This is a genomic window from Paenibacillus polygoni, from assembly GCF_030263935.1.
GTDB classification, from domain to species: domain Bacteria; phylum Bacillota; class Bacilli; order Paenibacillales; family Paenibacillaceae; genus Paenibacillus; species Paenibacillus polygoni.
The window spans coordinates 1627228-1684898 of sequence record NZ_CP127162.1; the positions used below are offsets into that span (position 1 = coordinate 1627228).

Here is a 57671-nt window from a genome sequence, read left to right on the forward strand (position 1 = left end):
TTTGTAAATAAATTAAACCTCACATCAGTCTAAGTATGAACTTACCTGTTTCATTAGCGGTACGTCGGATAGATGATTCCGATATCCCTCTCTGTTTTTAACTTCCCATCGCTGTAGCACTGCATTTCATTTCCTTTAATTCGCAGAGGAATCGATTTCCCTTGATAAAAAATCTCCCCCTTTACCGTACGAACGCTCATACCAATGACCCCTTTTAGGTGTCCACTGCGATCGGTAATTAGGCGAATTCCTGATGGTGCTTGAATATAAAGGACGCCGCCTTGATAAATTGTTACATGCTCTTGTGTGTTCACTAATTCATAATTCAGCCCATTTACAGTCCTGCTATATGCCGTTTCTCCTGCAACTTCCTCGCCATGGTCCATATCGACCGGAAGAAGACCGGTAAACCAGAGTTCATCAGAACCTACGGGCATAATACCGCATAGACGTTCTACATAATCTAGAAGACAGAGGATAGAAGGAGAATATGATTCAGTAAAACCTTCTTCTCCTGTCCATGGACTTAAGGTTTGCCCAAATCGCTTTGCTCTCGAAAGTGCCGATAGGATCGGGTACTGCACCCATGTCAATTCAACATAACGGTGATGATACTCAAAGGCATGAGGGGCACGAATTAGGCTCAGGAAATTAGAAGAACCACCCCAAGTGTTGTATGTAGAAAATGGGTCAAAACGCGGATCATCCATCGCCAGGGAGGTAAACGGGTATTTAGCGAAAAACTTGCTTGTATTCAGCAAATATCTCCGCAGTATTTTATCGAATAGTTCACGATTCCCCACCTCACACGCCATAACTCGAAGCAGCACATCGGACTGGACTTTTACAAGTTCATCATTTCGATCCCGGTCATAGAAGAACATCTCCTCTTCGTCATAACAGTATTGGAATAGACATTCGAGGCTAGTCTCCGCTTTTGCTTTCCAGCCTGCTCCTGATTCACCAAGTTCCTCGGCCATTAGGGATAAATACTTTCGCTGGCAATATATATTCGCGGTTAAATCCGGTGCGAGTAAGGGAAGGATCGGTGAATCGGGATGATAACTTGCAGCATCATTCTTATAAGGAGTATCGGGCACGTGCCAGAAGCGAGGTGAGAGGTCATGCCCGGTGTCAAAAGTACTAAACGCCTCCACACACCCGGTTCCTCGGGTATTGCGGTATTTTGTAATCCATTCATCGTAGCGAGACATAGCTTTATACATTGTCTGTAGAAAGCTTTTGTTCTTGCCGTGCAGCTGATCATGGTTCCATACACTTCTAGCCAGGGGTGTCACCAGCTGAATTTGGCGGAAGGAGGGCCCTTTTTCTGTTAGCTTATAGGGGAGGAGTCCATCTTGTCTTTGTTCAGCAGCAAAAGCAAGATAGGTCCTTTCTGATACTGCTGGAATAAAGCGTGACAACAGCTCAGCGTTAATCGTTCCTGTGCTCTCCAGCCAGCACCCAAGATAGTTGCCTCCTTCCTGCAAAATGAGTTTGTCTCCTCCCATAGGTTTGATACAAGCGAGTAGTTTCTGCAGTGCTGAATAATAGGTGTCCTCCAGATGTCCTGCCGATGTCGCAAATTTCACACCGGACACGTTCCATGACACTAACAACTTCTGGTCTTCTGTTTTCTCCGCAAATACTCGATCCTGAACTGAAATCTGCCGCAATCGATTTAGCATAACTTCGATCATATCTGCTCTCCTTGTACATTCATAATTTATTGATTCATAGGGTTCCATAAATAAATAGAGGGTCTAAGCTAAAGAAACTGTGTAATTTATTTACATTTGAGTAAGTTAACCATACTTGATTGGCGGCTATATTTCAAAGTGTAGTCATGATTTTATTAGAGACTCTATTGTGTTTATTTCAAAGCTAGAAATCACTTGAATGTGTAGAAATGGAAGAAGTGTATAAGAGGTGTTCTAAGGACAAGCAGAGAATAGGATGTAAAAGGGCAACCATATAAGTAGAGAGGGGATAACAAATTTATGCGGAATCATGGAGGAGCGTCATTACCTAATAGAGGGGAAACTGAAAGGTGGAATCCAGGTCATTATTTTGCTCAGCATAGTCAGAATATACAGCCGGAGAGCGCATTTACATCAGAAAAAGAGTGGGGACCATGGAGAAAAACACTTACAGAACGATTAATACCGCTTCTGGGTAAATTCCCGGAGTACCCCGCATCTCTAGCTCCTGTGTTGTTGGAACGAACGGAACGTCCAGACCATATCCGCGAACGGATAGAGATTACTACCTATGAAGGGCTCCGCATGCCCATGTATATTCTGTTCCCCCTTGAGTGTAGGCCCGAATCTCGGCCCGTAGTGCTCGCTTTACATGGACATGGATATGGAAGTCGTGAGATTGTTGGGCTGGAAGCAGATAGTGCGGAGCGAACGGGATTACCCGGATTACACAAGGACTTTGCGCTCGAATGGGTTAGACGTGGATTTATTGTTATTGCTCCTGAGCTGCTTGGCTTTGGAGACCGGAGGCTCACAGAAGACCTCACAGATGATCCGAAAAAAAGTTCCTGTCAGCGTCTTGCCTTGGCTCTGCTGATGGCAGGAGAGACACTTGCTGGTTATCGCGTCTATGAAATGATGCGTGCGCTCGATTACATAGAGCTCAGAGAAGAGGCAGATACGAATCGTATAGGATGTATGGGGATCTCCGGTGGGGGCATGATTGCTTCTTTGGTATCAGCGCTCGATGAACGTATTGGCGCAGCTGTCATTAGTGGATATGCCAATACGTTTGAAGACAGCATTTTATCAAGAAATCATTGTCTCGATAATTACATTCCAGGAATCTTACGAGAGGCAAGGATGGCGGACCTGATCGGTTTAATTGCTCCTAGACCACTGCTAATCGAAGCAGGGAGCGAGGATCAGGTATTTCCTTTAGCGGGGGCTAAACGGGCATACACCATTCTCGAACAAATTTATGAAACAGCCGGGGTAAAGGAGAAGCTCGCAGCCGACTTTTTTACTGGCGGTCATGAAATCAGCGGTCACATTGCCTACGACTGGATGGTAGAACAGTTTGGAATGGAGAACGAGAACGGAGTTTGATGTACGGAACATTATTACCACAGGCATTGAATGTATAAAATGATTGCTATTCACCGGTGGAATCTTGCGGATTTCACTGGTTTTTTGTGTTTTAGTTCATCAAAAAGTATCTGTCAGCAGGAAAAAAGATTTTTTATGTGTCGAACAAAATAGTACCAATTCTCTCTGCAGAAGAACAAGAAGGATATTTATTTCACCTCATTAATGAATCAAATTTAATGGCCTAGACAGCAAATAATAATTAGTTTTCGCAAAATAGAGCATGAAAAGGGGGAGAGTTTGGTTTTTATCTGCGATAGAATTAAAGCGTTATCAAATTGGCAAGGAGGTTGTAGAGGGGGCTGTCAGATTCATAAGTTTTCTTTTTTTGTTATCTGTGTAAGCGGGTTTACAGAAGATCGTTAAGAAGACAGCTTAATTAATGGATGGAGGTCTATGTAATGAGTATAAAAATGAAGCCGTTCTTTTCGGTTATGATTCTGGTATTCATGCTCGTTGTGTCCGCATGTTCTGGGGGGAGTACGAGTTCCGGCGGCGATTCTGGGAAGGGAACAGAGGGACAAAAACCCGAAAGTGAGACGGTGGAACCGAAACCAGAAGAGAATAATGATCCTGTTACGCTGAAGCTCTACATTGGCACAGGAATCAGCGATGAGGAACTTAGCTCGATCATTGTAGATCCGGTCAAGGCAAAATATCCGAATATTACAATTGAGCCCGTTATACCCGACGAAGGAAAAAGGATTGAGGAATTGATTGCAGCAAATGATGTACCAGATATTATTTATACCTGGAACGGAGATCTTGGAAAGTATGCGAACCTGGACTTATTTGAAGATATTACTCCATTAGCAGAGAAACAAGGTATTGATCTGAATGCTTTTCAGCCATCAACCTTAGATACCATTCGTCAATTTTCATCTAACAACGAATTGTATGCGCTACCATTTAATATGAGTTTCAATATTACATTTTTTAATAAAGATATTTTTGATAAGTTTGGCGTGGATTATCCGACGAATGACATGACATGGGATCAAATGATCGAACTCTCTAAAAGCTTGACCCGAAACGAGAATGGTATCCAATATCGTGGGCTTGACTCCGATAACTTGGGCCGAATGACCAGTCAGCTGGCAGCTTCGCATATTGATGGAAAAACAGAAGAGGCATCCGTTGATAATGACAAATGGAAGCGTATTTATGAGACAGCTAAAAAAGTTTGGTCTATTCCGGGTAATGAACCCCCTAAAATGATGACATTTGACGCCCCTACTAACTTTGCGACTGAGAAAAATATAGCTATCCTTCCTTCCGCTTCTTACGTATTAGGTAGATTGGCTGATGTAGATTTTAATTGGGGCGTGGTCTCCTACCCGGTGTATACCGATCTTCCAGATAATCATGGATATACAGAAGCCGGTATTCTTGGATTGACTAAAACAAGCAAGCATAAGGAGCAAGTTGTTCAGGCACTTTCTGTTATTACATCCAAAGAAAATCAGCAGAAGATGGTACGTAACCAGGCGCGGCTTAGCCCGCTAAACGATCCGGAACTAAATAAACAGTTCGGAGCTGATCTTGAGCATCTAAAAGATAAAAATATCGGTGAGATGATTTATGATCCGCTTCAAGCTCCTTATTTCTCCAGCTATGAGAATGATGCCCGCGGCGTTGTGTGGGATGCATTTAAAGAATATTACGCAGGAAAAGACATCAACACGACACTGCGTGAAGCGAATGAAAAAGTAAATGCACTGCTGGCTGAGAAAAAGGCTAAGTAAAGTAGATGCCGCCGATTCCTGGCTTACAGTAAAGGGATCGGCGGTTCCTCTATTTACGAGTTGATAGCCACACCTAAGAGAGGAGGAAGGAAAGATGGCTCAAATTCATTTTCAACAGGTAAGCAAAAGGTACGGAAAAGATAAAGAGGTGGTTGTTGACCAATTCAATTTGGAAATCTGTGATAAAGAATTCATTGTATTTGTTGGTCCTTCCGGCTGCGGTAAATCAACGACGCTGCGAATGATTGCAGGGCTTGAGGATATTTCAGATGGTGAGGTTTACATTGATGATGTACTAGTCAATGACCTGCCTCCAAAGGATCGGGATATCGCAATGGTATTCCAGAATTATGCCTTGTATCCGAACATGTCTGTTTATGAAAATATTGCATTTGGACTCCGGCTACGAAAGCTCCCTAAACATGAAATTGACCAAGCGGTAAAAAGAGCGGCAAGAGTTCTTGAAATCGAACCTTTTCTTGAACGCAAGCCCAAAGAGCTTTCCGGCGGACAGCGACAGCGGGTTGCACTTGGAAGAGCCATTGTTCGTAATCCTAAAGTTTTTCTTATGGATGAACCGCTTTCCAATCTGGACGCAAAGCTTCGGGTCCAGATGCGATCAGAGATTATTCGACTTGTGAAAAAACTGGAGGTCACGACAATTTACGTAACTCATGACCAGACAGAAGCAATGACAATGGGAGACCGGATTGTGGTCATGAAAGATGGAGTCATTCAGCAGGTGGATAAGCCGGAAGAAATTTATAACAAACCGGTAAATACCTTTGTTGCCAGTTTTGTCGGTTCGCCTCCTATTAATTTTATTGAAGGAAAGCTGCAGGAAGCAGAAGACGGCCATCTCTTCTTTCGTACTCGGCGGTTTGATCTCGATATTCCGGGGGATCAGGCGAAGGCACTTAGGGAGCGTGGAATGCTGAATAAGACGGTGACACTCGGGATCCGCCCGGAAAATGTGGGTGTGGGGCCGTTGATGGATGACACCTCCCCGAGCAGTCAGATTCCAGGTTCCATTCAACTGACTGAACTTATGGGAGCGGACCGATATATATACCTAGATATCGGTTTTAAATCATGGCTCATTGCCAGAGTGAATCCGCGAAATCAATTTGCGAGGGATGAACAGCTTCATGTCACGGTGGATATGAGCAAGGCGCTTTATTTTCATAAGGATACCGGTGACCGGCTCATCGATTAAGCATGTACAGAAGGAGAGAGATGAATCATGAATGTTGTTATATTCAAGCTTCGCCGCATGCTCATGCTTCTCATCTGTATTGGCCTAATGTATCCGGTTCAAGCTGCCAGACCGAATCTAAGTTCAGCCGAAGCAAGCCCGGTTACGAGTTTGAAGCCGCTGATAGAGGGGGATTCAGATGAACTTACACAATCAATGGAACCAAGACAAGCTGACATGCGGCGGGAATGGAAAAACAAGGAGATTATTTCTGGGCAAGAGCAGGTTCAGATCACAGCAGAGCATCTGATAAATCATGACACAGAGGCTAGTGTCCAAGCAAAGAGTTATAAGGGAAAGGAGAATGTACTGGTCTGGAATAGCAATACGGATTCTTCTTGGATTGAGTTCCAAACGGATTTACCCGATGAAGGCTTGTATGAACTACATATCACGTATCATGTTATTTCAGATATATCCAAGAACGCACGAATCTCTTATCAGCCAATAGTGCTTGCGATGACCGTTGATGGGACCTATCCATTTATGGAAGCCAGAGCTCTACCATTATTCCGATATTTTGCTGATGAAAAGCAGGTGCGTAAAGACGATCAAGGAGATGAGGTTAGACCAAAACCGAAGCCGATCGAAGAGTGGCAGACGCAAGCTTTGCGTGATTCCGATGGGCGTTATACTGAACCGCTGTTATGGCATTTTAGCAAGGGAACTCACATGATTCGTCTCATAAGTCCAGAATCCCTAGCTATTGAGTCCATAGCACTTGTACCACCAGTACAAACCGAAGCTTACGCGCCCCCGTTGCAGCAAAAAAATGTTTCTACAGAAACGATCATTATTCAGGCAGAACAATTTGACATGAAAAATGATGTAGCAATACCACTTGTCTCCGAACAAGACCCGGCAATGACGCCTAAAGCTAATAATCATATTGTTTTTAATTCAGTTGGCGGAGAAAGGTGGTCTTCAGGTAATCAAGCGTTGACTTGGACCTTTGATGTACCCGAAAGCGGAATTTATAAACTTGCTATGCGCACCTATCAGGGTTTTACTTCCAACAAGGCTGTATTTCGAACCATTTATATTGACGGTAAGGTACCTTTTAACGAGCTCCTTGCTTACCGGTTTCCTTATGCATCTAAGTGGAAGGGCAGTGTTATTTCTAGCGAAGAAGGTGAGCCATACCGCTTTTATTTAGAAAAGGGCACCCATACGATGCAGATGGAAGCAACCTATGCCCCGTTTTCACCTTCCATAGAACGACTACTTGATGTGCTGAGTGTTCTGCGTGAGGTTGACTATGATGTGAAGGCGATGACGGGCAGTAAGATTGATCGCAATCGGACTTGGAATGCAGAGAAAGATTATCCCGACATTATTGAGCGTCTTGAAATCATTCAAAACGAGCTGACTGAGTTAGCTAGCGAAATTACAAAAATCAATGGCAAGCGAGATACCTATATTCAAACGATTCAATCAGCAGTTCAAGATCTGCGAAGCATCAGCAAGAATCGAGACGAAATCCCTTATCACTACGACGATATTACCAACCTGCTTGGGAAGCTTGGAAATATTCAGTCAGGGCTTAGTGCTTCTCCACTGCAACTTGATCAAATTTATTGGGTTCCAGCTGAGTCTTCTTTTCCAAAGATGGAAGCGGGCTGGTGGTCAAAGGTCAAAAATAGATTTGATGAATTCAGCTATTCTTTTGTGAAAGAAAATCAATTAAATGATATGGATGAAAATGTACTGAATGTGTGGGTTGCAAGGGGGAGAGATTATGTCAACTTGCTACAACAATATGCGGATGAATATTACACGCCAGAGAATGGTGTGAAAGTAAAAGTGAATCTGCTAAATGACCCGAATATGCTTGTTCTCGCAAACGCCGCTAATATTGTACCTGATATTGCTTTGGGTTTGTCCGAAGATAAGCCAATTGACTTTGCGATTCGTAATGCGGCTGTTGATTTATCCCAATTTCATGATTATGAAAAGACTGCAGCCGCTTTCGCTCCCGGTGCACTTCTTCCCTATTATTACGATCAAGGGATCTACGGTTTGCCGGAGACCCAATCTTTTAAAGTGCTTTTTTATCGTAAAGATATTTTGGAGCGACTGAATCTTACCGTTCCGGATACATGGGATGATGTGATCAGTATGCTGCCTACTCTTCAGCAAGATAATATGGATTTTTATTTCCCGGCGAATGATTTTTCTACCTTTATATATCAAAATGGTGCGGATTTCTTTACGGAAAATGGGATGAAGAGCGGTCTTGACAGTCCAGAAGCCTTTCAAGGCTTTAAGGATTGGACTAATCTTTATACGATCTACAGCATCGAGAAAAGCGTACCCAGTTTTTATCAACATTTTAGAGACGGTTCTATGCCGGTTGGGGTAGCTGACTACAACATGTATGTCACGATGAGTGTTGCGGCTCCTGAGCTTACCGGAAGGTGGGGAATCGCTCCGCTTCCAGGGAAAAAAAGTGAAGATGGCACCGTGGAGAGATGGGCACAGGGAGGCGAACAGGCAACTGTAATTTTTAAAAAATCAGATAAACAGCAGGAAGCTTGGGAATTTATGAAGTGGTGGTTATCTGCAGATATTCAAGAGAAATATGGCTCCGATCTGGAGGCGCTAAACGGCGTTCAATTCCGCTGGAATACTTCTAATGTTGAGGCATTTGCTAGACTGCCTTGGTCGAAGGAGGAACTAAAAGTCATTCTAGAACAGTGGAAGTGGTATAAGGGAGTGCCTCAAGTACCTGGCTCTTATTTTGTGACGCGGGAACTGAATAATGCCTGGTATCGCACTGTTCTGGATGGGGTGAACTATCGTTCTTCGCTGGAGCAGGCTGTTATGGAAATCAACAGAGAGTTGCTTCGGAAGCAGCAGGAGTTTGGGCTCGTTGATAAAGAAGGACATCTGCTGAAGACTTTGGACCTGCCGCAAATCGACGAACCTTGGGAAGGAGTGGATAGAATTGCCGAAAAATGAGGTGGTGGTGAATCCACAAAAGATCGAGCGGCATGTCATAGGAAACTCGAGGTTGCAGGAGCTTATTAAGACGATCTATAAATACCGGATTTCGTACCTATATATCGCGCCGTTTACTCTCTGTTTTCTGGCGTTTATATTCATTCCGATTGTGATGGCATTTGGTCTTAGTTTTACTTACTACAATGCCATCGAACCTCCACGCTTCATTGGGTGGAAGAACTTTCAGAATTTATTATCTCAAGATTTGATATTTCTTCAGCATTCGCTGCCGAATACGTTCAAGTTTGCCCTTTTCGTTGGTCCTGGCGGATATATTCTTTCTTTTTTACTAGCTTGGCTTATTGCTCAACTTCCAAACAAAGCGAGAACATGGTATGCACTTGCTTTCTATACACCTTCACTTACAGGGACCATTGCGATGGGCATTGTATGGCTTCCGTTACTAGCAGGTGACCGAATCGGTTACTTAAACAGTTTCTTAATGAAGTTTGGATTTATAGATTCTCCTATTTTATGGGTACAAGACAAAGCCTATCTTATGGGGTCGATGATCGGTGTAACCTTATGGTCAAGTATGGGGATTGGTTTTCTCGCTATGCTAGCCGGTGTTCTCAATGTTAATCAGGAGTTATATGAAGCAGGTCGTCTTGACGGAATCAAGAGTCGGCTTCAGGAAATCTGGTATATCACCATTCCATCAATGAAACCTCAGATGTTGTTTGGTGCGGTAATGGCTATTGTAGGGACACTAAAATCAGGCGAAATTGGTACGACTTTATCTGGTTCATTCCCGACGCCTGAATACTCGGCACACGTTATTATCAGCTCGATTGACGATTACAGCGGTGTGCGCTATGAGCTGGGCTACGCCTCAGCTATCTCAGTATTTCTGCTTCTTATCATGTTCGCCGCTAATCGGTTTAGCATCAAGCTGTTCGGAACAAAGGAGGATGAATAATGCTGTTGTTCCGCAAAGCCTCAAAGCTGAAAGCGATGGACCCCTTTCAAAAGATGCTGCTTGTCGTGATGACAGCCGGTGCAATCTTTATGTTGCTGCCTATCTTTTATATTTTTAATCATGCGTTAAAGCCCTATCATGAGCTATTCCTCTATCCGCCTACGATTTTTGTTAGACAGCCTACACTACAGAATTTACAGGAACTGCTTAATATCACTAAGAATTCGATTGTTCCGATCAGTCGATATTTATTCAACAGTGTTGTGGTTTCAGCCGCTACCGTTGTTCTTGTAACCATCATTAGCGCACTGTGTGCTTATCCAATTTCAAAACATCAGTTTCCAGGACATAAGCTGTTTTTCGGCACCATTCTATTGTCCTTAATGTTTGCGCCTGAAACTGTAGCAATCCCAAGGTATCTCGTAGCTGTTAATCTTGGACTTAATAATCAATACTTCGGGCATATTTTACCGCATTTGGCCGCTCCAGTCGGGGTTTTTCTACTCAAGCAATTTATTGATCAGATTCCTAAGGAACTTTTCGAAGCAGCCAAGGTGGATGGTGCAAATGAGCATGTATTATTTGCCCGAATTGTACTTCCTATGGTGGGTCCTGCGATTGCTACGGTGGCGATCATCACATTTCAGGGAGTGTGGGGGGACACCCAGACTTCAACCCTGTTTATGCAGGACGAAGCAATGAAGACGTTCCCGTTTTTTCTAAATACACTCACAAGTAATTTGGCTAATAATGTGGCACGTCAAGGGGCAGCTGCTGTAGCAGCATTGATCTTGTTTTTGCCCAATTTTTTATTTTTTCTATTCTTTCAACGGAAAGTCATTCAAACAATGGCCCATTCCGGGATCAAGTAATAACAGCGCCTAAAATAGGAGGGGTCAGATATGAATAGAAAAGCCGGATTCCTGCTTTTTCTTTCGCTCATTATCCTTGCGGCGGCACCGGCAAAAGTAATGGCTGATGTGAAATATCCCACCTATACCCTGAACAGTTATTCGGATCTGGTATATATGCAGCCTATTTATTATCCGGACAGTGTCTATGGAAATGATCTGACCGTTCAGGATCCAGACCATCCGGACAAGACATTACCCTCGAAACTGCAGGGGCCAAAGGATATTTTCATTGACAAAAAGGATGATATCTATATTGCGGATACAGGCAACAACCGTATTATTCAGTTGAATTCACGTGGTGAGTTGGCTCGTTACATTACCATTCCGGACAGCCCGCTAAATAATCCAGAAGGTGTATTCGTTACGGATGCCGGAGATATTTATGTTGCAGATACAGGAAATCAGCGAGTTATAAAACTAGATGCGAATGGACTGTTAGTAAAGGAATACGGACGTCCTGAGTCAAGGTATATTCCAGAGTCACTCAAGTATGATCCGGTGAAGCTGATCGTTGATAAACGCGGATTTTTGTACATTGCTACAAACGGTGGGTATCAAGGACTTATACAACTAGATCCTGACGGTGAATTTCAATCTTTTTACGGGGCTAATGATGCAAAATTTACTGTAATGGATGGTATTAAGAGAGCCTTATACAGCAAAGAGATGTATGCTAACGAAATTAGCAAACTTCCTGGATCGATCAATAGTGTCACTACCGATGAGGAAGGATTCATCTATACAGTTAGTGGAGGAGACATTGAGAAGAATCAATTGCGAAAGCTAAATACACGGGGCGATAACCTGCTTACCGCGGAGAGTGAATTTGGCACAGCATCAGATGGATCTTACGGCGAGTACCTGATTTCAGAAGTGAAGAAGGCTGAACAAAAAGTACAGCTCATTGACACTGCTGTGGATCGTACTGGCAATATGGCAGTGATTGATCAACAGTTTAAATATATCAGTCACTATGATTCTTCTGGGAATTTACTCTACTTTTGGGGAGGTCCAGCCTCGACGTCCTCTAACCAGTTGGGGCTGCTTCAAAGTCCAAGAGCACTTGATTTCAATTCTCACGGAGAGTTGTTTGTACTTGATGATCAAATGAATCTAGTCCAGGGTTTTCGACTTACCGAGTTTGGAAATCTCGTCAGTGCAGCGAATCAGTTAACACTAAATGGGCGCTATGAGGAAAGTGAGAAACCATGGCGTGAAGTACTACGTCAGAATGCAGGTTTTACTCCCGCCGTGTTTGGACTAGCGAAAGCTGCTTACAAGAAAGGTCAATATGAGGAGGCCAAAGAGCTGTTTCGGCTAGCCGGTTCACAAGAGGGCTATTCAGACTCATTTTGGCAAATTCGCCTGGTTTGGTTTCAGAAAAACTTCTCTAAATTGGTTATGTTGTTTTTGATTGTGACCGCTTTGTATGTGGGAGTCACGAAGTGGGCAGCGCGAGGAAAGAAGAGAAAGTCTTCTCAGCCATTACATGCGGAGAAGCGAAGGTTCCTTGCAGAGCTGAAGCATGCTTTTTATCTATTGCGTCATCCCATTGATGGTTTTACAGCGATCAGATATGAATCCAAGGCGAGCTACTTAGGAGCGGGAATCGTTTTAGTATGTGCCATTGTTTCTTTGATTGCAAATGAATATATGACGAGTTTTTCCTTTAATAAAATCGTTATTCGTGAGATAGATGTAATTTCTATTATGCTGCGCTTTTTGCTCATTTGGTTCGGCTGGGTACTGGCTAATTATTTAATCAGCTCTATTTACCGGGGGGAAGGTCGGTTCCGAGACGTTTTTATTGGCAGCAGTTACTGTTTACTTCCTTTTATTTTGATTGGACTTCCACTTGCCATTCTATCGAATGGAATGACCATGTCGGAAGCTTCTATTTATGGTTTTTTTGATAAAGGGATGCTTTTATGGATTGGGCTGCTGTTTTTTTGGCAGATTCAATCTATTCATAACTATAGCGTAGGCGAGACTTCAATCAATATCTTATTATCAGCCTTTACGCTAATCATGATCGCGGTCATGGTTTATGTCATCGGTGGGCTTGGCGGAGATTTGCTATCGTTCATCAGGGAGATTTATCTGGAGGTGAGCCTGCGATGAGAAGGTTTAGTAAAAAAGCAGTCACGATAGGAATTACAGCGATACTTGTGTTTATTCTCATCGTAGCTGTAGGCATGAATATAAAGTTCGAACAGCGTGCCGAATCTCCTGAAGCAGCTAAGGTATCAACTGCACAAAGCGATGGCAAGGAAGCAGTACTGCCTGAATCCGCTACATTCAAACCAGTTGCTGAGACGGAGATTATCCAGCTGAGTGTCGATCAATTCACCGGACATTTTATCGCGAAGGATAAACGAAACGGCCATGAGTATACATCATTTCCGGATCCTGAGCAGTGGAAGAAAGCAGGGATTAAAGGGCTTTGGAAGCAGCATACTGCTTCACCTATCATGTTCCAGACCTTGAATTTTAATGATAGTAAAGTTCAGCCGAAAGAATCGGATTTACTGAAGGACGATGGCACTGTAAAAGACTTTGAAGAAATAGAGAACGGGTACAGATTAACCTATGAACTTCCAAACACTGGACTAGAAATTCCAGTACAGGTCACGATTAAAGACGATTATATTGAGACGACGGTGCTTCGTGAAGGAATTAAAGAAAGTATAAACGGACTCATTTGGATAAGGCTGTTTCCTTTTTTTGAAGCTGTAGAGTCGGCAGGGCAAGATGGGTATATGTTCGTTCCTGATGGTGGCGGGGCATTGATTACGTTTAAAGAGCAGGTCTCGTCCGGGATCCAAACATCTATTTATCAGGCTAGCGTATACGGTCATGATAAAGCCTTCCGGCTTAATGAGAGTAATTTGGAAACTAGAAGTCGCATAGTGATGCCAGTGTACGGTATGAAGTCCGGGAGCACCGGATTTATAGCAGTACTTCAGGAAGGCGAAGAATATGCAGATATCGTGGCTGCACCTGCTGGCGTATACACCAGCTTCAATTGGGTAACTTCTCAGATGAACTACCGGTCCATGTTCTACCAAACAACGAATCGTAAACAAAATCAAGGGTACACCGCTTATAACGAGAAGGAACTATTCGGAAGCGATCGAACGACACGTTATTATCTGCTTCCAGAGGATGAAGCGAATTATTCAGGGATGGCAGGACGTTATCGGGATTATCTAATGGAGGATAAAGGAATACAGCGAATAGAGTCTGCACCATTCATTCCACTTTATCTTACCTTTCTTGGCGGTGACCAGGAGAAAGGAATCCTGACTGATCGATACATTAAAGCAACGACAACGAGTCAAGCCGAACAAATGCTGCGCCAGCTATCTGATCAAGGAGTTAAAAGTATGGAAGTCACCTATCTGGGCTGGCAAAAGAACGGAGTCAGTGCTTACGGTAAAGGACTCCCCGTGGATAATAGGATCGGTGGGAATCGCGGTATGGAACGCTTTGTGAAGCTGGCACATGAGTTAGGTGCTTCGGTGTATTTGGATACCGAGTATGGATTAAATAATACCGGCGCAGGAGGATTTAAACGCAATTTTGATGGAATTGTTAACCTAGCGGGACGAAAGCTGAGCCAACCTTTTGGGAAAAGTGAGGAAGCGCCTCTTGTCAGCAATCGGTTTGTAGAGGCTCAAATGAGAGGCAAGTGGGATGATTACGAAGCTTTAGACATAGATGGGATAAGTGTCAACACCATGGGACGTGATTTGTTTAGTGATTACAATACCAAACATAAGGCAACTCGTAGTGAAGCGAAAATCCTGCAGCAGTCTATTTTAAAAGAAGCTAAGGATCAGCTTGAACATGTGCAAGGGAATGGGTCAGGGTTTTATTCTCTTCCTTATCTGAATCGAATTCAGGATTTGGATGATGATTACTCTCACGATTTGTTAACAGATACTCCTATACCTTTTGCGCAAATGGCACTTCATGGTCTTATCAGTTATTCCTCTGGATACGCTAATAACCGTGAAGAGCAAGAGAGGGATATGCTAAGAGACATTGAGTATGGATCGTATCCTGCTTATATTTTTACAGACGTACCTACGTCAGCAATGACAGATGCATTTGCCTTCCAGTACTTCAGCACCCAGTTCTCGGAATGGGAAGCAGAAGTAATAAAAGAATACCAAATATTTAATGAACTATTCTCCGCGGTACAGGACCAGTTCATTGTCTCTCACCGATCTATTACGAAGAGAGTGAAGGAGACGGTTTACGAGAATGGGACCCGTATTCTAGTGAATTATGGAGAAGAAGTCTATTATGACGGGGAGATATCTGTTCCTGCGCTTGGTTATACGCTCATGAAAGGAGAGGAAGCCTCATGAAGGGAAGACGAAGACTATCTGGCACGACCATTCAGTACTTAGAAGGCCTGCTGTTTATTTCCCCTTGGCTCATCGGGTTCATGTTCTTTATGGCTTTTCCGCTGGGTTACTCTCTGTACATGAGTTTTCATAATGTTGAAATTTTGGCTACAGGAATTAAAACCAGCTTTGAGGGTTGGAATCACTACAAATTCATTTTGTTTACCAGCGGGGGTATCTTATACAACGATCTTATTCCGTTTCTTATTCAATCACTGATGATGCTTCCTGTAATTATTGTTTTCTCGCTTATGATTGCCATTGTTTTGAACCAGCGCTTTGTGGGAAGAGGATTTTTCCGTGGAGTCTTCTTCTTGCCGGTGATCTTCGCATCGGGACAGCTGGTTCAGGAGTTTCTTAGCCAAGGCGAAGGAAAACTTAATTTTCTAGACCAATACAATATATCAGGAATTATCGCAGAGAATCTTCCAAAAACACTGGCTGCACCGATTGTTTCCATTATGGATTCGTTTGTACTCGTACTCTGGTATTCGGGTGTACAGATTTTGATTTTTCTTGCAGGACGTCAAACGATCTCAGGTTCTGTATATGAAGCAGCACGAATCGATGGAGCAAATCCTTGGGAAGTTTTTTGGAAAATCACACTGCCTGCAATGACACCTTTTATTATGCTCAATCTCATCTATACGGTGGTGGATTTGTTTACTTTCCCCACGAATCCGATTCTTACGAAGGTGAATACATCAAATTACGGACAATCCAGTGCACTGGCTTGGATCTATTTCACCATCATTTTTCTTCTTCTTGGGCTTATCTTTCTTCTGTTCAAAAGGGTTACTTCATCGCGTAAAACATCTGCATAATTACAAAATCATCTATTTACGTCCTCACAACTTATCCTTTCACTGATTTTTAAAAAAACGGGAGGAAGTGTACAACATGGAGAGAACAGACATCACGGTTAATCCAAATCATCATCCTGCCCGGCGTAAGGGGCTGCGGCTTCGTAGAATCAAACATATCATTGTGGGAAAAGAGGCCGACAAAGGCCTTCTGTACCGGCTTTTTATCTATTTCATTCTCATCACTGTGACGTATATCTACTTGAAACCCGTATTTTACATGGTCTCTTCCATGCTTAAAAATGAGGCGGATCTGATCGATCCCGCAGTTAATTGGGTTCCGCGAACGGTTTATTTCGGTATCTTACAAGATGCGTGGGACATTCTTCACTTTCCCAAAGCATTTTCTCTCAGCCTCATGGTCTCGCTCTCAGTCGCTTGTTTACAGACCTGTTCTTGCGCAGTTGCTGGGTACGCTTTTGCGAGACTCAGGATTCCTTTTAAAAAGACGTTGTTTTTTCTTCTGTTATTATCATTTATTGTTCCTCCTCAAGTAACGATTTTGCCGAATTTGATTTTTGCAGGAAAGCTGGATTTGATTCGAACCTATATCCCTATCATGCTTCCGGCTTTGTTTGGTCACGGATTTAAAGGTGCTGTGTTTGTTATCATTTATCGTCAGTTTTTTGCAAACCAGCCGAAGGAGCTGGAAGAAGCTGCGAAGATCGATGGTGCGAGTGTCTTCCGTATTTTTTACCGGGTAATGCTTCCACTCGCTAAACCCGCAATTTTGGTCGTCTTTTTATTTTCTTTCGTATGGACATGGAATGATTTTTATCTGCCTAGTATGTATTTAACAGGATCGGAGAATATGCCACTCTCCCTTAGTATTTCAATTGCTAATTCTACGATTCAGCAAAGAATTGCAATGGAAGGTCCTTCGATCTTTGATGAACCATTAAAAATGGCATCTTCCTTTTTATCCATTCTTCCGCCGCTCATTCTTTATATGTTTGCTCAACGCTGGTTTGTGGAAGGGGTGGAACGTACGGGATTAGTGGAATAGCTACTAAAGTTTTCATTTCTTACAGTTAACTATAAGATGACTAGCCGAAAGGAGGTGAAGGTTTTCATATGGTTGAAGAATGAAGAAGTATGGTGCGTTAGATCAATCTCGAATGATATGAACTGGAGGATGTATATGGCAAATCAGAAGAAATTGATATCTATGATGCTTGCGGTTATGGTGATGATGGCAATATTTCTTCCTTCTGTAGTTCAGGACCACAAAGCTTTTGCAAATCCAGCTTACCCTTATCAGGAGATCAAGATCGTTGGTGTGAATCATGAGAACATAAATATCACAGGATTTAAAGAAAATGATCCGATCAATTTTTGGCCCTCTAATGGAGAGAGCAATGAACGTTGGCGGCTAAGTACAATGGATGGTATTAACTTTAAAATTATTAATATGCGGACTGAAAAGCTCTTATCGACTTTAGCGAGCGGGACCGTTGCGAATACGGCTGCAGTGCTACGTAGTGATGTAGGTGATGATGGGCAACTCTGGAAATTCATCAGTGTAGAAACCGACGTTAATGGAGATGCCTTACGCTACAAAATCGTAAGCAAAAAAGATGAAACTCAGGCGTTAACGCTGGATACTTCCAATCAGAGCGTGATCCTCGCGACTTTTACCGGAGATGTTAAGCAAAAATTTAAGCTCGAAAGTGATGGTCTCATCGGCTTTGCCGGGCACGTCAATGCTGACGGTGGAGAGAAAACCGGGACAATTGGCGGCCTGCTCGGGAAAACAGTGTTTGTATCGGATCTTGCATCCTTTAAGGATGCTCTTCTGAATCCCGATCCGCTGACAATCGTTATTGCCGCAAATATCAATTCCTTAAATGAAGTGTATGATCTGCGAATCACTTCGAACAAAACAATTATCGGTTCTTACGGAGCTAATACACTCATAGATCCTCGTTTGCGGACTGATGATTATTTTAAAGTTCAACCGGTAAGCAACAATATCATTATTAAAAATGTGAACATTAGTGTGGAAAATCGCGAAGATGTAGTTGCCATCGCTGTATATGGATCACGTAATGTCTGGATCGATCATTCTACATTCTCCACGACGTTGCCACTGGATAAGGATGAAGTTGGGAAGTTTATATGGGTGAATCGTTCCATTTATGCAGCCCAGGATCCTGATTTTGTCACGCTTTCGTATAACAACTTCTTTCATCGCTATTGGGGAGTCGCCTTTGGAGCAGGATTTGTAGATAAGGATAGAGCTACTGCCGCATACAACAAATTTGATTCGGTCATTCACCGAACACCGCAGCTCGGTAACGGTAAACTGCACGCCCTTAATAATTTTATGGTACGGACATATGCAGGAACAAATAATGACGGTTATTCCAGCTTGAATGTGGGTGCCGGGGGTCAAGTCTATTCTAATGCGAACCGATTTGAAGGCTACCGAAAAGAAAGCAGCGGCTATTGGGATAATGAAGTTTCAGTAGACACAGCCGGATTCTTCACTGATATGGGTTCCTATACGGATAAAGCGGAGACACCGCCATTTCCAGAACCTTACCCGCTTTCTGCACCAAACGGAAATCTATCCCCATGGAATCCAATCACAAATTATAACTTCGAGACGCTTGATGCATATAACATAAACGGAATGGACGTAAAAGGATTTGTAAACGCATACTCAGGCGCTTCGTCCTTTGCTGGCGGAATAAAATACATTCATTATCCGGAACTTAGTGCTTATTTGAATTAGCAAAAAGAAACTTATTTTTACGGCGGGATCGGCTATGCTGGTCCCTTTTTTAGAGGAAGCTTGATAATAAAAAACAAAAGAGGACAAATAAAGATAAATTTAAGCGATTTGAACAAGCGAACAGAGAGATTTGGTAATTTTCTTACTTTATAATGAAAGCGATTCAAAACGGAGGTGTAACGGTTGAACACATTCAGGAATCCGATTCTCCCAGGGTTTTATCCGGATCCATCGGTCTGCAGAGTTGATGAAGATTATTATATGGTGACGTCTACATTCGAGTATTTTCCTGGGGTTCCTATCTTTCATAGTAAGGATCTCGTGAATTGGAGACAGCTTGGTCATGTACTGAGCAGACCTTCACAGCTGGATTTGGATGGATTGCTGCCATCTAAAGGAATATGGGCTCCAACGATTCGTTATCACGAGGGTACTTTCTATGTCATCACCACAATGGTAGGGAATGATAAAAGTCAGCGCAACTTTTATGTAACCGCATCTGATCCCGAAGGCGAGTGGTCAGAACCTGTATGGCTCGAAGATGCACCAGGTATTGACCCCTCTTTGTTTTTTGATGAGGATGGCAAGGTTTATTACACCGGGAACAGGGTTCCGCCGGAAGGACAGATTCATGCAAAAAATATGGACATTTGGCTTCAGGAACTGGATCTTGCATCAGGCAAGTTGATTGGAGATAAATACAGCCTGTGGCAAGGAGCGTTGAAGGTAGCTCATGCCCAGGAAGGACCGCATCTGTACAAAATCGGAAGTTATTATTACCTGCTCATCGCCGAAGGTGGAACAGGAAGAACGCATGCCGTAACCATTGCACGCAGTGAGTCTGTGGCAGGTCCATATGAGGGATGCAGATCCAATCCGATTCTGACGCATCGACATTTAGGAAGAGAAGCCGAAATCGTTAACGTTGGACATGCGGAACTCATCGAAACGCAAAATGGGGAATGGTGGATGGTATGTCTAGCTTCACGCCCTTACGGCGGAAATTACCGCAACTTAGGAAGAGAGACATTTCTTGTTCCTGTCCGCTGGGAAAGCGGCTGGCCAGTAGTGGCACCGGGAATCGGTAAGATTGAGCTAATCATGAACCGTCCAAATCTTCCTGAACATAGATGGCCCTCCCTTCCGGCTTGCGATCATTTTGATACGTTAGAGCTCGAAGATCACTGGAATTTCATTCGTACACCGCGGGAAGAATTTTGGAGTTTAAAAGAACGTCCAGGATATTTACGGCTTCGTTTGAAGCCAGAGTCGATTACAAAGCCTGAGAATCCATCCTTTGTAGGACGCAGGCAGCAACATATCAGCTTTGCCTCATGTACAGTGATGGAGTTTAACCCGCGTTCAGAACAGGAGTCTGCAGGGCTCGTGTTGCTGCAAAATATGGATTATCAGTTCCGATTTATATATGGGATTTGGGAAGGAAACAAGGAAATTCGCCTTGTTCGCCGATGCGGCGGGGAAGAGACGACTTTAGCCTCTCACAGCCTGAATACTTCCAAGCTGTATTTAAAAGTTGAAGCGTACCAGCAGAATTACCGCTTTTTCTACCGGGAACAAGAAGGACCATGGGTTACCCTCTGTGAGAATGTACTTGGTACGATACTCAGCACAGATATGGCAGGCGGTTTTACGGGAGCTTATATAGGTATGTATGCAAGCAGTGAGGGAAAGAAGAGCGACAATGCAGCGGATTTTGACTGGTTTGAATATATTGCCCTGACGGAGTAACAAACAAGGACTCTAGATTGAAATCGAGCGAAAAAAAGGAGCGAAAGAACTTATGGAAAAGATGACTGAAGCATGGTCAAGTGTGAACCAAAATATTGAACTGCCTACTATACCGGATCGGACATTTATGATTACAGATTTCGGAGCTGCAGGTGATGGTGTAACGGACAACACGGAAGCATTTCGATTAACGATTGAAGCATGTCATCAGGCCGGGGGTGGAAAAGTAGTTATTCCTGCAGGGGTATGGAGTACAGGACCAATCGTACTGAAGAGTAGAATCAATCTGCATGCCGAGGCAGGAGCACTAATTAGCTTTAGCCAGTGTAGAGACGACTACCCGCTTGTTTATTCAACGTTTGAGGGACTGGCGACTTATCGATGTCAATCACCACTGGACGGGGAGGGACTAGAAGATATAGCGATTACCGGACAAGGGATATTTGATGGGGGCGGAGAGGTCTGGCGTCCTGTCAAAAAGATGAAGCTGAATGCACGGGAATGGGAACAGCTGATAAATAATGGTGGAGTTGTAGACAGTGAAGGCGAGGTTTGGTGGCCTTCCATAGGTGCAATGAACGGCAGAACCCTGGTAGATCGGCTAGATCAGGAAGGGTGTAAAGATAAGCAGTCGTATGAGGTTGCTAGAGACTATTTGCGTCCGGCGCTCCTAAGTCTGCGGAAATGTAATCGTATTTTGCTCGAAGCAGCTACCTTTCAGAATTCGGCAGCCTGGTGTCTTCATCCATGGGCTTCCAAGCATCTGACCATTCGCTCTATTACGGTTCGTAATCCTTGGTATGCTCAGAATGGAGATGGACTGGATCTTGATTCCTGTTCTTTGGCTTTGGTCGAGAATTGTATGTTTGATGTAGGTGATGATGCGATTTGTTTTAAGTCGGGTAAAGATAAACCGGGTAGAGACTTGGGAATTCCTTGCGAGGATATCACTATTCGAGACTGTGTTGTCTATCATGGTCATGGGGGCGTTGTGATTGGTAGTGAGATGTCCGGCGGTGTCCGCCGCGTTCATATCACAGACTGTACATTTATCGGTACGGATATAGGAATACGATTTAAAAGCGCGCGCGGTAGAGGAGGTATTGTCGAGGATATCCTTATCCAAAATATTCGGATGAGAGAGATCGCCGGAGATGCCATATCTATGAATATGTTCTATAACGGAAATGAAGGATCCGGCATCTGGGCAGATGACAAATATCCTATATCTGATGAAACGCCTATTTTCCGAAATATCCGAATGGAGGGCATTGTTTGTCTCGGTGCGGAGTCGGCTGTTTATGCGGGGGGCCTTTCAGAAATGCCGCTTTCAAATATGGACATATCGAGTTCGGTTTTCAAGTGCCGCAGAGGAATAAAGCTTGCCCATGCGCAGCATTTTCAGATTAGTGATGTAGAATTGTACACTGATCATGGACCTTTGATTGAACTTCATCAATGCCGTTCTGTGTCAGCGGCGGGAGTGAAAGGAGAGTCTCATGAGGGAGAAGAACGCCAAATTGCTGTTTTTGGAGCCAATACTGCAGATATTACCCTCCGGCGTTCCACTGCTGAAACCATGCAGATTATAACGGGGCAAGGTGTTATACAAGAAGAAATCAAAAGACTATCCTATTAAACTTTTTATTTGCTGTGTTGTTTTCGGTAACGCAGGGGAGAGGTCCCCGTCAATTTTTTAAAAGTCTTATTAAAATGATTGATATGTTCAAATCCCGTTTGCTCTGCAATCGACTGTACTTTATCACGTGTTTCAGCAAGTCTTTTCTGAGCTTCGCGGATGCGAACGACTTGTAAATATTCTTTGAAATGGAACCCCGTTAACTTGGAAAAGATTCGGCTTAGATAAGAAGGACTAATATAAAATTGCCGTGCGAGCTGCTCGAGTGTCAGCGGCTGTGCATAATGTTCATTCATATAATTAGCAATTTCGGATACCTTGGCATGCATGGGATTTCTGTCTTCGATCATGACTTTCTTAGTCTGGTCACTATGAAGATGGCGATCGAGATGGATCAGCAGCTCCGTAAGTAATGAACGAACATAAGCTACATAGTGAAGGGGCTGCTCCCTGCATTCCTTTAGCATTTGCCGCAAAAGGTGTTCAATGAAAGGTTGTTCCTTCAAGGTAAATCTTATAAGAAGGGATTCACGAAAGGGAAGCTCCACTCCAGTACGAGGATTACCCTCCGTAAAGAATTGATGTGAGAAACTGACAAGTACACGCTCGAATTCTGGCACATCCGAACTTGCTGTGGAATGAAAATCATCTGGATTGACGACCATCATATCACCCTTTCGGGCAGTATAGACGGAACCATTCATAAAATATACTCTTTCCCCATCGAGTAAATAGTAGAGCTCATAATAAGGATGGCTATGAGGTCGCTTCATTGCGGAAACCCCGCTTTTTTTCATCAATTGAATCGAAAAGGCGTGTTCGCCGATGATATGTTTTGGTTCGGTACGATCACTCATGAGGATATCCCTCCCTAGGAGAATAAGTAGAAGAATGATAAATAACCCGGATTATTACTCGTAAATTAGAACGATTATACACAATAATGTAAACGTTAACAATAGAGAGGAGAGGTTGTTTAAATCATGGATAATAAGCAGATCATCGTTGTTTCCCAGCAAGGAACAGGAGACTTTGTAACGGTACAGGAGGCTGTGGATTCGGTGGGGAATGAACCTGTGGTGATTTTAGTCGAGCCAGGAATCTATAAAGAAAAAATGGTTATCCATAAAAATTTGCCGCCTATCACTTTACTAGGAAAAGATCAGAAAAATACCATTCTTACTTACGATGATAATGCACATACCCTAGGGGATGATGGAAGTCCAATCGGTACTTTTCGAAGTGCCAGTCTGTTTATTTATGCGCCTGACTTCATGATGGAGAATATGACGATTGTAAACAGTTCAGGTCCAGGAACGGGTCAGGCGGTTGCCGCATTTGTAGATGCGGATCGGGCTTTGTTCAGAAATGTGCGGTTTTTGGGGGATCAAGATACGCTGTATACGGGCCCTGGAAGACAATATTATGACCAATGTTATATTGAGGGAGATGTCGATTTTATTTTTGGGCCAGCAACAGCAGTATTTGATCATTGTCATATCCACTGTAAACGAAAAGGCGGATACATTACCGCTGCATCCACACCGGAGAACGAGGAACATGGATACATTTTTCTTGATTGCAAGGTTACAGGAGACGCTGGGGTAGAGAAGGTGTATTTGGGGAGACCCTGGAGACCTTATGCGAAGGTTACCTGGGTCCGAACAAATATGGATGCGTCCGTTCATCCTTCAGGTTGGCATAATTGGGGGGATCTGGAGAAAGAAAAAACATCCAGATATTCAGAATATGGATCTTATGGGCTCGGCGCAAATGACATGGAGCGGGTGACCTGGGCGCAGCTCATAAGCAAGGAAGAAGCAAGCAAACTCACACCTGATATTGTCTTGGGAGGCCTAGATCAGTGGCAGCCAGCAAAGCGTTCCGCAAGGGTGTAGGAGGGGAGGCGAATGGATAATCTCGCGATGCGGCTAGTGACACAGTGGATCAAGAACTATCCGATGTTGATTCATTGTACCTGGGTTTCTGATCGTTGGCACTACGAACAAGGTTGCTTGTTGAAAGGAATCCATGATGTTTACATGCATACGGGAGAGAACGACCTGTTGGAATATATACGGACGAATATGGACCGTTATGTAGAGAATGATGGGAATATCCGTACTTACCGGGAGCAGGATTACAATTTGGATCAAATCAATAATGGGAAGATGCTGCTTCAGCTTTATCGGTACACTGGAAAAGAAAAATATGCGTTGGCTGCAAAAAAGCTAATCGCACAAATGAACAATCAGCCGCGTACAAAATCCGGTGGATTCTGGCATAAAAAAATCTATCCTCACCAGATGTGGCTTGATGGTCATTACATGGCGATGCCCTTTCTAGCCGAGTACGGAATTATGTTTGGAGAGGGACATTATATTGATGAAGCAGTACGGCAATTACTGCTTATGGAGGACAAAGCACGTGATTCACAGACCGGACTTTTATATCATGGATGGGATGAGAGTCGAGGTCAGAGGTGGTCAAACCCTGTTACTGGGCAATCTCCGCAGATTTGGGGGAGGGGGATGGGCTGGTTTGCTATGGCTCTTGTGGATACATTGCCTTTTCTTGAGGGACATGTAGGACGAGAAAAGGTAGCGGCTATGCTTCAACGTTGTTCCGAGGCAGTTCTTAACGTACAAGATACTCAGACTGGTTTATGGTATCAAGTCATGAATCATGGCACTCGGCAAGGGAATTTCCTGGAGGCTTCAGCCTCTTCTATGTTCACCTATACTTTAAAGAAAGGAAATACACTTGGAATACTAGGTCCGGAGATGGCTGAGGCTGCTAAGCGTGCTTATCAGGGAATTATAAATAACTTCTTGTACAAGGACCGTGAGGGTATGCTTTCTGTTAAACAGAACTGCAAAGTGGCAGGTCTTGGAGGAAATCCTTATCGGGATGGATCGTATACCTATTATGTTTCAGAGCCTATTGTAGAAGATGATCTTAAATCGCTGGGGGCTTGCATCATGGCTCTTAGTGCGGTTGAATATCTGTAGGTCGTGCACCGTGGGAAGAATTAGGTTTTTGTGAAAATAAAAGACAGGATCATGGAGTTTACCTGAGGTAAAGTTCCAGTGATCCTGTCTTCTTTTATATCCAAGTGTGAAGGAAAATGAAATTCCTTAATGATTCAGTACCTGATCTTTATTTTTGTGAAAGGCAATGGTTACAGAAGTAAGCAATAGGATTACTCCCGTAAATAAGAATCCTCCGATAATACTGAGAGACAGCCATCCTAATACGGAAGAACCGGCGACTACACCTAGAGAGAAGAAGGCGTAAAAGTAACCGTAAGCTTTGCCTCGCAGTTCCGCTGTGGTAGCTCTAATGAGCATGGTATTAATAGATGGGAACAAGAGTGCAAAACCGATTCCGTATAGACCAAGTACGATGTAAAGGGCGAGTGTCGTTGTTGATTGGCTGATCAGCATTTGACTAATTCCAAGCAGACCCATTCCAATTGCCATCGTTACCGATGGAGCAACACGATCGAAAATACGATTCGTAGGAAGGACAAACATGAGAACAGCAATAATCCCGAACGTACTAAGCAGCGTGCCGCTTAATCTCGAATCATATCCAAGCGTTTGAACATGCAGGGGTAGTAAATAAGCAATTACGCCTTGAGAGAACATTAAGAAAAATGCTCCGCAATAGGCTTTAATCACCCCTATATTAAAGAACGATCCAGCGGATGTGTGGACGTTAACCTCTTTTTCTGTCTTAGACACTTTATATTTACGAAGAAAGATAGCAGATAATACGGCTAGAATGAGTCCCAATACGGCTATACAAGTAAAAACGAAAGGGACTGAGGTTTTACTTGCCATAATTCCGCTGAAAGCAGGTCCGATAATCGCAGCTAGCCCTACAAAGGTGCCGGTGAATGCAACTTTTTTACCTTGTTCATTATTGATCGTTGTATTTGCAGAGAAGGTGAACGCAGCAGGAACAATGAGTCCAGCCACAAAACCATGAAAAATACGTACAATGATCAGAAACGCAGGTGATTCGACAAAATAATATAGCAGCAATGTACAGCTTGTTAATACTAATCCGGCCATCAGTAACTTAAAAGGTCCGATCTTATCGGTCAGAATACCTGATAAGACATTGCCCGCTGTATTGGTTAATGAATATAGTCCTACCACAAAGCCTACAATAAATGTGCTTGCCCCAACGGAAGCTGCAAATGTGCTCATAACGGGCAGTTGTGCAAATAAATCGATAAAAGAGAAGAACACAATACTATATACAATCAGGGCAGGATTAAAAGGTTTCATCTTGTATTTAGTTACAGCTTTCTTCAGCTTAAAATCAAATACAAAATTGCCAAATGGAATAAAGGCGACAATGAATGCTGCAGCTGACCACCATAAGCTCCAATTGACCCGAATAGCAGCATAAAGGATCGCAAGAGCATATAGGCAGAAGACAGCACCGTGAATACTACCCATGACCGAAACTGCTGCATCGATGCCGAGGGCATACTTCATTGGCATGGCGATACATAACAAGAATAAAAATGAAAAACCATCTAATAGGCCTGTAATACGCAGAAAATTAATTGGATGTGTACGCAATTCTTTTGCTCCTAATGAAATTTTTGAACATATAAATTCATTCTAACATTCTCATGGACGATAAAAAATGGGATGACAAAGTAAATTATAACGTTATTGTGAAAATTATCGATTTACACCCTAACCTCAATGGTTGACATCAAAAAATTATTTCTCTATACTGTCAATAATCTTATATATGATATACGTTGAAAGAGCCCAGTAGCAGCTTAGTCCCTGTTCTAGAAAGCCGGGGGTTGATGGAACCCGGTACACACTAAGATCGCGAATTACACTCTGGAGTATCTCGGGTAATGCCGAGCGGAAGTGGCGAACGATACCTCGTGATAAAAGCGGCATAAATGGCACATATGATGTGTGGCGTTCATTTATGCAATCTGGGTGGTACCACGGTTGTTCAATCGTCCCTATGTCTACAATAGACATAGGGACGATTTTTTTTATATTTGCCGTGCTGGTCTATCTCTAATTATAAGAAAACTTACGAACCTAAAGGAGTGTTATCACTGTGAATATTATTGATGAACTGGAATGGCGGGACGCCATTAATCAACAAACGGATGCGGAAGGTCTTAGGGAATTAACGAGCCAAAAGTCAATATCTCTGTACTGCGGTGTAGATCCAACCGGCGATAGTATGCATATTGGTCACTTGATTCCCTTCATGGTACTCAAACGATTCCAACTAGCCGGGCATCGTCCGGTGATTCTGATCGGCGGGGCTACGGGAACCATTGGAGATCCAAGTGGGCGTCAATCAGAACGTTCACTGCAAACACTCGAAGAAGTACAAGCGAACGTGGATGCACTCACGAACCAAATGAAAAAACTGTTTATTACAGAAGGCGATAACCAAATTCGCATGGTTAATAACTATGACTGGACCCATAAGATTAATGTCATTGAATTCTTGCGCGACTATGGTAAAAACTTTAGCCTCAATTCCATGCTTGCTAAGGATGTGGTAGCAAGCAGACTCGAAAGTGGTATTTCCTTTACCGAGTTTTCTTACCAAATTCTGCAGTCTCTGGACTTCTTGCATTTGTACCAGAACGAAGATGTTCAGCTGCAAATCGGCGGTTCTGATCAGTGGGGTAACATTACAAGCGGTCTAGATCTGATCCGGAAAAAAGAAGGAGCAGAAGCAAAAGCATTCGGTCTGACAATTCCGCTGATGCTGAAAGCAGATGGAACGAAATTCGGTAAATCAGCGGGTGGTTCGATCTGGCTCGATCCGAAGAAAACAACTCCATTTGAGTTCTACCAATTCTGGGCTAACACGGATGATCGCGATGTTGTGAAATATTTGAAGTACTTTACCTTCCTCTCCAAAGAAGAAATTGACGGGCTGGCTGAAAAAGTAGAGACAGAACCGCATAAGCGGGAAGCTCAGAAGAAGCTTGCTGAAGAAATGACAAGATTTGTACATGGCGAAGAAATGCTTGAGCAAGCGCTTCGTATTACAGCAGCACTCTTCAGCGGCGATATTAAATCCCTTACGGCAGATGAAATTGAGCAAGGGTTTAAAGAAATGCCAACCTTTGAAGCAACGAATGAATCGAAAAATATTGTAGACTGGCTTGTTGATCTAGGAATCGAGCCATCTAAGCGTCAAGCACGCGAAGATATTACAAAAGGTGCAATTTCGATGAATGGTGAGCGAGTTACGGATGTAAACTTTGAAGTGACAGCAAGTGAGGCCATTGGCGGTCGATTTATCATTATTCGTAAAGGTAAGAAAAACTACAGCTTGGTGAAAATGTCCTAGTAGACAGTGAAACCACAGCAGGGCTGCAGTATTTCTGCACTAGGTAACTAAGTTCATTATCATTACAATCATAAACTGCGGGACACTAATACGTGTTCCGCGGTTTTATAACATCTAACATCTAACTAGGTAGATCTGCCCGTTCAATGTAAGATCTAGGTAAGAAAATAATAGATTTATATTGCAAAATTAAATTTCATATGTTAATATAGACACATTGATTGATTTTTACATGAAAAAGTCATGGGTTCTTAGCTCAGTTGGTAGAGCAGTTGACTCTTAATCAATTGGTCGAGGGTTCGAGTCCCTCAGAACCCATCCTAGCTAAAGATGGCCGAGTATTCGCCATCTCAGGACTGTAGATATACTAGTTTAAATTACTAGTCTATCTGCAGTCTTTTTTTATTTTTATATGTATTAGTGCTCATATTATATTTTCGAACATTCCTTATTTCCTTCTGATGACTAGGTAATAAGGTGAAGGATCTAGCTGAATTTAGGGTAAAGGAGATAGAGAACGAATTTATCTGCTTTACAATAAATACGGATAGGTGGTGTTTTGTCATGACAGTCATTCATGGAAATCAATTTATGGAACTTACCTTCCTTGAGAAACATATTTTAGACACTGTTGATTTTTATGCTGAGCATACAGAAGATGAAATTAACGGAGGTTATTTTAACACGTATTTGGATGATGCAGCGGTACCTGATGCTGAGATTAGATCGCTTGTTGGAACAGCTCGTTTGATTTACATTTATAGCTCTGCGGCTATTTTAACGGGTTCGAATAAATACCGTGATTTGGCGAAGCGTGGTTTAAACTACTTAGAAGAAATACACCGTGATAAAGAATATGGCGGATATTATTGGAAAGTGAAAGGGCACAGAGTAGAGGATAACAGGAAAATGGCATATGGACATGCTTTTGCTCTTTTGGCTGCTGCTTCTGCCTATAAAGCGGAGATTGTCGAAGCAAAACCGATGATAGAGTATATATACGAAATACTTGGAGAACACTTCTGGCGTGAGGAAGACGGACTTTATGTGGATGAAATAACGGCAGATTGGTCGCTAACGTCTTCCTATCGCGGACAGAATGCAAACATGCATCTGTGTGAAGCAATGATGGCAGCTTTTGAAGCCACAGGGGACGGTAAATATGATGAACGAGCTAGAACGATAGCACATTCGGTGATGTTTAAGTTGCTTCCTCAGTCCGGGACAGAAATGTTATGGGAACACTACGATGAGAACTGGAAGATTGACTGGGATTATGAAAAAGGAAATACAAAAAATGAATTCCGTCCCTATGGATTTGTGGTTGGACACTCGATTGAGTGGAGTAAACTGTTGCAACTGCTAGATCGACATCAGCCGGAAGAGTGGCTGTTTCCAAGAGCAGAAGCTCTTTTCCGGCATGCAACAAATAAGGGAGTCGATCGAAAATATGGAGGCATTGTATACGCCGTTTCTCCCGATAACAAGTCCGTTATTGATAATGATAAACTGTACTGGGTGCAGACAGAGGCTCTAGGAGCTGCTGCCTTATTTGCAGCGAGAACGGACTCAGCGGAATATAAAGAATTCTATATTTCTTTATTTGACTACTGCTTTACACATTTTGTCGATCATGAGCATGGGGGATGGTATGAGCAGCTTGATCGTCGGAACGCTTTGTATAGTAACTTGAAAAGTCCATCTCCTAAGGCGGATTACCATCCGGTTACGAATGCAATGACTGCTATGCTCGCATTTGGAGGCGCAGCAATGAAATCAAAACTAAAGATGTAATCGTAATGTAAAGAATTCATGCTATATCTGTCCTTCTAATTTGTCTACGTACAATTTAGCAGTCATAAGATCCATATCTTTCGCTTCTCTGAGCTTTTTAATAGCAGCTATTTTTTGACCTTTTTGGATCATGAACAGCAGCTGTTCATCAAGTGCAGTCCCCTTTATTTCTTCAGATGTCGTGTTAAAAGAGGCAGCTTGACCTTGATTCCGATCAGAAACAGAGGAGCAGGGTGTAAAATCGGCCCGAGCTGTTTGATTTCTGATAAGATCAAGTTCAAGCTGAATTTCTTTAATTTGGCGTTTTACTTTCATTACGATAAGCAGCAGGATACAAGATAAAATAACCGCAAGTGTGGCAATGAGTTCTGTAGGTTCCATCTTCTCTCTGGTTCTCCTTTCTTATGTAGTACTAGCCAGTTCAAGACTAGAAGGAGATTTCTTATAAGAGAGTATATCATATAGGTTTAATGGAGGTTAGGAAGTAACGACAGTCGGTTCAACAACAGTCAACTGATTAGCTGTTGTATTTAGATTTACAACGGCCCCAATAGGAAGTGCGGCTTTGTAAATACCATGAGCTGTCGTTACATTTGTCATTAAGGGTTTACCTAAGGGTACAATCACGTCTTCAATCAGTTCTTGATAGGATACACCGTAAGCTTCCAGGCAACCTGTACATTCACCCATAATGATCCCCGCACACTCTTCGAGTTTACCCGCCAGCTGAAGATGATTTAAATAACGATACACCGTATTCGTTGGCTCATGTGTCTCTTCCAGTACAAGAATTTTGTTCCTGATATCAATCTCATAAGGAGTACCGAGTGTATCAACAAAAGAAGTGAGATTACCTCCGACAAGCGGACCTGTCACATTTCCCGGGATGCGGCTTATCATTGGAATACTTGGAGGATTAGAGATGCGGCGAGTAGGGGTGGGAATGGAAGTGGCTGTGAAGAACTGTTCAAAGTTATAAACAGGGGTCTGAAGAGAAAAGTCAATTAACATCAAGCTTTGAAGTGTAATCAGATCAGCATATTGATAAAGAGCGTTAAGCAGGATGGTAATGTCGCTGTATCCTGATATCAGTTTCGGGTTGTTACGTATAATATCAAAATCAAGATAAGGAAGGATTCCTGCGACCCCCGTTCCTCCCCGAGTGGGAAGAATTAATCTGACCTCATCATTTTGAAACATTGCCATAAGATCTGCCGCTCGGTCTTCATCTGTACCCGCTAGAAAGCCATCTTGCTCATATACATGTTCACCCACGATCGTGTTCAGCCCTGTAGATCTCAAAACCGCAATTCGCGCATCAATTGTTGCACGATTTAGCGGACTCCCAAGTGTGACAATTCCAACGGTATCTCCTCTGCGCAGCATCGGCGGTGCAATCGCCATAGATACTTCACCCCATTTTCAGATAATTAGGAACCTAAATACTTATTGATTATGTAGATACATAGTAAAACATACCGAAATTAGCGATAAAAACAAATCCTACTACTGGTATAATGAGGATAGAAATTTTCACCTGAGAAAGAGGGATGGTATGGCCACACTTACCCAACTTAAATATGTTATTGAGGTATCCAATCGAGGTTCGATGAATGAAGCAGCTAAACGACTTTTTATATCACAGCCGAGTTTATCCAAGGCAATTCGAGATCTGGAAGAAGATATCGGTATTACTATTTTTGAACGTACCAATAAAGGAATCTCGCTTTCCATGGAAGGCGTTGAATTTATGGGATATGCAAGACAGGTTGCTGAACAAGCAGAACTTCTTGAGAGCCGGTATATGAACGCGAAACCTTCGCCGCAACATTTTGCCGTCTCCACGCAGCACTACGCTTTTGCTGTGAATGCTTTTGTTAAGTTGGTTCAGCAGTATGGGCAGGAGGAATATGAACTTGCTCTCAGAGAAACCAAGACACATGAAATTATCGAGGATGTAAAAACGCTGCGCAGTGAAATTGGAATTCTTTATTTAAATGAATTTAACAGTAAGGTGATGAGTAAATTACTTGATGCAGCGAACCTGCATTTTCATAGTTTGTTCACAGCGAAGCCACACATCTTTGTCAGTGTGCAGAATCCGCTTGCACGGCAATCGAAGGTTACCATTGAGGATTTAGAAGAGTATCCTTATCTGTCATTTGAACAAGGGGAGTATAATTCGTTTCATTTCTCAGAGGAAATTTTAAGTACGTTATCACATAAAAAAAGCATACGAGTAAATGACAGAGCGACACTATTTAATCTATTGATTGGACTAAACGGGTATACGATTTCAACCGGGGTGTTGAGTGCGGATTTAAATGGCCATGACATTATCCCTGTACCGCTGGATTATCATGAGACGATAAATGTAGGCTGGATCTCTCACAAAAATGCGATGCTTTCAAAGCTGGCACTAGCCTATGTAGAAGCCTTACAGGAAGCGACACAAAAGTTTGATATAGTCTAAAGTTATAACCAGCTATAGTTTATTGAAGTTACGCTATAACTGATCTTTCATGGTATCTTTCTATTACGAACTTATGAAATACCAATTAAAGGAGATCAGTGATATGAGCCAAATTACCAAAGCAGGTACAGAGAGAAGTGTTACTCCCTATCGTTTTGATGTGGTTGGAAGCTTCTTACGCCCAGAAGCGTTAAAACAAGCAAGAGCTAAATTTCAAGCAGGAGAAATCACTGAGGCAGAATTAACCAAAGTGGAAGATCGGGAGATTATTCGTCTAGTCGAAAAACAAAAAGAAGTGGGCCTAAAGGCTGTTACCGACGGAGAATTCCGCCGTTCTTGGTGGCATCTTGATTTTATGTGGGGACTCGATGGAGTAGAGAAAGCAAGCGATGTTAAGGGCTATCCATTCCAAGGAGAAACCACAAGAGGAGAAACAGCACGGCTTGTGGGTAAAATCGGATTTTCTTCTTCTCATCCATTTGTTGCACATTATCAGTTTTTAAAACAAGCAGCAGGCGATGATGTGGTAGCTCGTCAAACGATTCCTGCACCGGCACAGTTCCTCTCTGAGCTTTATCGCCCAGAGAATAAAGCTGCGATAGATCAGTTCTACAGCAGTGAAGAAGAACTTGTAAAAGACATTGCTAAAGCTTATCATGATGCCATTCTAGCCTTTTATGAAGCAGGTTGCCGCAGTATTCAGCTGGATGACTGCACATGGGGAATGCTGTGTGATAAAAACTATCTCGAAGCAAAACAGCAAGCAGGCGTGAACGTTGCTGACACGGCTAAGCTGTATGCAAAACTCAATGAGCTGGCCGTATCCTCTTTGCCGTCTGATCTTATCGTTACTACACATGTATGCCGTGGTAATTATCATTCCACATGGGCATCTTCAGGCGGATATGAACCGATCGCTGAAACTTTGCTTGGAATTGATAACATTTCAGGTTACTACCTTGAGTTTGATACGGACCGTGCGGGAGATTTCAAACCTCTTCGTTTCTTGAAAGAAGATCAGCAAGTAGTACTTGGTCTATTCTCATCTAAGATCGGGGAGCTGGAGAGCAAGGAAGAAATTTTCAAACGTATTGAAGAAGCAACAGAGTATGTTGATATTAATCGAATTTGCCTTAGTCCTCAGTGCGGATTTGCTTCGACAGAAGAAGGAAATATTTTGACAGAAGAACAACAATGGAACAAACTTGCTTTTATTAAGGAAATCGCAGAGCAAATCTGGCAATAAGCCGCATGTTATTATCCCTCTGATGCTACTCGGAAATGAGCTTTCTTAGAAAGCCATTGGCATTTCAGGGGGATTTTTTTTCGTTTTTCACTTATACTTGCTAATCTTAAAAACTACCATTATAATACAGGAATATGATAGATTATGCGGCCGTGGCGGAATTGGCAGACGCGCACGGTTCAGGTCCGTGTGGGTTCACCCCCGTGGAGGTTCGAGTCCTCTCGGCCGCATCCTACTTAAGAAGGCTCGTCACATTGCTCTTGCAGCAATCGTGACGAGCTTTTTTATTGCCTTTATTGCCCCGTTTCTACGCCTGTGTTTTTGTGGCTCCATTTCGGAAGTCTGTCGGTGACATACTAAACTTCCAATGGTGGAAGCAATATGCTGAATACTGATCTGCTGAGGATATTGTAAGGTGATCCCTTTTCCACCCAGGCGGTATGTACGAGATAATATTCATACACAGATGGACCAATTAAGGGATAGGGTTCATGTCTTTCTTCACCCGTAAATAAAACAGCGGGTTCTTCAGAACAGGACTGGTGTTAATAGCTCTCTTTTTAATAATGCAACAAACGTCCATATAAGTCTTGTGTTTCTCCATATTCATTTCTCTCTTCATGTTTTATATTGAAAGCGTAACAAAAAAACGAAGAATACAATAGAAAACACTGTAATACAGGTGAAACTAAGCTTTTAACGATAGCGAGTCATAAGTTACATCATAACAAGTGAATATTTTTTAATTGCAGCTAAGGAGGAATGAAAGATGGACAAGATTACATTTATCGGGGCAGGAAGCACTGTGTTTGCTAAAAATGTGTTAGGTGATTGTATGATGACCCCTGCTTTGCAAGGTTTTGAATTAGCTTTATTTGATATTAACCTAGAGCGACTGACCGATTCAGAGAACATGCTGAGTAATTTAAAAAAAAGCGTTGGCAGTACATGCAGGGTTACGGCTTACGCCGATCGTAAGGAAGCACTGCGAGGTGCTAAATATGTGATTAATGCGATCCAAGTGGGCGGGTATGATCCTTGTACGATTACCGATTTTGAAATTCCAAAGAAGTATGGTCTTCGTCAAACGATTGCCGATACCGTTGGCATCGGCGGCATATTCCGTAATCTGCGTACGATTCCAGTAATGATGGATATTGCTGCTGATATGCGGGAAGTATGTCCTGATGCCTTATTTTTGAATTACACGAATCCAATGGCTGTGCTTACGAATGTAATGAATACATACGGAGGAATTAAAACAGTAGGATTATGTCATAGTGTGCAGGTCTGTGTACCTCATATGTTTGCACACCTTGGCATAGATCAAACGGGAGTACAGGCAAAAATCGCGGGAATTAATCACATGGCATGGCTTCTAGAAGTAACGCGGGATGGGGAGGATTTATACCCCGAGATTAAGCGAAGAGCAGCAGAGAAACAGAAGGAATCTCATGGAGATATGGTTCGATACGAGATGATGCTGAAGTTTGGATATTACATCACAGAATCATCAGAGCATAATGCGGAATACCACCCTTACTTTATTAAAAAGAACTATCCGGAACTCATTGAAAGATTCCAAATCCCGCTTGACGAGTACCCGCGTAGGTGTGTAGAACAAATCGCAGGCTGGGAACGTATGCGGGATGAGATTGTGAATAATACGGAACTGAAACATGAGCGTACTCATGAATATGCTTCCTACATTTTAGAAGCAATGGAAACCGGTAATCCATATAAAATCGGCGGCAATGTAATGAACCATGGTCTTATTACCAATCTTCCGAAAGAAGCTTGTGTAGAAGTACCTTGTCTCGTGGATGGCAGTGGAATAAGTCCAACGTATGTTGGCGATCTGCCTCCGCAGTGTGCAGCGCTTAACCTGACGAATATTAATACACAGCTACTTACCATTGAAGCTGCGATGACAGGCAAGAAAGAACATATTTATCATGCAGCCATGCTCGACCCGCACACAGCAGCAGAGCTTTCGATGGATGATATCATAAGGATGTGCGATGAATTAATAGAGGCTCATGGAGATTGGCTTCCTAGATATAAATAAGTCATTCTTAGCCAGGTAGGAATAAACGAGATAACAATCTGGTATTTAGAAAAGTATTGAAAGAAAAACAAGACTGTTCAGACATTTAGCCGTGTTAGAGCAGTCTTTTTAGTTGACAATTTGTACGTACATATTACACACTGTAGAATGAATTCATCGTACAGGAGGCGTTTGTAGTCATGGATATGAATGAACGTATAGAAAGATGGAATGAAGAGGCGAGTCAGTGTAAATGTGGATCAGCACATTATAAAGTAAATATTCAGATTTCTATGGAAAAAGGAGCGCTGAATAAGATTGCACCCTATGTGGTGAGTCAAGGTTATAAACAGGTTAGTGTCGTTTACGATGAAAATACAAGAGAGGCTGCGGGAAGAAAAGTTACCGCTCTTCTTGGAGATGCCGGCATTATGGTAAGTGAAGTACTCCTTAACGCTAACAAGGCAGGAGATGTCATTGCTGACGAAACATTTATTGTAGAGCTGCTTCTGGCTCTATCGCATAGCAGTGAGGCGGTTCTTGCCGTAGGTTCCGGTACTATTCATGATCTGGTAAGGATCGTATGCTTTAAAATGAAGATTCCGTTCATTTCTGTTCCGACCGCAGCTTCCGTAGATGGATTTACTTCTGCTGGAGCGCCCCTCGTTATCCGCGGGGTGAAACAAACGTATCAAGCGACAGCACCCCGTGCTATTTTTGCCGATCTAGAAGTTTTGTCTGCGGCTCCCCAGGTACTGACGGCCGCTGGTTTTGGTGATATGCTGGGTAAATTTACTTCACTAGCAGATTGGAAAGTGTCGCGTGATCTCGGCAAAGAACCATTTTGCCCGCTCGCTTATCAAATGACAGAGGAAGCTCTACATCGTTGTATTCTTCATGTGGATGATATTGCAGAAGGGAGCGAGAAAGGCGTATCGATCTTGATGGATGCCCTTATTGTTTCCGGGATTTCGATGCTAATGATTGACCACTCTCGCCCAGCATCAGGAGGAGAACATCATATTTCTCATCGTCTCGAGATGAAATTTATGGAGCAGGGAAGACAACCGATTCTTCATGGAGCAAAGGTAGGGGTAGCTTCTGCACTGCTAACTGACATCTACCGCGATTTATATCAAGCTAAGAATGTCTCTGCCTTCGGTGCATATAAAGATTTGCCGCAAAGAGAGGAGATGCAGGATTGGCTTAGCAAAGTGGGAGGGCCAGCGACTCTTGCAGACATGGATGTATCAGACGCGGATTTTAAAGAGGCAATGGCTAGCGCTCACACCTTGAGACCCCGATATACGGGCTTGACATATCGAAATGAGAAAGTGGTTCCTAATATGTAATAGATGAATGAACCACTGTAATGCAGACGCAAGTTCTGTAAGGTATGGTACATTTTGTACGTACTAATTATTAAAAAAGGATGTTCCGAGCAGAGTGTTGCATGATCTGCCTTGGAACATCCTTATGTATTCAGTCTTATGAATTTTGTTTTAAAATGGCATCCGCAAATAAAATGGATTTTGGAATTTTAAAGAATTGCTCTGCCTGCTCTTGGAATGCCGGTGAAGGCAACGTTCCTTGATGAAGCCATTTGCGGAAGGTTCCTGGATGTACGCCGATCCAGTGACTTACGTCCGTTACGGACAAATCATGTACCATACATAAACCCGTAAGAATGCGATTGCTCACAGGTGAACGGGTCACCGTCCGTTTCATAAACCGAGAAGCTTCGGGCTGACAAATGACAGGACTTGTACGAATTACTTCTTCATTGAACAATATGTGGCGCGGATAACCAAGCAACTGACATACCTTTTCAAGATTGGTATTTCCAGGAATACGACCTTCATATACCCATGCGCTTACACTGCGGGAAGATATAGATAAATCTTCTGCTAATTGAGACAATTTAATGTCATTAGCCATGAGAACAGCAAGCAAAATTCGATTGCGGACTTGACAGCGAGTCGGTCTGCGGAAACGCTTAACGCGGACGCCTTTTCCTAGATATTTGCGGTTGATCAGAGACCAGGCCTGGATTGAGTGTTGATCTTGTTGTTTAGGCATATTTCCTCCGATTTTTTAATCAAATACTACAACAAGTAATGTTCACTTTCAAGTATACGGTTAACAGCGTATAGATGACCTTTTTATATGTGATAAGTCCTTGTTAGGTGAATAATGCACTATTTTTCGATCCATATAATGTATATTATATCTATTTTATAGGATGTTTTTATGCGTTTTTTTCGTTTTGTCACTAAAAAATAGGTCTAAAATACTAATTTAATATTTCGTAAAAAACTATTTTTATCTTTTTCTATAGGAAGTAGTTCAAAACACTGTCAAATTTCGTCTGTTTTCATAGATTAATAGAGAGGAGGAAAAAAAGGGGGGCTGTAGATGAACCCAGCACTGATTAACGTGTCATTAGGTTTAGTAGGGATGTTATTCACGTATGCATTTGGCGGCTGGTCTGAAATCTTGATTTTCTTATGTATTGCTATGGCCGCAGACTATATAACAGGCATAGCAGCTGCAATCAAAACAGGAGATAAGCTGAACAGTGAGATCGGATTTTGGGGTCTGACTCGTAAAGGGTTAATCCTGCTTATTATTCTCATTGCTAACCAACTAGATCTGTTAATGAATACGGATATGATAAAAGGAGGAGCCATCTATTTTTATTTGGCTAATGAATTGATTTCAATCACCGAGAATTATCATCGTATCGGTCTTCCGCTCCCAGCAATATTAAAAAGAGCTGTTTCTATTGTGAAGTCACAGTCAGATGAAGAAGAAAAGAATGAGAAAGAATCGAACGAAAAGATGACGAAGAAGACGAATACGGAGCGAGATGTAACTAATGAAGAGTTAGAAACGGAACTAGAAGTAGACTCCAATAAGTGAATACCGAACCCTTGGTGAAGGACTATCCATTTGTTGATAGAGCCTTTTTTTTATGTACCCTGGAAGAAACAAGACTGATAATTTTCCAATGTTCGCTTGTTTATGATATATTTTTTGTAACGTATCTAAACAACTGATAAATAAGAACTATCTATAGACAAAGGAGCCGAAATATATGATTAAACATATTGTATTCTTTAAACTAAAAGATCGTTCAGAGGAAGCGATTCAGCGTACAGCTGAAATCCTTCGCAGCATGGATGGAAAGATGGAATTTGTAAGATCACTGGAGATTGGCGTAGATGTCCTAAAAACGGAGCGTTCTTTTGACATCTCCCTTACGGCAGTAGTTGATTCACTGGAGGATTTAGAGGCTTATCAAGTTCATCCTGTTCACCAAGAAATTATCAAACATATGAGTGAAGTCAAAGACTCTGCTGTTGCAGTCGATTACGAAGTGTAAGACCATATCTTAACAAGTAGAGAGAGGGAACTTACAAGTGAGCGATTTAAAAGATGTAATGGAAACCATGTTTATACTGATCGTCATTTTAATCGCATGTCCTGTCATGCTCATCTGGTTAAAGCGGAAAAACAAACGTAATCGACAACATACGAAACGGATGTGACTTCAATGTACTACGTAAATATTGATCAAATTAATTTACGCCTTAACAGCGTTCCTGAAATTACAGCTGCACTCAGGGAAGTTTCTTCGAAATGGGATGGAAGTCTGCTGTACGGCATGGTTCAGGAAAGAGCACTTCATCTGGCTATAGAGACGGTGACAGACGTTGGAAGTTACCTCATTGATGGTTTTATTCTACGCGATGCGAGCAGTTATGAAGATATTGTTGAAATTGTTCATGAAGCGGGAGCTTTTGACGAAGAGAGTTATCGTTTATTTATGAATCTTGTGTCCCTTCGTAAGCCGCTCGTTCAGGATTATTATGCCTGGGATCGGACAAGTCTTCATGAGATGACAGTACAGCTGCCTGCTGTATTAGACCGATTTGGGGAACAGGTTCGTGCATATCTTGAGCTTGAACTCGGACCGTTTCAGAAAGTGAGAAGCTAATAAAAGGTATTCGAGAATTAGTAATGCTCGTAAAAGCAGTACCTTTCTTCAGGAGGAATCGTCATGTCAGTTTCACAAAATACAGATCAAAAACAGAATACAGGATTTCATCCGGTATATATGGCCGAACTTTTGTTTAAAGAACGCCCTGTGTTTCGTGAGGAAAAATTAATGGAAGTGATGCGGCGAATTACCGGGAATGCCCGCGTGCTTAAGAAACGTTCAAAAGATGGAGCGGCAGTTCCTGTAGGAACTTCCTCTTCTTCAGGCGCAGCTTCTGAGACAGAAGAGCAGGAACCTATGGTCATTATGCATACAGAATTCATGGTGCCATTTGAGGATGGCACGGTTCCTGCACAAACCTGTATTTTACCGGCTCAGGAAATCGCAGATAAAAAACGATTTAAAGGTTCATTAGAGCAGTCTTGGCACTGGAAAGAAGCTGCGGGAGTTACCTGCGATTGCCAGTATCAGATTCGAATCCATGACTTGTTTACAGCAGCATTGCCTCATAAAGAACGGCTGCAGCTTTTTCAGCAGGCACTCCGTGCTGTGCTTGAGGTTGTTCCCTGTGATGCGCTTTATTTCTATGGCAGTGACAAGATTGTTGAACCTGGTGCTTATACGCAGGCCTTGCAGAACGGAGATCATCTCTACGGTGCGATGAATGTCCGTTTGTATCAAGCGGGAGGAACAGAGATTCGCCGAGAATTCGTGATGGATACGGTGGGGCTGTCTTCACTTGGTGTTCCGGATTTTCAGTGTCACTTCTCAGGTCTTGATCCCGACAAAGTAGCACAAACGCTGTTTGGAGCAGCTTATTATTTATTTGATCAAGGGGATGTCATTCTCGACGGGCAGCTGCTGGGTACAGCGGATTCCCAGCGCTGGCGCTGTGAGCATCAGGAATCGATTGTATCTCCAAGAAGATACGTCATTGATCTTGATCCAGGGGCTCCTTATTATGCAGGTCAAATCGAGCCGTAAGTGTTTTTGAATAAATAATTCTCCGTAAGTGTGTCAAGTCAAGCTCCTCCTGCTTATAATGCGGTAACAAGAGATGGGCATTCGCCCGGATAGCAGGAGGAGAGAACATGATGGAATGGAGTGTGACTGTTGCTGCGGGAGCGTTTGTTATCCTCTCCGCTTTCATGATTGCGGTGCTTATGAATGTGCGAAGACTAATGAAGCAGTTACAAGACACCGCCTTACAGATGGAAGAACGAGCGCATTTATTGACCGTGGATGCAGTTCAGCTGCTTCAAAGAACGGATCATACGGTGCTCCTGATGCAGGAACATCTCCGTAAGTCAGCTTCTTTTATGGAATCCATGGAAGCAGCGGGAACGGTGATCAGGTCAAAGGCGCAGCAGGTTGATAACATCAGCTCTGCCATTACCCATTCTGTTATGCAGCATGTCCAGCATGCTCATGAAGAAAATCAGCAGCGTATGAGTCCATTGTTTCGTTCTCTTGATGCCGGGCTGACCTTATGGTCTGTCTGGCAGCGTTTCTCCAAAGCGTCCGGTGAACCGACCCAGGGTGAGAAGGAGTGAGCTTGACATGAATGATAAAAGCAAAGGTTTGCTATGGGGAACATTCATTGGGAGTATTGCAGGTTCGATTGCTGCGCTGCTCTTCGCACCTAAGGCAGGAGCAGAACTGCGTCAAGATATTTCCGATGGGGCAAAGCTCGTTACCGAGAAAAGTCAAGATTTAGCCACGAAGTTTACGGATCAAAGTTCTCAACTTTCTGCTAAAGTCGTGGAAAAGACGGAAGGAATCATTCAAGAATTCCGTTCGGTTTGTAAAACAAAACCCGTGTTCGTCACGGTATCCTCACTCAGCAGCGCGGAAGAAGAGGCAAGTATAGAAGAATCTATACTTGCCGAAATCAAGAAAATTAATGAGAGTAAGTAATTTTAACTTAGTTATAATTTAGTTATATAAATTAGTTATAACTGAGGAATCCATAAGAATTCATGATTTAGCTGCGTAGCTGATAAAAGGTCTGTGACTTCTTCCTGCGGTTCATTACTGCAGGAAGAAGTCAGGCCTTTTTGTAATGTGGAATTGTTGAAGGCTTGTGTGAAATGGAGTAAGATGTAGGTACCTTTTTGCCAAGTAAATCATAATGTAAAGGTGAAAAGAAGGGAAATTATTGAAGAAGGAAGCGGTGTGTTCGTGCAACAAGCTATTGCTATATTAGACTCTGGTGTTGGAGGATTGACCGTTGCCAAAGAAATTATGCGTCAACTCCCTCGGGAAAAAGTGATTTATTTTGGAGACACTGCCCGTACACCATACGGACCCCGTACGTCCGAAGAAGTAATACATTTTACAGAACAGATTGTTGATTTTTTGGTTCAGTTTGACCCAAAAGTGATCGTCATTGCATGTAATACCGCTACAGCTGCTGCCCTGGAGCATATTAAGAGAAAAGTAGATATCCCGGTTATTGGTGTCATTCATCCTGGGGCTCGTGCAGCGATTAGCGCTACAAAAACAGCGAATATTGGTGTCATTGGCACGGTAGGTACGATTAACAGCGGGGCTTACACCGAAGCATTAAAACAGTTATCTCCTTATGTTCATGTGGAAAGCCTGGCTTGTCCTGCACTTGTTCCACTTGTAGAGCAAGGGGATTTTCGCTCGGAACATGCCAAAAACACGGTAGAAACTTCACTATCACGAATGAAGGAATTCCCTATAGATACACTCATTCTGGGATGTACGCATTATCCATTTTTGACGGATTGTATCAAAGAAGTGATGGGGCCGGGCGTGAAGCTGATTAGCTCAGCAGATGAAACTGCGAGAGAAACCAGCACGATTTTACATGATAAACGCAAGCTGGCTACGATAGAGGATACGCCGGTTCACCAGTTTTTCTGCAGCGGAGATCCAGAGATGTTCCAAAGCATAGCCCGTTCATGGCTTGGGGAACAGATTAAGAATACTCCTGTTGTATGGCAAGTATCCAAAATGCTGTAACGATAACTTCATTCCATTTGTATAAAAAAGCAACCTCTAGTCTGATTTTTTTGCGGGCTTAGGTTGCTTTTTTATGGTTTGCGGTCATGACTTTGATATCGATGATTTTCACGGTGGACAAAGACATATGCATATACTGCGGTAACATACGTTTTCGTTTTCTCATAGGAGGGATAAGGATGGAACGGTATGGATATCGGGAATTAGTAAATGACCTGGAAGAAATCTGCTCGGGCAATCCTGGGATAAGATACGGTGTAATCGGAAAAAGCGTGATGGGGAAAGATATCCCCTATATAGCCATAGGGAAGGGGGAAACCCACCTACATGTGAATGCAGGGATGCATTCAAATGAATGGCTGAATGTTCCGTGTCTGATGTTTTTTGTGAAAAACTATATTAAAGCATTGAATGAAAGATCGACATTTCATGGCCATTCGCCGGAACTTTGGTTTGAAGAAATTACATTGTGGGTACTACCTATGTTAAACCCAGATGGGATTGAACTCGTACTAAGTGGACCGCAGGAAGACCATCCTTGGAAGAAAGAAGTACTGGAGTTAAATGGGGGAGACACAGATTTTTCTAACTGGAAAGCCAACATTCGCGGTGTAGATTTAAACGATCAGTTTCCCGCCTTTTGGCAGGAGGAGGCAAGCCGGCGAGAGAAAACGAGGCCCGGTCCAAGAGATTTTGGGGGAGAGAGCCCTTTGTCTGAACCTGAATCTGTTGCTTTGGCAAGCTTCACAAAAGAAAAAAAGTTTGATGCGGTCATTGCTCTTCACAGCCAGGGTCAAGAAGTATACTGGAATTATCGTAATGCGGAGCCATCTTATAGTGAGAACTGGGCTGTGCAGCTGGCTGATGCTGCCGGGTACAAAGCGGTAAAACTTTTCGGAAGTGATGCAGGATATAAAGACTGGTTTATTCTTGAGTTCAGAAGACCAGGATTTACGGTGGAAACAGGACTTGGTGTGAATCCGCTGCCCGTGTCACAGTACGATACGATTGCTGAGGAAGTGGAGCAGATTATGGTGACCGCGATGACGCTTATGAGTGCAAAACAAAACGGTGAATAGGATGAAGAAGGCGCAGGAGGGAAATGATACATGCCCTCCGTATGCCTTCATTATGCTATGATAATCATATTCTGAACTAAGGAAGGAGTACATGACAATGAAATGGAGAAGATTATTTTCATTAAATAGATGGTCCCATGTTTTTAGACGTTTACCTGCATTGCTCACTTCTTCTAAGGTGTCGATGTTTGATAAAATGTTATTTCTTGTTCCTGCTCTTTTGTATTGGGTACTGCCAGATGTGCTGCCGTTCATGCCCATTGATGATATCGGTGTGACGATGCTGCTGATGAACTGGTTCGTGACAAGAGCAGAGCGTAAATATTCAATTAATGCTCCTAGTGATCTAAGTAATCGGTAAAAATGAGAGGTTATTCCTTGCGATTTAAGCTGTTCTTGATTAAAATATAATGTATTGTCAATGGACAGGCTTATCATCTTCACATTTTAATGCCTGAAGCACTGATCACTATTTATAGATTCTAGGAGATGAATATACATGAAAGTAAAGATCACTCGTAACGCTGCAAAAGTATTGAAACGTGAACTGGACTTACCTGAGAATGAAGGAAAATTGGTACGCGTTCTGATTACGCTGGATCATGGCGATCACGTGCATTATGGTATTGATTTTGATACACAAAAAGAAAATGATGAACTTGTTTCCACAGATAAAGAAATTGATGTTTTGCTTGAAAAAGGAAAACCAATGCTTGAGAATATTAAAGTGGACTACCTTTACTTTCCAAGAGAAGGTTTTGTAATTACAGACCCTTCACAAGGGAACAATATTAATCATTAAGCCTTTGGTGAAAGAAGAAGGGGAATAAATGGCTAACGATATTAGAGTATGTGAGAAATGTAAGCACATCAAGCTGAAAAGTATGGTTCCAAAACTACAGAAGATGGCTCCTGATGCTGATATTAAGATTGGATGTAAATCTTACTGCGGTCCTTGCGGTAAACGTGCATTTGTGTATATCAATGGACGATATATCAGTGCCCCTACCGAAGATGAAGTACTTGCGAAAGCAGCTCCGTTTATAAAAAAATAAAGACCACTGCATAACCTCCCTGCTTTCAAACCATGCTAAGATTGCAGCAGGATTTTGAGAGAAGGAGAGTGGTTTTTAACAATGAAGCACGATCATTCCAGTTTGCTATCTTCCACTTTGGTTGCCCAGGCTTCGAGTTCCGTTAAGAAACTGCATCATGCAGTAACTGCGGCGGTATCTCAGCCTACAGAACAGCTCGTACAGCAGGCACAGAATCGATTGGTTCGTACCGAGAATACGGTAAGAGCGGCTGAGCAGCAAACCACCTATAGCGGAGTGGAATTTGCACAGGAGATTCTCTCAGAAGAGAAAGAACGTCTTTCATCCCTGAATGTGAGCAAGAAGTAAATATTCAGTGAGTAGCGGCTTCATCACCCTGCACACCAAAAAACCTGTCTGCACGAATTGCGAACAGGTTTTTTGGTGTGTAGAAACATCATTCTTTAGCACGAAGCTTATGAATTAAGTTGTGTGTGATAAGCTGATCTGATATGGATAATTCTAATTTACTTTTTTCGTAAGATGGTTTGCACGCTTGGATATCGGTCTGTTTACCTGCGGGCATTTCATAACAGGATCCATTTTCGAACCGACGATCCTCCGAAGGAATATATACAAGATCACGGTTTGCGAAAGCGCCGGAGCGAAGTACAGTCATCCGTTTGGAGGTACTTAGTAAGTCCGATCCCATAAGGTAATTATCTTCGGTAGAGATGCCGAGCAGATGCAGAACAGTAGGGGCTATATCTATTTGTCCAGCAGGTTCAAGGTAAATCCCGGCCTGGTCTCCATCCGGAAGGTGCATGAGCAAGGGAACCTGGTTCATAATTTGATGCATCTCAAGGTCGCTGAGTGATGTACCAAGAAATGTTTCATAATCTGCTTTTTCCTTGATGGAATTGTCATGGTCTCCATAGACGACAAGCAGGGTGTCATCCCATAGTCCTTCTTTCTTTAATTGTTCTACAAGTTCTCCGAGCGCTGCATCTACATAATGAATCGATTGTAAGTAATTACCCATCATACTTTTTCCAAGAGAGTCGGTGTTTAGTTCCCGCAGTGAAGCAGGTAAGCCATAAGGATGGTGACTGGTCAGGGTAGTCATAAAAGAATAGAATGGAGCCGGATTTTTCAATTGCTCTTCCGTTATATAATCGACAGATTGTTTGAAAAAAGACTTATCACCAAGCGACCAGCCTACAGCTTCGTTCATAATATAGTTATTGCGGTTCTTAAATTCATCGTACCCCATGTTTTTATACATCATATACCGATTCCAAAAACTGCTCTCATAGGCATGATAAGCGGCGGTATGGTATCCTTCGCTGCCCAGGATCGATGAGAGAGCGTCATATTCATGATCCGGGTATCTAACAAAAACAGAACCTGTAGGGAGAGGATGCAGCGATATATTTGTCACAAAATCGGCGTCTGAAGTTCTTCCTTGGCCGGTTTGATGATAGAAATTTTTGAAATAAAGACTCTCCTTCATTAAGTTGTTAAAGTGTGGTGTAATTTCTTCTCCGCCAATTTCTTTACCGATTACAAAGTTCATGAAAGCTTCTACTTGAACAATAATTACGTTTTTTCCTTTATATTTCCCAAAAGTCTCCGCCGATGTGGCTTGTCTTGCTTCTTCTTGTTTTTCAGAAAAATAAGCAGTGGTTTCTTCCAGTTGTTCATGAGAGACGGGTGCCTGACTATTCATACGTTCTTTGTTGTAGCGATAAACATCGTAGCCATGGAAAGCAAGCAGACCGGTGACATTATAAAGAGTCATGTTCCACCAGTTTCCTTCAAAAAGTCCCGCAGCCCAAGTTTTACTGGAATGCTGGATAGGCCCAACTGTAAGTACAATCCCTAGAACGAGAGCGAGTACTCCGCTTACAAATCTGCTACGCTTAGAAACTTGCTGAGTCGTTTTTTGTTTTTGTACAGCATAGAGAGAACTGCGGTTTTTCCTGCTTTTTCGATATAAATGTATTACATAAAACAGCCCGCCTATGGCTAACAAGATAAGATCTATAAAGAACCATAGATCACTGCTATAGATTAGAGAACGAATACTATCTCCGAGTGAGCCGACTTGTCCGGTCTGCAAGAGTACCGGGACAGTAATAAAATCGCCAAAATAACGATAATAGACAAGATCTGCAAAGATGATTCCCGTTAGAAGGAGGTTTAATAACGACAAAGTAAAGATCCGAATCCGTACAGGCAGCCACAATACCCAAAATGAAACGATAAGTAAGGAACCAGCGGCGATGATATAATCCGTTCGGCTCATATCTATATCTCTTGCGTTCAGTTCATCATGGAAATATCTGAGCTTTAGAATCATGATGATCAGAAATAGAAGATAAGGCAGATAACTTCTAAGCCAGGTGAATTTTTTTGAATGTGAGACGAGTATGGGGTTTGAGATGTTAGGCAATAGGTACCCTCCAAGTAAACTTTTTTAGAATGAGATTTTGGATTTCCTGTATTATTATATCGCCTTAAATCAGAGTAATAAACGTCAAGGTTTACAAAAGAGAAAATAGCGCTTAGTAATAACGACTTACTAAGGGGAAAATAAAAAAAAGAGGGTAAACAATTACGTTTACTCCCTCTTTGTGTATGTTACGACCGATCCGGTCTTGGCGGCAATGGACCCAAAAATTGATAAAACTGAGTTTCAATCCGTCCATTGTACAATTTTCTGCGTTTGTCTGCTTTTTGATTGAAATGTTTTTCGAATGATGTAGTGGAGGTAATGGCAAAGAAAGACCATGTTGGCACTTCTGCAGCAACTCTCCCTAAGGAGTAGATCAATCTTTCAATTTCCGTTTGCTCACCAATCCGTTCCCCGTAAGGTGGGTTTGTAATCAGACATCCATAATCGCCTTTTAGGCGTACACGGGAAACAGGAAGAACATCAAGCTTAATTTCTTTTGCAAAACCAGCGCTTCTGACTGCCGCTTCTGCAACTTCAATAGCTTGCGGGTCAATATCACTGCCTGCGATTTGCAGCGGTACGTCGTCTTTTACGAGGTCAAAGGCTTCTTCCCGTGCTTGGTTCCACACTTCAGCAGGGACAATCGGCCAGTGCTCTGCACTGAACGAGCGGCGCAGACCAGGAGCAATGTTCCACCCAATCATGGCAGCTTCAACGAGCAGGGTTCCAGAACCGCAGAACGGGTCATAAAACGGGCGATGCGGGCCCCATCTGCTTAGCTGAACAAGAGCCGCTGCGAGTGTCTCTTTAAGTGGAGCCTCGGTGACGAGTTTCCGGTAACCGCGTTTGTGAAGGCCGGCTCCACTGGTATCGATCGTCAGCATAGCGATATCATTGAGCAAATGGACCTCGATGACGAGACGCGGGCCATCTTCCGGAAACCATTCCGTATGATGCGTCTGCTTTAATTTTTCTACAATGGCTTTTTTGACGATCCCTTGGCAAGCGGGAACACTGGATAATTGCGATTTATGGGAACGTCCTTGGACTGGAAATTCACCATCCGCAGGAATCCAGTCTTGCCAAGGCAGCGCTTTTGTTCCTTCAAATAGTTCATCAAACGTAGTAGCTTTGAATTCGCCCATTTTAATCAGGATCCGGTCAGCACTGCGCAGCCAAAGATTACATCTGGCAATATCAATAAAATCACCGGAGAACATCACCCGTCCATTCTGGGTGGTTACGTCGGTATAGCCGAGCAGTTTCAATTCTCTTGAAACGACGGCTTCTGTCCCCATGGGGGTCGTTGCAATTAATTGCAAAGGTTGCATAAAAAAACGTCAACTCCATCTTGGTCATCACTGCTGCTTATAAAAGAAGCGGCAGGATTACCTTTCTTATATTTTCTTATATTTGAGTGTGTTCTTGCCTGATTGAATCAGGACCAGTACAATGATATACGCACCTTTCGTCTTTCGTCTAGAGTAGACAAAAACAAGGGTATATAAAACAAACATTTATTATAGAACAATTATGTCCATAAGGAAAGTAGAATGAAGGAGGAAGTGAGTGAAGTGAATATTCATCCAGATGATTATGTAAATGATTTATATAAGGAAGATCCGCTCTTGGCTGAAGTCATCCAGACAATTAAGGAAAAAGGAATGCCAGAGGTATCTGTTGCCCCTGCTTATGGCCGATTACTAACGTTTCTCGTACAAACATCAGGAGCCAAAAAAGTGCTCGAAATCGGAGCTTTAGGTGGTTACAGCGGCATTTGTTTATCCCGAGGAATGTCTGAAGATGGAAGACTTACATCTCTGGAACTTAAGGAAGAATATGCAGCACTTGCACATGCCCATCTGACAAAAGCAGGGTATGGGGAGAAAGTGGAATACAAGATTGGACCTGCAGCAGACAGTCTTGAAGCGCTCAAAAAAGAAGGCGAGAAATTTGATTTCTTTTTTATTGATGCAGATAAAGAAAATTACCCGGTATATCTTGAGTATGCAATTCAGCTGGCAAATCCGGGAGCGATTATTGCAGGGGATAATTGTTTCTTGCGCGGCAGAACACTAAACACAGAGAAAAATGGGCCTTCCGTTAAGGCCGTTCGTAAATTTAATGAAAGCATTGCAACTGATGAACGCCTGATGAGTACCATGCTTCCTGCTTATGATGGACTTGCGCTGGCGATCGTGAAATAGATTCGTCTAAAAGTTTATACAAAATTAAAAACAGCAGCACTCCCGCAAATCCATGAGCCCGGGGGTGCTGCTGTTTATACGTCTGCTTTTTCATAGTATAGTTTAAACACCAAGTCCTGATTGTAGTTGCCGAACCCTGTTCCAAATAAAGTAGCTCCTCCGATATGCTCGGCATCTTCTTCCACAGCAATTCGAAATGTCCACTGCTTTGACCGAATATCGACATCCTCTAGGGTAATATCTGAGATTTTATGTCCATCGATAAAGGTGCCGTCATTATTTACACGAAGTACCTTATACAGTCCATATTGGTTAATCTCATCCCACCACCAATCGGGTGTGAACTTGCCGCGCGATCCGCCAAAATCTCCAGGGCTCGTCCAAATACCAAGCCGTATTCCATTGAAGAAGAAAGAGATATCAGAAGGCCAATTATCATTAGCCGAAGGGGCTTCGGAAGAAATCTCAAAAGAAATCTCAAGTTCCGTCGGTTCTTCGCTTTTTAGAATGAAGTTCGCAGTTCGATACTCCACATAACCTTTGGTAAACCATAAAATTTTTGCATTTACTCTTTCCGCATCCAAAAAGTATCGAGGTTCGTCAAACATACCGATTACTTTTGTGGTTGTTGCAAGACCGCAGGTTGGCTCAACGACGAAATCACTATAATGACCTATGGATACGATGTATTCGTGGAACCTGCGGCGTGTTCTTTCTTTTTGAGGAAAGACGATTTCAATACCTTCCGTAGTCAGCTTGCACATTTTCTTAGTTCCGTTTTGACCCGAAACAAGACTGGATGTTATAATTCCTGCTTTTTCTAATTTCTTGACATGCATCGTCATGATTGCACTGCTTAAGTTTAGAGCTTGTGCTAGTTCTTTTACGTTCATATCTTGGTGTGACAGCAGCTCGATCATTCGCAGTCTCACATCACTTGCAAGAGCCTCATATACAGGCAGATATAATTCATTGGTATTAATGATCATGAAAGTGAAGTCTCCTTCGGTCAATTGATGTTTAAGTATATATTTGGAATAGATGGATTAATTATATTATAAAAAGTCAAAGGATACTATGCTAAGGTTTCTATGATATCTGATCATAGGTATCCTTATATCATACGCTAGTTGATGTATAAAATAAAAAAGGATTTTCTTATCAAGCTTTACTTAGCCGCTTGAAGAAAATCCTTTTTTACAAATAAAATCAACAAGATCGATATAACGATGGTTATTGTGATCTAATAGATTTTCGTGAATAGAGTTTTGTCCGTACCCAAACCACATTAATGAGAAGAAGCACCCCTGAAATAATAAAGAGACCTTCAATTCCAATAAAACCGGATAAGAACCCTCCGACTACTGCACCAATCATATTTCCTAACGCCAGTGTACTGCTGTTGAATCCAAAGGCCCGGCTTTCCATTCCGTCAGGGGTATACTTGCGAATTAGAGAGTTGACGCTCGGAAGCAGTCCCCCCATAAATACACCCATAAGGAACCGGATCGCGACAAGCTGCCATACACTATGGACGAAAGCTTGAGGAATCAGGGTCAATGCCGCTCCGATCAGTGCGAAAGTCAAGATACGATGGGATCCAACCTTGTCGCTCAGCTTACCGAGTAGAGGAGAAGTAATCATATTGGATATCCCTGCTACTGCACTGACCACTCCTGCAAAGAAAGCAAGATTCTCTGCTGTACCATGGAGCTTATGTACATACAGCGGCAAGAGTGACATGGGACTCACCATTGCAAACTGCAGGAGAAAAGTAACGGCAAATAACGCCGGTAATTGAGGCGCTTTTGTCAGTTCACGTAAACCTTCCAAAACGGACTGCTGGGGCAGATGCGAAGCTTCTTCTCGGTCGAATTTTTCTCTGACCAAAAAGAGTGCCAGCATAGATGCCACAAAAATAAGCGAACCCGTAATGTAGAAAATAGGTCTAAACCCTACCAGATCGGCTAGAATACCGCCGATTAGAGGCCCGAGAATCGTACCTGCAACTTGTCCGGATTGAACCGTTCCCATGGCAAAACCCATTTGTTTCTTCGGTGTCGTTCCAGAAACGAGTGCTACCGCAGCGGGATTAAAGCCGGATATTGTACCGTTTAATAAGCGAAGGAACAACAGATGCCAGGGGCTCGTAGCGAGTCCCATAAGGGCAATGACAATCGCCATTCCGAATCCGGAACGAAGCAACATGATTTTTCTGCCATATTTATCTGCGAGTTTCCCCCACAGAGGCTGAAAGATAAAGGATGTCAAAAAGTTAGCAGCAAAAATAAAACCTGCCCATAGTCCGATTTCTCGTTCACCCGTTACACCGAGGTCTTGAGCGAGATAAAGGGACAAAAACGGAGTTACCATCGTCATGCCTGCGTTAACGAGAAACTGTCCGAACCAGAGCACAATGAGATTGACTTTCCATGATTTCAAGGCGCCAGTTCACTTCCTTTCTGCCGTTTCTTAAGTTGAGTGTTTTCATTACTTTAGTATAGCACACTAAATTTTGGCTATCGGTTAAGCCGTTTAATGACAGAAATTCTTTACTACTTCTTCAGATGTCTTTCATATTAGTCTGAAAAGCTTCATCTAATTGTCAAGGGATGTTCGCTTTGCTATCCTTGTTACCTACTCATAAAAAGGGCATAATGAAGTAAAGACTTAACAATAGGGGAGGCCCCAAAATGGCATACAATAATACGTTTATAGAAGCCAGCTTCAAAAGACAAGTAGATCGGTTGCCTGTATGGTACATGAGACAAGCGGGGCGCTATGACCCTGAATATCGGAAGATAAAAGAAAAATACACACTTTTGGAGATTTGTAAACAGCCCGAACTTGCAGCTGAGGTGACGATGTTACCTATACGCAAGCTGGGTGTGGATGCAGCGATCCTATATTCTGACATTATGAATCCGGTAGCTTCTCTTGGTGTTGACTTTGATATCGTCAAAGATATTGGACCTGTCATCGCTAATCCAATTCGCTCAGCGGCTGATATTGAGCGCCTTACACCCATTGATGTCGATAAGGATCTATCTCACATCATGGAGACAATCCGAATATTAGATCATGAACTTCAGGTTCCGCTTATTACTTTTGCAGGGGCACCTTTTACAATAGCAAGCTATTTAATTGAAGGTCGTCCGTCGAAAAGTTACATACGAACGAAAGAGATGATGTACGGCGAGCCCGCTCTTTGGTTTGCATTAATGGACAAACTTGGAGATATGGTGATTACTTATGTTCGTCATCAGATTGAAAATGGAGGAAAAGCTTTTCAGGTATTTGACAGCTGGGTAGGAGCGCTTGCCCCGCAAGACTTCAAATATTATGTACTGCCTACCATTACTCGTATCTTTGATGAACTGTCGGATCTAAAAGTACCTAAAATTTACTTCCCAGGCGTAAGTTCGGGTGAGCTGCTTCCTACACTGCACGAGGTCAAAGCTGATATTATTGGACTTGACTGGAGAGTCTCTATTACCGAAGGGCGCTTACGACTCGGTGAGAAATTTGCCGTACAAGGGAATTTGGATCCTTATGTACTGACTGCCCCAATGGACACGATTAAGGAATATGCCAAAGATATTATTGATCAAGGCATTCAGTCTCCTGGCTTTATATTTAATCTAGGACATGGCTTATTTCCAGAGGCTTCGATTGAGAAATTGAAAGAACTTACGGATTTTGTTCATGAATATTCAGAGCAAGCCATTCGTGCACAAAAGTCCACTGTATTTTAAATAAGACGAACAAGGGATGGATGAGATAATGAATCAAATAGGTGTACTCGTGATGTCATACGGCACTCCTCAAAGTATGGAGGATATTGAAGCATATTATACACATATTAGACGCGGAAATAAGCCGACGGAAGAACAACTCTCTGAACTAACCGAACGATATGAAGCGATTGTTGGCGGAGTTTTTCCGCTTCGCGAGAATACGAACAAGCAAGTTGAAACATTAGAGCAGACTTTGAAACAGGATGCCAGAACCGAAGGTACAGAGTATCGTTGTTACCAAGGTTTGAAGCATGCGAGCCCGTTTATCGAAGATGGGGTAGATGCGATGGCGGCAGACGGTATTAAAAAAGCGATTGGAATCGTGCTCGCTCCTCATTACTCTACAATGAGTGTTGGTTCTTACATCAAGAGAGCTGAAGCAAAAGCAGAGGAACATGGGATCGACATGAGTTTTATTGAATCCTATCATTTACATCCAAAGCTCATAGAGGCACTTACCATGCGAGTAGTCGCTAAGTTGAACGATTTTGAAGAGGCGGGAGCGATCCGTAAAGATGTTCAGGTATTGTTCAGTGCTCATAGTCTGCCGTCAAAAATCGTAGAGATGGGTGACCCTTATCCAGAACAGCTGCTTGAGACTTCCAAAGTGGTAGCAAAACAAGCCGGGGTAGATCGTTGGCAGTTCACCTGGCAAAGTGCAGGTCGTACAGCAACGCCGTGGCTTGGGCCCGATATTCTTGATACACTGCAGGAACTTAGCAAAGAAGAGGTTGAGGATGTACTTGTCGCACCTATTGGTTTTGTATCCGATCATCTCGAAGTACTGTATGATCTGGATATTGAAGCAAAAGCAGTCGCTAAAGAACTCGATATGCGACTCATGCGCATCGATTCGCTGAATAGTGATCCGCTTTATATGGAAGCACTCAGTGATGTTATTATTAGACGTGTGGATGAAAAGTGGAACGCTAATTAGTAATCTAATATAACGTGCGATTTGAATCAATTTCATAACTCATTAAAACGATAAATTTGTAACTATATATACCCCTGATTAAAGCAACTAAAGGTATTATGAAATTGATTCATTTGCAGTACATTTTCATTGAAATAACCGCAAGGCTTCTCTCTATACGAGATCGCTTTGCGGTTATTTTGTTTGCCTAACATTTCTTCGTCTCTATGAATTCACACCAAATATCCTTTAAATGGTATAATAGATTCGTTTCATAGACTTGTAAGATTTCTTTACTAGTCAATTATAGGAGAAGGAGATTGTATGTTACCCTCAAGAACAGAAAGAAGTAAAGCAGCGAAGAAGAAAAAACAACGGAAGAGAACCCAAAAATGGATAACCATTAATATGGTGTTAGTTTTACTAGTTGCAGGTTATATGATTGCGATTAGGACAGGAAACATGCCGTGGATCTTAAACAATAGCCAGGATCAAGCTGATATGGTGGATCAATCTAATGTATCAAATTTAGCTCCAGAGAGTAACGAGCAAATTCCTGATGATACAGAGCAGGATATAGCTGATGATAAGGAACAAGAGGCAGCTAATGATAAGGAACAAAAAGTAGATGATCAACAGCAAGGTAGTGAAGAACAAGCTCCCGGTGAGCCCCAAGACGAGGGACAGAAGCGGGAACAAGAGTCTACAACACAAGAAGAGCAAGACTTGATAAACGAACCTGATCAGAAACTTGATGATGAATCGAATAAGTCAGATGAGACCAAAGAAGCAGCCAAGGAAGAAGAATTAATAAATACATCTGCTAAAGAGTCAATTACGATGCACTTTGCAGGAGATGTTCAATTCTCAGGTAAAGTAGAGGATTTATTATTAAAAAAAGGGTTCGACTATCCTTATCAACATTTGGGCTCTTTGTTTACAAATGATGATCTTACCTTTATTAATTTGGAGACACCTGTCACTACAGGCGGCGTAGCCGCTCAGGATAAAAGCTTTGTATATAAATCCTCTCCAAAAGCGCTCAAATCACTGGCTGAGGCGGGGGTGGACGTCGTAAACCTGGCCAATAATCATATATTGGACCAAGGAGTACAGGGTCTAACGGATACACTTACACATCTAAAAAGCAATAAACTCAGCTATGTAGGTGCTGGCCTGAATCGAAAGGAAGCCTACAGCCCGGTTTATTACGAGAAAAATGGAATTAAAATTGCATTATTAGGTTTTACAAGAGTTATTCCTGAAGCAAGTTGGCGGGCAGAAGCAGGGAAACCTGGTGTGGCGGACGCATATAATAGCACGGAAGCGGTAAAAGCCATAAAGCAAGCACATAAACAGGCAGATCTCGTCATTGTCATGGCTCATTGGGGAAAAGAGCGGCATACAACCCCTGATGAGAATCAAAAAAAATTAGGTTATGAATTTATTGATGCAGGCGCAGATCTTGTGATTGGCGGTCATCCCCATGTCCTGCAAGGATTAGAGTCCTATAAAGGGAAATGGATCGCCTATAGCACAGGTAATTTTATTTTTTCAAGATCAGCTACTGCGGAAACGTGGAAAACGGCGATCTTTGAAGCAACATGTCAAAAAGACGGGAAATGCGGTATCAAAGTATTACCTTATCATGCGGAGCTTGCTCAGCCCGTTCCCATGGACAAGAAAGAGGGAGCAGCACTGCTGCGTGAGATTCAGAATAGATCATTTGGAGCTAAAATAAGCGAAGACGGGACGGTTACATCCATTAAATAAAATCGTTCCTGCAAAGAGGGTGAAGTTAGATGGACAATCCATGTGTAGCACATCGCGGGTATTCTTCCCTTGCTCCTGAGAATACAATGGCTGCTTTCCAACTGGCTATGGAGCAAAAGCAGGTTTCCTGGATTGAGCTAGATGTGCAGCTCTCTCGCGATGGAGTTCCTGTGGTTATCCATGACTTCCGTCTGGAAAGAACAACGAATGGCAGTGGCAATGTTAGAGATCATACCCTTGCTGAACTAAAGAAACTGGATGCGGGAAGCTGGAAATCGAAAAAGTTTGCGGGGGAACGTATTCCTACTTTAATGGAAGTACTTAAACTTACCAAGGGGAAAGTGAAGCTTAATATTGAACTGAAAACAGTTGGGAATATGTATCCGGATTTGGCAGCTACCGTTATTGAAAAACTGCAAAACGCTTGGAAACCTCGTGATTATGTCATTACCTCGTTTGAGAAGAAGGCATTACAGCAGGTAAAACGAGTTCATCCCGATCTTCCAACAGGGCTGATTATTAATGCATCTCCTGCAGATCTTTCAAGGCAGCTAGAAGAACTAGGATGTCATTTTCTATCCATTGGATTTCCTTATGTCACGAAGTCGCTCATAAAGGAGATGACTAGCAAAAATATTACAGTCATGGCATGGACGATTGATTCATCGCGTATCATGCGTAATATTGCAGCGCTGGACCCAAGTATTATGCTGTGCACGAATCGGCCTGAATTGTGGAACAAAGCGAACTCCAGGAAGTTATCGAAATTATTTAAATCGAGTTCACCCAAGTAGACATGACAAGAGGAGAGAAGAGATATGCAAAAAACAATTCGAAATGTATATTGTGTGGGGCGAAATTACCGGCTTCATGCGGAAGAACTAGGGAATGCGGTTCCAGAAGAACCAATGATTTTTATGAAACCATCTCATGCACTTGTAATGATGAATGGACAGACTCTCGCACTGCCCGAAGGACGCGGTGAAATCCATTATGAAGCAGAACTTGTCATCAAAATAGGAAAAGAAGTTTGTCCTGGAGAAGTTATAAATCAAGTAGTGGACTCCTACGCTTTCGGCATTGATTTTACCCTGCGAGATGTACAGTCTAAACTAAAAAG

Annotated in this window: 50 protein-coding genes, 2 tRNA genes and 1 other annotated feature (1 of these 53 running past the window's edge); of the genes, 42 read left to right on the forward strand and 10 right to left on the reverse strand. The window is 42.6% G+C overall.

Going from position 1 to position 57671, the window contains the following annotated elements; genetic code table 11:
• Window positions 1–53: 53 nt before the first annotated feature.
• Window positions 54–1700 (reverse strand): MGH1-like glycoside hydrolase domain-containing protein, encoded by a 1647-nt coding sequence (locus QPK24_RS07840; protein WP_285747635.1) that lies wholly within the window; start codon window positions 1698–1700, stop codon window positions 54–56.
• A gap of 300 nt (window positions 1701–2000) precedes the next feature.
• Between QPK24_RS07840 and QPK24_RS07845 the strand changes: the two genes are divergently transcribed.
• From QPK24_RS07845 to QPK24_RS07905, 13 genes are all read left to right on the forward strand, one after another.
• Window positions 2001–3089: an alpha/beta hydrolase family protein gene (locus QPK24_RS07845; protein ID WP_285747636.1), complete on the forward strand. Its 1089-nt coding sequence runs from the start codon at window positions 2001–2003 to the stop codon at window positions 3087–3089.
• 440 nt (window positions 3090–3529) lie between these two features.
• Window positions 3530–4873 carry an ABC transporter substrate-binding protein gene (locus QPK24_RS07850; RefSeq protein WP_285747637.1) on the forward strand — a complete coding sequence of 448 codons (1344 nt, stop codon included), beginning with the start codon at window positions 3530–3532 and terminating at the stop codon, window positions 4871–4873.
• A 94-nt stretch (window positions 4874–4967) separates the two neighbouring features.
• Window positions 4968–6089, forward strand: a complete 1122-nt coding sequence (locus QPK24_RS07855) for an ABC transporter ATP-binding protein (RefSeq protein WP_285747638.1) — start codon at window positions 4968–4970, stop codon at window positions 6087–6089.
• 27 nt (window positions 6090–6116) lie between these two features.
• Entirely contained in the window at window positions 6117–9089 is a 2973-nt protein-coding gene (locus QPK24_RS07860) for an extracellular solute-binding protein (RefSeq protein ID WP_285747639.1), read from the forward strand.
• Window positions 9076–10050, forward strand: coding sequence for a carbohydrate ABC transporter permease (locus QPK24_RS07865; RefSeq protein ID WP_285747640.1), 975 nt, complete (start codon window positions 9076–9078; stop codon window positions 10048–10050). The genes QPK24_RS07860 and QPK24_RS07865 overlap by 14 nt, the downstream gene beginning before the upstream one ends.
• The gene (locus QPK24_RS07870; protein ID WP_285747641.1) at window positions 10050–10922 is read left to right on the forward strand and encodes a carbohydrate ABC transporter permease; all 873 of its coding nucleotides are present in this window, start codon (window positions 10050–10052) and stop codon (window positions 10920–10922) included. The genes QPK24_RS07865 and QPK24_RS07870 overlap by 1 nt, the downstream gene beginning before the upstream one ends.
• A 30-nt stretch (window positions 10923–10952) precedes the next feature.
• Complete coding sequence (locus QPK24_RS07875) at window positions 10953–13085, forward strand: YIP1 family protein (RefSeq protein WP_285747643.1); 2133 nt, start codon at window positions 10953–10955, stop codon at window positions 13083–13085.
• Window positions 13082–15340 (forward strand): DUF5696 domain-containing protein, encoded by a 2259-nt coding sequence (locus QPK24_RS07880; protein ID WP_285747645.1) that lies wholly within the window; start codon window positions 13082–13084, stop codon window positions 15338–15340. Before QPK24_RS07875 ends, QPK24_RS07880 begins: the two co-directional genes overlap by 4 nt.
• Window positions 15337–16203, forward strand: coding sequence for a carbohydrate ABC transporter permease (locus QPK24_RS07885; RefSeq protein ID WP_285747647.1), 867 nt, complete (start codon window positions 15337–15339; stop codon window positions 16201–16203). Before QPK24_RS07880 ends, QPK24_RS07885 begins: the two co-directional genes overlap by 4 nt.
• A gap of 76 nt (window positions 16204–16279) precedes the next feature.
• Window positions 16280–17248, forward strand: coding sequence for a carbohydrate ABC transporter permease (locus QPK24_RS07890; protein ID WP_285747649.1), 969 nt, complete (start codon window positions 16280–16282; stop codon window positions 17246–17248).
• 135 nt (window positions 17249–17383) lie between these two features.
• On the forward strand, window positions 17384–18979 hold the full coding sequence (locus tag QPK24_RS07895) for a pectate lyase family protein (RefSeq protein WP_285747651.1): 1596 nt from the start codon (window positions 17384–17386) through the stop codon (window positions 18977–18979).
• A 183-nt stretch (window positions 18980–19162) separates the two neighbouring features.
• Complete coding sequence (locus QPK24_RS07900; RefSeq protein ID WP_285747653.1) at window positions 19163–20728, forward strand: glycoside hydrolase family 43 protein; 1566 nt, start codon at window positions 19163–19165, stop codon at window positions 20726–20728.
• Window positions 20729–20780: 52 nt separating this feature from the next.
• On the forward strand, window positions 20781–22367 hold the full coding sequence (locus QPK24_RS07905) for a glycoside hydrolase family 28 protein (RefSeq protein ID WP_285747655.1): 1587 nt from the start codon (window positions 20781–20783) through the stop codon (window positions 22365–22367).
• Between the two features lie 5 nt (window positions 22368–22372).
• Here QPK24_RS07905 and QPK24_RS07910 read toward each other — a convergent pair whose 3' ends face one another.
• Window positions 22373–23224 carry a helix-turn-helix transcriptional regulator gene (locus tag QPK24_RS07910; protein WP_160032966.1) on the reverse strand — a complete coding sequence of 284 codons (852 nt, stop codon included), beginning with the start codon at window positions 23222–23224 and terminating at the stop codon, window positions 22373–22375.
• Between the two features lie 126 nt (window positions 23225–23350).
• Between QPK24_RS07910 and QPK24_RS07915 the strand changes: the two genes are divergently transcribed.
• Window positions 23351–24265, forward strand: coding sequence for a pectinesterase family protein (locus QPK24_RS07915; protein WP_285747659.1), 915 nt, complete (start codon window positions 23351–23353; stop codon window positions 24263–24265).
• A gap of 12 nt (window positions 24266–24277) precedes the next feature.
• Window positions 24278–25378: a glycoside hydrolase family 88/105 protein gene (locus QPK24_RS07920; RefSeq protein WP_285747660.1), complete on the forward strand. Its 1101-nt coding sequence runs from the start codon at window positions 24278–24280 to the stop codon at window positions 25376–25378.
• Window positions 25379–25504: 126 nt separating this feature from the next.
• On the opposite strand, the gene QPK24_RS07925 is transcribed toward QPK24_RS07920, so the two are convergent.
• On the reverse strand, window positions 25505–26965 hold the full coding sequence (locus QPK24_RS07925) for an MFS transporter (RefSeq protein WP_285747661.1): 1461 nt from the start codon (window positions 26963–26965) through the stop codon (window positions 25505–25507).
• A gap of 179 nt (window positions 26966–27144) precedes the next feature.
• Window positions 27145–27377 (forward strand) — a binding site (T-box leader).
• Between the two features lie 96 nt (window positions 27378–27473).
• Between QPK24_RS07925 and tyrS the strand changes: the two genes are divergently transcribed.
• The 3 genes from tyrS to QPK24_RS07940 all read left to right on the forward strand — a co-directional run bounded on the left by tyrS (window position 27474) and on the right by QPK24_RS07940 (window position 30527).
• Window positions 27474–28733 (forward strand): tyrosine--tRNA ligase, encoded by a 1260-nt coding sequence (gene tyrS / locus QPK24_RS07930; RefSeq protein WP_285747662.1) that lies wholly within the window; start codon window positions 27474–27476, stop codon window positions 28731–28733.
• 245 nt (window positions 28734–28978) lie between these two features.
• Window positions 28979–29051 (forward strand) — tRNA-Lys (locus QPK24_RS07935).
• A 246-nt stretch (window positions 29052–29297) separates the two neighbouring features.
• Window positions 29298–30527, forward strand: a complete 1230-nt coding sequence (locus QPK24_RS07940; RefSeq protein WP_285747663.1) for an AGE family epimerase/isomerase — start codon at window positions 29298–29300, stop codon at window positions 30525–30527.
• Between the two features lie 21 nt (window positions 30528–30548).
• Here the strand turns inward: QPK24_RS07940 and QPK24_RS07945 are convergent, their stop codons facing one another.
• A complete protein-coding gene (locus QPK24_RS07945) occupies window positions 30549–30908 on the reverse strand; it encodes a hypothetical protein (RefSeq protein ID WP_285747664.1) in 360 nt (119 codons plus the stop codon).
• Between the two features lie 96 nt (window positions 30909–31004).
• Window positions 31005–31931: a S66 peptidase family protein gene (locus QPK24_RS07950; protein ID WP_285747666.1), complete on the reverse strand. Its 927-nt coding sequence runs from the start codon at window positions 31929–31931 to the stop codon at window positions 31005–31007.
• Window positions 31932–32082: 151 nt separating this feature from the next.
• Between QPK24_RS07950 and QPK24_RS07955 the strand changes: the two genes are divergently transcribed.
• The 5 genes from QPK24_RS07955 (at window position 32083) to QPK24_RS07975 (ending at window position 37645) form a co-directional block, all read left to right on the forward strand.
• The gene (locus tag QPK24_RS07955; protein WP_285747668.1) at window positions 32083–33000 is read left to right on the forward strand and encodes a LysR family transcriptional regulator; all 918 of its coding nucleotides are present in this window, start codon (window positions 32083–32085) and stop codon (window positions 32998–33000) included.
• Between the two features lie 103 nt (window positions 33001–33103).
• Window positions 33104–34246 carry a 5-methyltetrahydropteroyltriglutamate--homocysteine S-methyltransferase gene (locus QPK24_RS07960; protein ID WP_285747670.1) on the forward strand — a complete coding sequence of 381 codons (1143 nt, stop codon included), beginning with the start codon at window positions 33104–33106 and terminating at the stop codon, window positions 34244–34246.
• A 146-nt stretch (window positions 34247–34392) separates the two neighbouring features.
• Window positions 34393–34476, forward strand: a tRNA-Leu gene (locus tag QPK24_RS07965).
• A 539-nt stretch (window positions 34477–35015) separates the two neighbouring features.
• Window positions 35016–36314: an alpha-glucosidase/alpha-galactosidase gene (gene melA / locus QPK24_RS07970; protein WP_285747672.1), complete on the forward strand. Its 1299-nt coding sequence runs from the start codon at window positions 35016–35018 to the stop codon at window positions 36312–36314.
• Window positions 36315–36493: 179 nt separating this feature from the next.
• Window positions 36494–37645 (forward strand): sn-glycerol-1-phosphate dehydrogenase, encoded by a 1152-nt coding sequence (locus QPK24_RS07975; protein ID WP_285747674.1) that lies wholly within the window; start codon window positions 36494–36496, stop codon window positions 37643–37645.
• Window positions 37646–37781: 136 nt separating this feature from the next.
• Here QPK24_RS07975 and QPK24_RS07980 read toward each other — a convergent pair whose 3' ends face one another.
• Complete coding sequence (locus QPK24_RS07980) at window positions 37782–38372, reverse strand: helix-turn-helix domain-containing protein (protein ID WP_160032977.1); 591 nt, start codon at window positions 38370–38372, stop codon at window positions 37782–37784.
• 336 nt (window positions 38373–38708) lie between these two features.
• Here QPK24_RS07980 and QPK24_RS07985 point away from each other — a divergent pair, with 336 nt between their 5' ends.
• The 13 genes from QPK24_RS07985 to QPK24_RS08045 all read left to right on the forward strand — a co-directional run bounded on the left by QPK24_RS07985 (window position 38709) and on the right by QPK24_RS08045 (window position 45769).
• Window positions 38709–39215 carry a phage holin family protein gene (locus tag QPK24_RS07985; protein ID WP_285747678.1) on the forward strand — a complete coding sequence of 169 codons (507 nt, stop codon included), beginning with the start codon at window positions 38709–38711 and terminating at the stop codon, window positions 39213–39215.
• Between the two features lie 175 nt (window positions 39216–39390).
• Window positions 39391–39678 carry a Dabb family protein gene (locus tag QPK24_RS07990; protein ID WP_191798037.1) on the forward strand — a complete coding sequence of 96 codons (288 nt, stop codon included), beginning with the start codon at window positions 39391–39393 and terminating at the stop codon, window positions 39676–39678.
• Between the two features lie 37 nt (window positions 39679–39715).
• A complete protein-coding gene (locus tag QPK24_RS07995; protein ID WP_285747680.1) occupies window positions 39716–39844 on the forward strand; it encodes a hypothetical protein in 129 nt (42 codons plus the stop codon).
• Between the two features lie 5 nt (window positions 39845–39849).
• Window positions 39850–40293, forward strand: a complete 444-nt coding sequence (locus QPK24_RS08000; protein ID WP_285747682.1) for a DUF86 domain-containing protein — start codon at window positions 39850–39852, stop codon at window positions 40291–40293.
• A 63-nt stretch (window positions 40294–40356) separates the two neighbouring features.
• On the forward strand, window positions 40357–41280 hold the full coding sequence (locus QPK24_RS08005) for a DUF4261 domain-containing protein (protein ID WP_285747684.1): 924 nt from the start codon (window positions 40357–40359) through the stop codon (window positions 41278–41280).
• 107 nt (window positions 41281–41387) lie between these two features.
• Entirely contained in the window at window positions 41388–41849 is a 462-nt protein-coding gene (locus tag QPK24_RS08010) for a DUF948 domain-containing protein (protein ID WP_285747686.1), read from the forward strand.
• A gap of 7 nt (window positions 41850–41856) precedes the next feature.
• Window positions 41857–42213 (forward strand): YtxH domain-containing protein, encoded by a 357-nt coding sequence (locus QPK24_RS08015; RefSeq protein ID WP_285747688.1) that lies wholly within the window; start codon window positions 41857–41859, stop codon window positions 42211–42213.
• 264 nt (window positions 42214–42477) lie between these two features.
• Window positions 42478–43287 (forward strand): glutamate racemase, encoded by an 810-nt coding sequence (racE, locus tag QPK24_RS08020; RefSeq protein ID WP_285749179.1) that lies wholly within the window; start codon window positions 42478–42480, stop codon window positions 43285–43287.
• A 179-nt stretch (window positions 43288–43466) separates the two neighbouring features.
• A complete protein-coding gene (locus QPK24_RS08025) occupies window positions 43467–44366 on the forward strand; it encodes a M14 family metallopeptidase (RefSeq protein ID WP_285747690.1) in 900 nt (299 codons plus the stop codon).
• 97 nt (window positions 44367–44463) lie between these two features.
• Entirely contained in the window at window positions 44464–44727 is a 264-nt protein-coding gene (locus QPK24_RS08030; protein WP_160032984.1) for a hypothetical protein, read from the forward strand.
• Window positions 44728–44865: 138 nt separating this feature from the next.
• Window positions 44866–45168 (forward strand): iron-sulfur cluster assembly accessory protein, encoded by a 303-nt coding sequence (locus tag QPK24_RS08035; protein ID WP_160032985.1) that lies wholly within the window; start codon window positions 44866–44868, stop codon window positions 45166–45168.
• 28 nt (window positions 45169–45196) lie between these two features.
• On the forward strand, window positions 45197–45421 hold the full coding sequence (locus QPK24_RS08040; protein WP_160032986.1) for a YuzB family protein: 225 nt from the start codon (window positions 45197–45199) through the stop codon (window positions 45419–45421).
• Between the two features lie 81 nt (window positions 45422–45502).
• Window positions 45503–45769 (forward strand): hypothetical protein, encoded by a 267-nt coding sequence (locus tag QPK24_RS08045; protein WP_285747695.1) that lies wholly within the window; start codon window positions 45503–45505, stop codon window positions 45767–45769.
• An 88-nt stretch (window positions 45770–45857) separates the two neighbouring features.
• Here the strand turns inward: QPK24_RS08045 and QPK24_RS08050 are convergent, their stop codons facing one another.
• Window positions 45858–47855 carry an LTA synthase family protein gene (locus QPK24_RS08050; protein WP_285747697.1) on the reverse strand — a complete coding sequence of 666 codons (1998 nt, stop codon included), beginning with the start codon at window positions 47853–47855 and terminating at the stop codon, window positions 45858–45860.
• Window positions 47856–48043: 188 nt separating this feature from the next.
• Entirely contained in the window at window positions 48044–49189 is a 1146-nt protein-coding gene (locus QPK24_RS08055; protein ID WP_285747699.1) for a THUMP domain-containing class I SAM-dependent RNA methyltransferase, read from the reverse strand.
• A gap of 222 nt (window positions 49190–49411) precedes the next feature.
• Here QPK24_RS08055 and QPK24_RS08060 point away from each other — a divergent pair, with 222 nt between their 5' ends.
• Window positions 49412–50065 (forward strand): O-methyltransferase, encoded by a 654-nt coding sequence (locus tag QPK24_RS08060; protein ID WP_285747701.1) that lies wholly within the window; start codon window positions 49412–49414, stop codon window positions 50063–50065.
• Between the two features lie 74 nt (window positions 50066–50139).
• Here QPK24_RS08060 and QPK24_RS08065 read toward each other — a convergent pair whose 3' ends face one another.
• Both QPK24_RS08065 and QPK24_RS08070 read right to left on the reverse strand, forming a co-directional pair.
• Window positions 50140–51054, reverse strand: coding sequence for an ArsR/SmtB family transcription factor (locus QPK24_RS08065; RefSeq protein WP_285747703.1), 915 nt, complete (start codon window positions 51052–51054; stop codon window positions 50140–50142).
• A 244-nt stretch (window positions 51055–51298) separates the two neighbouring features.
• A complete protein-coding gene (locus QPK24_RS08070; protein WP_285747705.1) occupies window positions 51299–52507 on the reverse strand; it encodes an MFS transporter in 1209 nt (402 codons plus the stop codon).
• A gap of 251 nt (window positions 52508–52758) precedes the next feature.
• Between QPK24_RS08070 and hemE the strand changes: the two genes are divergently transcribed.
• The 5 genes from hemE to QPK24_RS08095 form a co-directional block, all read left to right on the forward strand.
• Window positions 52759–53820, forward strand: coding sequence for a uroporphyrinogen decarboxylase (gene hemE, locus QPK24_RS08075; RefSeq protein WP_285747707.1), 1062 nt, complete (start codon window positions 52759–52761; stop codon window positions 53818–53820).
• Between the two features lie 28 nt (window positions 53821–53848).
• Entirely contained in the window at window positions 53849–54799 is a 951-nt protein-coding gene (hemH, locus tag QPK24_RS08080) for a ferrochelatase (protein ID WP_407082962.1), read from the forward strand.
• Window positions 54800–55102: 303 nt separating this feature from the next.
• On the forward strand, window positions 55103–56551 hold the full coding sequence (locus QPK24_RS08085; RefSeq protein ID WP_285747709.1) for a CapA family protein: 1449 nt from the start codon (window positions 55103–55105) through the stop codon (window positions 56549–56551).
• Between the two features lie 29 nt (window positions 56552–56580).
• Window positions 56581–57345, forward strand: a complete 765-nt coding sequence (locus QPK24_RS08090; RefSeq protein WP_285747711.1) for a glycerophosphodiester phosphodiesterase — start codon at window positions 56581–56583, stop codon at window positions 57343–57345.
• 24 nt (window positions 57346–57369) lie between these two features.
• On the forward strand, window positions 57370–57671 hold the beginning of the coding sequence (locus QPK24_RS08095) for a fumarylacetoacetate hydrolase family protein (protein WP_285747713.1). It continues 322 nt past the right edge of the window; the window shows 302 of its 624 coding nt (coding positions 1–302); the start codon lies at window positions 57370–57372; its stop codon lies beyond the right edge, outside the window.

Excerpts from the sequence above, each read along its gene's own strand:
- QPK24_RS07840 (WP_285747635.1), bottom strand. The coding sequence starts at position 1,700 with ATGATCGAAGTTATGCTAAATCGATTGCGGCAGATTTCAGTTCAGGAT.
- QPK24_RS07845 (WP_285747636.1), top strand. The coding sequence starts at position 2,001 with ATGCGGAATCATGGAGGAGCGTCATTACCTAATAGAGGGGAAACTGAA.
- QPK24_RS07850 (WP_285747637.1), top strand. The coding sequence starts at position 3,530 with ATGAGTATAAAAATGAAGCCGTTCTTTTCGGTTATGATTCTGGTATTC.
- QPK24_RS07855 (WP_285747638.1), top strand. The coding sequence starts at position 4,968 with ATGGCTCAAATTCATTTTCAACAGGTAAGCAAAAGGTACGGAAAAGAT.
- QPK24_RS07860 (WP_285747639.1), top strand. The coding sequence starts at position 6,117 with ATGAATGTTGTTATATTCAAGCTTCGCCGCATGCTCATGCTTCTCATC.
- QPK24_RS07870 (WP_285747641.1), top strand. The coding sequence starts at position 10,050 with ATGCTGTTGTTCCGCAAAGCCTCAAAGCTGAAAGCGATGGACCCCTTT.
- QPK24_RS07875 (WP_285747643.1), top strand. The coding sequence starts at position 10,953 with ATGAATAGAAAAGCCGGATTCCTGCTTTTTCTTTCGCTCATTATCCTT.
- QPK24_RS07880 (WP_285747645.1), top strand. The coding sequence starts at position 13,082 with ATGAGAAGGTTTAGTAAAAAAGCAGTCACGATAGGAATTACAGCGATA.
- QPK24_RS07885 (WP_285747647.1), top strand. The coding sequence starts at position 15,337 with ATGAAGGGAAGACGAAGACTATCTGGCACGACCATTCAGTACTTAGAA.
- QPK24_RS07890 (WP_285747649.1), top strand. The coding sequence starts at position 16,280 with ATGGAGAGAACAGACATCACGGTTAATCCAAATCATCATCCTGCCCGG.
- QPK24_RS07895 (WP_285747651.1), top strand. The coding sequence starts at position 17,384 with ATGGCAAATCAGAAGAAATTGATATCTATGATGCTTGCGGTTATGGTG.
- QPK24_RS07905 (WP_285747655.1), top strand. The coding sequence starts at position 20,781 with ATGGAAAAGATGACTGAAGCATGGTCAAGTGTGAACCAAAATATTGAA.
- QPK24_RS07910 (WP_160032966.1), bottom strand. The coding sequence starts at position 23,224 with ATGAGTGATCGTACCGAACCAAAACATATCATCGGCGAACACGCCTTT.
- QPK24_RS07915 (WP_285747659.1), top strand. The coding sequence starts at position 23,351 with ATGGATAATAAGCAGATCATCGTTGTTTCCCAGCAAGGAACAGGAGAC.
- QPK24_RS07920 (WP_285747660.1), top strand. The coding sequence starts at position 24,278 with ATGGATAATCTCGCGATGCGGCTAGTGACACAGTGGATCAAGAACTAT.
- QPK24_RS07940 (WP_285747663.1), top strand. The coding sequence starts at position 29,298 with ATGACAGTCATTCATGGAAATCAATTTATGGAACTTACCTTCCTTGAG.
- QPK24_RS07945 (WP_285747664.1), bottom strand. The coding sequence starts at position 30,908 with ATGGAACCTACAGAACTCATTGCCACACTTGCGGTTATTTTATCTTGT.
- QPK24_RS07950 (WP_285747666.1), bottom strand. The coding sequence starts at position 31,931 with ATGGCGATTGCACCGCCGATGCTGCGCAGAGGAGATACCGTTGGAATT.
- QPK24_RS07955 (WP_285747668.1), top strand. The coding sequence starts at position 32,083 with ATGGCCACACTTACCCAACTTAAATATGTTATTGAGGTATCCAATCGA.
- QPK24_RS07960 (WP_285747670.1), top strand. The coding sequence starts at position 33,104 with ATGAGCCAAATTACCAAAGCAGGTACAGAGAGAAGTGTTACTCCCTAT.
- melA (WP_285747672.1), top strand. The coding sequence starts at position 35,016 with ATGGACAAGATTACATTTATCGGGGCAGGAAGCACTGTGTTTGCTAAA.
- QPK24_RS07975 (WP_285747674.1), top strand. The coding sequence starts at position 36,494 with ATGGATATGAATGAACGTATAGAAAGATGGAATGAAGAGGCGAGTCAG.
- QPK24_RS07980 (WP_160032977.1), bottom strand. The coding sequence starts at position 38,372 with ATGCCTAAACAACAAGATCAACACTCAATCCAGGCCTGGTCTCTGATC.
- QPK24_RS07985 (WP_285747678.1), top strand. The coding sequence starts at position 38,709 with ATGAACCCAGCACTGATTAACGTGTCATTAGGTTTAGTAGGGATGTTA.
- QPK24_RS07990 (WP_191798037.1), top strand. The coding sequence starts at position 39,391 with ATGATTAAACATATTGTATTCTTTAAACTAAAAGATCGTTCAGAGGAA.
- QPK24_RS08000 (WP_285747682.1), top strand. The coding sequence starts at position 39,850 with ATGTACTACGTAAATATTGATCAAATTAATTTACGCCTTAACAGCGTT.
- QPK24_RS08005 (WP_285747684.1), top strand. The coding sequence starts at position 40,357 with ATGTCAGTTTCACAAAATACAGATCAAAAACAGAATACAGGATTTCAT.
- QPK24_RS08010 (WP_285747686.1), top strand. The coding sequence starts at position 41,388 with ATGATGGAATGGAGTGTGACTGTTGCTGCGGGAGCGTTTGTTATCCTC.
- QPK24_RS08015 (WP_285747688.1), top strand. The coding sequence starts at position 41,857 with ATGAATGATAAAAGCAAAGGTTTGCTATGGGGAACATTCATTGGGAGT.
- QPK24_RS08025 (WP_285747690.1), top strand. The coding sequence starts at position 43,467 with ATGGAACGGTATGGATATCGGGAATTAGTAAATGACCTGGAAGAAATC.
- QPK24_RS08030 (WP_160032984.1), top strand. The coding sequence starts at position 44,464 with ATGAAATGGAGAAGATTATTTTCATTAAATAGATGGTCCCATGTTTTT.
- QPK24_RS08035 (WP_160032985.1), top strand. The coding sequence starts at position 44,866 with ATGAAAGTAAAGATCACTCGTAACGCTGCAAAAGTATTGAAACGTGAA.
- QPK24_RS08040 (WP_160032986.1), top strand. The coding sequence starts at position 45,197 with ATGGCTAACGATATTAGAGTATGTGAGAAATGTAAGCACATCAAGCTG.
- QPK24_RS08045 (WP_285747695.1), top strand. The coding sequence starts at position 45,503 with ATGAAGCACGATCATTCCAGTTTGCTATCTTCCACTTTGGTTGCCCAG.
- QPK24_RS08055 (WP_285747699.1), bottom strand. The coding sequence starts at position 49,189 with ATGCAACCTTTGCAATTAATTGCAACGACCCCCATGGGGACAGAAGCC.
- QPK24_RS08060 (WP_285747701.1), top strand. The coding sequence starts at position 49,412 with ATGAAGGAGGAAGTGAGTGAAGTGAATATTCATCCAGATGATTATGTA.
- QPK24_RS08065 (WP_285747703.1), bottom strand. The coding sequence starts at position 51,054 with ATGATCATTAATACCAATGAATTATATCTGCCTGTATATGAGGCTCTT.
- hemE (WP_285747707.1), top strand. The coding sequence starts at position 52,759 with ATGGCATACAATAATACGTTTATAGAAGCCAGCTTCAAAAGACAAGTA.
- hemH (WP_407082962.1), top strand. The coding sequence starts at position 53,849 with ATGAATCAAATAGGTGTACTCGTGATGTCATACGGCACTCCTCAAAGT.
- QPK24_RS08085 (WP_285747709.1), top strand. The coding sequence starts at position 55,103 with ATGTTACCCTCAAGAACAGAAAGAAGTAAAGCAGCGAAGAAGAAAAAA.
- QPK24_RS08090 (WP_285747711.1), top strand. The coding sequence starts at position 56,581 with ATGGACAATCCATGTGTAGCACATCGCGGGTATTCTTCCCTTGCTCCT.